The sequence below is a fragment of the Pseudoalteromonas sp. Bsw20308 genome (assembly GCF_000310105.2).
In the GTDB taxonomy this organism is placed as follows: Bacteria; Pseudomonadota; Gammaproteobacteria; order Enterobacterales; family Alteromonadaceae; genus Pseudoalteromonas; species Pseudoalteromonas fuliginea.
In genome coordinates, this window is the sequence record NZ_CP013139.1 from 461,370 (window position 1) to 519,040 (window position 57,671).

General features: G+C 38.3%; 55 protein-coding genes (2 of these 55 cut by a window edge). 38 read left to right on the forward strand and 17 right to left on the reverse strand.

Features of this window, described 5'->3' with window-relative positions; genetic code table 11:
- A protein-coding gene (locus D172_RS19250) for a LysR family transcriptional regulator (RefSeq protein ID WP_007378867.1) crosses the window boundary here: on the reverse strand, positions 1 to 305 show its 5' portion. The gene continues 583 nt to the left of window position 1, outside the view; 305 of the gene's 888 nt are visible here — the first part of the coding sequence; its start codon is at positions 303 to 305; the stop codon falls past the left edge of the window.
- Positions 306 to 421: 116 nt separating this feature from the next.
- On the opposite strand from D172_RS19250, the gene D172_RS19255 reads away from it, so the two are divergent.
- From D172_RS19255 to D172_RS19280, 7 genes are all read left to right on the forward strand, one after another.
- Positions 422 to 1,594, forward strand: a complete 1,173-nt coding sequence (locus tag D172_RS19255) for an MFS transporter (protein WP_007378866.1) — start codon at positions 422 to 424, stop codon at positions 1,592 to 1,594.
- Positions 1,595 to 2,010: 416 nt separating this feature from the next.
- Positions 2,011 to 2,826, forward strand: a complete 816-nt coding sequence (gene dkgB, locus D172_RS19260; protein WP_007378672.1) for a 2,5-didehydrogluconate reductase DkgB — start codon at positions 2,011 to 2,013, stop codon at positions 2,824 to 2,826.
- Positions 2,827 to 2,905: 79 nt separating this feature from the next.
- Entirely contained in the window at positions 2,906 to 3,193 is a 288-nt protein-coding gene (locus D172_RS19265; protein WP_007378673.1) for a putative quinol monooxygenase, read from the forward strand.
- Positions 3,194 to 3,495: 302 nt separating this feature from the next.
- A complete protein-coding gene (locus D172_RS21610) occupies positions 3,496 to 3,651 on the forward strand; it encodes a hypothetical protein (RefSeq protein ID WP_007378674.1) in 156 nt (51 codons plus the stop codon).
- A gap of 26 nt (positions 3,652 to 3,677) precedes the next feature.
- A complete protein-coding gene (locus tag D172_RS21615) occupies positions 3,678 to 3,836 on the forward strand; it encodes a hypothetical protein (RefSeq protein WP_007378675.1) in 159 nt (52 codons plus the stop codon).
- Positions 3,837 to 3,945: 109 nt separating this feature from the next.
- Entirely contained in the window at positions 3,946 to 4,350 is a 405-nt protein-coding gene (locus tag D172_RS19275) for a hypothetical protein (RefSeq protein ID WP_007378676.1), read from the forward strand.
- A 138-nt stretch (positions 4,351 to 4,488) separates the two neighbouring features.
- Positions 4,489 to 5,253, forward strand: coding sequence for a hypothetical protein (locus D172_RS19280; protein WP_007378677.1), 765 nt, complete (start codon positions 4,489 to 4,491; stop codon positions 5,251 to 5,253).
- A gap of 77 nt (positions 5,254 to 5,330) precedes the next feature.
- Here D172_RS19280 and D172_RS19285 read toward each other — a convergent pair whose 3' ends face one another.
- Both D172_RS19285 and D172_RS19290 read right to left on the reverse strand, forming a co-directional pair.
- The gene (locus D172_RS19285; protein ID WP_033023845.1) at positions 5,331 to 6,185 is read right to left on the reverse strand and encodes a delta-class carbonic anhydrase; all 855 of its coding nucleotides are present in this window, start codon (positions 6,183 to 6,185) and stop codon (positions 5,331 to 5,333) included.
- Between the two features lie 135 nt (positions 6,186 to 6,320).
- Complete coding sequence (locus tag D172_RS19290; RefSeq protein ID WP_007378679.1) at positions 6,321 to 6,974, reverse strand: DUF6058 family natural product biosynthesis protein; 654 nt, start codon at positions 6,972 to 6,974, stop codon at positions 6,321 to 6,323.
- Positions 6,975 to 7,145: 171 nt separating this feature from the next.
- Between D172_RS19290 and dapA the strand changes: the two genes are divergently transcribed.
- From dapA to D172_RS19395, 21 genes are all read left to right on the forward strand, one after another.
- Positions 7,146 to 8,063, forward strand: a complete 918-nt coding sequence (gene dapA / locus D172_RS19295) for a 4-hydroxy-tetrahydrodipicolinate synthase (RefSeq protein WP_007378680.1) — start codon at positions 7,146 to 7,148, stop codon at positions 8,061 to 8,063.
- A gap of 116 nt (positions 8,064 to 8,179) precedes the next feature.
- Complete coding sequence (locus D172_RS19300; RefSeq protein ID WP_205986674.1) at positions 8,180 to 8,893, forward strand: beta-ketoacyl synthase chain length factor; 714 nt, start codon at positions 8,180 to 8,182, stop codon at positions 8,891 to 8,893.
- 34 nt (positions 8,894 to 8,927) lie between these two features.
- The gene (locus D172_RS19305) at positions 8,928 to 9,668 is read left to right on the forward strand and encodes a lysophospholipid acyltransferase family protein (protein ID WP_007378682.1); all 741 of its coding nucleotides are present in this window, start codon (positions 8,928 to 8,930) and stop codon (positions 9,666 to 9,668) included.
- Positions 9,665 to 9,922 (forward strand): phosphopantetheine-binding protein, encoded by a 258-nt coding sequence (locus D172_RS19310; RefSeq protein ID WP_007378683.1) that lies wholly within the window; start codon positions 9,665 to 9,667, stop codon positions 9,920 to 9,922. Before D172_RS19305 ends, D172_RS19310 begins: the two co-directional genes overlap by 4 nt.
- Positions 9,923 to 9,943: 21 nt before the next feature.
- Positions 9,944 to 10,189 carry an acyl carrier protein gene (locus D172_RS19315; RefSeq protein ID WP_002958648.1) on the forward strand — a complete coding sequence of 82 codons (246 nt, stop codon included), beginning with the start codon at positions 9,944 to 9,946 and terminating at the stop codon, positions 10,187 to 10,189.
- 4 nt (positions 10,190 to 10,193) lie between these two features.
- Entirely contained in the window at positions 10,194 to 10,760 is a 567-nt protein-coding gene (locus tag D172_RS19320; protein ID WP_007378684.1) for a hypothetical protein, read from the forward strand.
- A complete protein-coding gene (locus D172_RS19325) occupies positions 10,753 to 12,117 on the forward strand; it encodes an AMP-binding protein (RefSeq protein ID WP_007378685.1) in 1,365 nt (454 codons plus the stop codon). The genes D172_RS19320 and D172_RS19325 overlap by 8 nt, the downstream gene beginning before the upstream one ends.
- Positions 12,101 to 12,466 carry a thioester dehydrase family protein gene (locus tag D172_RS19330; RefSeq protein WP_007378686.1) on the forward strand — a complete coding sequence of 122 codons (366 nt, stop codon included), beginning with the start codon at positions 12,101 to 12,103 and terminating at the stop codon, positions 12,464 to 12,466. The genes D172_RS19325 and D172_RS19330 overlap by 17 nt, the downstream gene beginning before the upstream one ends.
- Entirely contained in the window at positions 12,459 to 13,208 is a 750-nt protein-coding gene (locus D172_RS19335) for a glycosyltransferase family 2 protein (RefSeq protein ID WP_007378687.1), read from the forward strand. The genes D172_RS19330 and D172_RS19335 overlap by 8 nt, the downstream gene beginning before the upstream one ends.
- On the forward strand, positions 13,198 to 14,166 hold the full coding sequence (locus D172_RS19340; protein ID WP_007378688.1) for an acyltransferase: 969 nt from the start codon (positions 13,198 to 13,200) through the stop codon (positions 14,164 to 14,166). Before D172_RS19335 ends, D172_RS19340 begins: the two co-directional genes overlap by 11 nt.
- Complete coding sequence (locus tag D172_RS19345; RefSeq protein ID WP_007378689.1) at positions 14,159 to 15,703, forward strand: HAL/PAL/TAL family ammonia-lyase; 1,545 nt, start codon at positions 14,159 to 14,161, stop codon at positions 15,701 to 15,703. Before D172_RS19340 ends, D172_RS19345 begins: the two co-directional genes overlap by 8 nt.
- Complete coding sequence (locus D172_RS19350) at positions 15,696 to 16,124, forward strand: acyl-CoA thioesterase (RefSeq protein WP_007378690.1); 429 nt, start codon at positions 15,696 to 15,698, stop codon at positions 16,122 to 16,124. The genes D172_RS19345 and D172_RS19350 overlap by 8 nt, the downstream gene beginning before the upstream one ends.
- Before the next feature lie 23 nt (positions 16,125 to 16,147).
- Positions 16,148 to 16,657 (forward strand): outer membrane lipoprotein carrier protein LolA, encoded by a 510-nt coding sequence (locus D172_RS19355; RefSeq protein WP_007378691.1) that lies wholly within the window; start codon positions 16,148 to 16,150, stop codon positions 16,655 to 16,657.
- Positions 16,658 to 16,703: 46 nt separating this feature from the next.
- Complete coding sequence (locus D172_RS19360) at positions 16,704 to 18,944, forward strand: hypothetical protein (RefSeq protein ID WP_007378692.1); 2,241 nt, start codon at positions 16,704 to 16,706, stop codon at positions 18,942 to 18,944.
- Between the two features lies 1 nt (position 18,945).
- Positions 18,946 to 20,184, forward strand: a complete 1,239-nt coding sequence (locus D172_RS19365; protein ID WP_007378693.1) for an NAD(P)/FAD-dependent oxidoreductase — start codon at positions 18,946 to 18,948, stop codon at positions 20,182 to 20,184.
- Entirely contained in the window at positions 20,172 to 20,732 is a 561-nt protein-coding gene (locus D172_RS19370) for a DUF3261 domain-containing protein (protein WP_007378694.1), read from the forward strand. The genes D172_RS19365 and D172_RS19370 overlap by 13 nt, the downstream gene beginning before the upstream one ends.
- Positions 20,729 to 21,898: a beta-ketoacyl-ACP synthase gene (locus D172_RS19375; protein WP_007378695.1), complete on the forward strand. Its 1,170-nt coding sequence runs from the start codon at positions 20,729 to 20,731 to the stop codon at positions 21,896 to 21,898. Before D172_RS19370 ends, D172_RS19375 begins: the two co-directional genes overlap by 4 nt.
- The gene (locus tag D172_RS19380; protein WP_083503365.1) at positions 21,891 to 22,346 is read left to right on the forward strand and encodes a hotdog family protein; all 456 of its coding nucleotides are present in this window, start codon (positions 21,891 to 21,893) and stop codon (positions 22,344 to 22,346) included. Before D172_RS19375 ends, D172_RS19380 begins: the two co-directional genes overlap by 8 nt.
- Positions 22,343 to 23,068 carry a 3-oxoacyl-ACP reductase FabG gene (gene fabG / locus D172_RS19385; RefSeq protein WP_007378697.1) on the forward strand — a complete coding sequence of 242 codons (726 nt, stop codon included), beginning with the start codon at positions 22,343 to 22,345 and terminating at the stop codon, positions 23,066 to 23,068. The genes D172_RS19380 and fabG overlap by 4 nt, the downstream gene beginning before the upstream one ends.
- A complete protein-coding gene (locus D172_RS19390; RefSeq protein WP_008137175.1) occupies positions 23,068 to 24,297 on the forward strand; it encodes a beta-ketoacyl-ACP synthase in 1,230 nt (409 codons plus the stop codon). Before fabG ends, D172_RS19390 begins: the two co-directional genes overlap by 1 nt.
- A 90-nt stretch (positions 24,298 to 24,387) precedes the next feature.
- On the forward strand, positions 24,388 to 25,692 hold the full coding sequence (locus tag D172_RS19395; protein WP_007376375.1) for a DEAD/DEAH box helicase: 1,305 nt from the start codon (positions 24,388 to 24,390) through the stop codon (positions 25,690 to 25,692).
- A 116-nt stretch (positions 25,693 to 25,808) separates the two neighbouring features.
- Here the strand turns inward: D172_RS19395 and D172_RS19400 are convergent, their stop codons facing one another.
- A complete protein-coding gene (locus tag D172_RS19400; RefSeq protein ID WP_007376374.1) occupies positions 25,809 to 27,416 on the reverse strand; it encodes an NAD(P)/FAD-dependent oxidoreductase in 1,608 nt (535 codons plus the stop codon).
- A gap of 194 nt (positions 27,417 to 27,610) precedes the next feature.
- Between D172_RS19400 and fdxA the strand changes: the two genes are divergently transcribed.
- The 3 genes from fdxA (at position 27,611) to D172_RS19415 (ending at position 32,877) form a co-directional block, all read left to right on the forward strand.
- A complete protein-coding gene (fdxA, locus tag D172_RS19405; RefSeq protein ID WP_007376373.1) occupies positions 27,611 to 27,934 on the forward strand; it encodes a ferredoxin FdxA in 324 nt (107 codons plus the stop codon).
- 147 nt (positions 27,935 to 28,081) lie between these two features.
- On the forward strand, positions 28,082 to 30,325 hold the full coding sequence (locus D172_RS19410; protein ID WP_007376372.1) for a carbohydrate binding family 9 domain-containing protein: 2,244 nt from the start codon (positions 28,082 to 28,084) through the stop codon (positions 30,323 to 30,325).
- Between the two features lie 626 nt (positions 30,326 to 30,951).
- Positions 30,952 to 32,877, forward strand: coding sequence for a putative bifunctional diguanylate cyclase/phosphodiesterase (locus D172_RS19415; protein ID WP_007376371.1), 1,926 nt, complete (start codon positions 30,952 to 30,954; stop codon positions 32,875 to 32,877).
- Between the two features lie 29 nt (positions 32,878 to 32,906).
- On the opposite strand, the gene D172_RS19420 is transcribed toward D172_RS19415, so the two are convergent.
- The 7 genes from D172_RS19420 to D172_RS19450 form a co-directional block, all read right to left on the reverse strand.
- Positions 32,907 to 33,608, reverse strand: a complete 702-nt coding sequence (locus tag D172_RS19420; RefSeq protein WP_007376370.1) for a TorF family putative porin — start codon at positions 33,606 to 33,608, stop codon at positions 32,907 to 32,909.
- Between the two features lie 9 nt (positions 33,609 to 33,617).
- Positions 33,618 to 34,835: a BCCT family transporter gene (locus tag D172_RS19425; protein ID WP_007376369.1), complete on the reverse strand. Its 1,218-nt coding sequence runs from the start codon at positions 34,833 to 34,835 to the stop codon at positions 33,618 to 33,620.
- Between the two features lie 158 nt (positions 34,836 to 34,993).
- A complete protein-coding gene (betA, locus tag D172_RS19430) occupies positions 34,994 to 36,661 on the reverse strand; it encodes a choline dehydrogenase (RefSeq protein WP_007376368.1) in 1,668 nt (555 codons plus the stop codon).
- An 11-nt stretch (positions 36,662 to 36,672) separates the two neighbouring features.
- Entirely contained in the window at positions 36,673 to 38,136 is a 1,464-nt protein-coding gene (gene betB / locus D172_RS19435) for a betaine-aldehyde dehydrogenase (protein ID WP_007376367.1), read from the reverse strand.
- A gap of 1 nt (position 38,137) precedes the next feature.
- Positions 38,138 to 38,713, reverse strand: a complete 576-nt coding sequence (gene betI, locus D172_RS19440; protein ID WP_007376366.1) for a transcriptional regulator BetI — start codon at positions 38,711 to 38,713, stop codon at positions 38,138 to 38,140.
- Between the two features lie 441 nt (positions 38,714 to 39,154).
- Complete coding sequence (locus tag D172_RS19445) at positions 39,155 to 39,460, reverse strand: hypothetical protein (RefSeq protein WP_007376365.1); 306 nt, start codon at positions 39,458 to 39,460, stop codon at positions 39,155 to 39,157.
- Complete coding sequence (locus tag D172_RS19450; protein ID WP_007376364.1) at positions 39,460 to 39,717, reverse strand: DUF3081 domain-containing protein; 258 nt, start codon at positions 39,715 to 39,717, stop codon at positions 39,460 to 39,462. Before D172_RS19450 ends, D172_RS19445 begins: the two co-directional genes overlap by 1 nt.
- Before the next feature lie 146 nt (positions 39,718 to 39,863).
- Here D172_RS19450 and D172_RS19455 point away from each other — a divergent pair, with 146 nt between their 5' ends.
- Positions 39,864 to 41,144 carry a flavohemoglobin expression-modulating QEGLA motif protein gene (locus tag D172_RS19455; protein ID WP_007376363.1) on the forward strand — a complete coding sequence of 427 codons (1,281 nt, stop codon included), beginning with the start codon at positions 39,864 to 39,866 and terminating at the stop codon, positions 41,142 to 41,144.
- Between the two features lie 699 nt (positions 41,145 to 41,843).
- Here D172_RS19455 and D172_RS19460 read toward each other — a convergent pair.
- Genes D172_RS19460 through D172_RS19480 form a run of 5 tightly spaced genes read right to left on the reverse strand, consistent with a single transcriptional unit; the run spans position 41,844 to position 47,369 of the window.
- On the reverse strand, positions 41,844 to 42,833 hold the full coding sequence (locus tag D172_RS19460) for a hypothetical protein (protein WP_237113703.1): 990 nt from the start codon (positions 42,831 to 42,833) through the stop codon (positions 41,844 to 41,846).
- Complete coding sequence (locus D172_RS19465; RefSeq protein WP_007376361.1) at positions 42,766 to 43,569, reverse strand: DUF1338 domain-containing protein; 804 nt, start codon at positions 43,567 to 43,569, stop codon at positions 42,766 to 42,768. Before D172_RS19465 ends, D172_RS19460 begins: the two co-directional genes overlap by 68 nt.
- 35 nt (positions 43,570 to 43,604) lie before the next feature.
- Positions 43,605 to 45,071, reverse strand: coding sequence for a succinylglutamate-semialdehyde dehydrogenase (gene astD / locus D172_RS19470; protein WP_007376360.1), 1,467 nt, complete (start codon positions 45,069 to 45,071; stop codon positions 43,605 to 43,607).
- Positions 45,072 to 45,078: 7 nt separating this feature from the next.
- On the reverse strand, positions 45,079 to 46,113 hold the full coding sequence (gene astA, locus D172_RS19475) for an arginine N-succinyltransferase (protein WP_007376359.1): 1,035 nt from the start codon (positions 46,111 to 46,113) through the stop codon (positions 45,079 to 45,081).
- Between the two features lie 50 nt (positions 46,114 to 46,163).
- Entirely contained in the window at positions 46,164 to 47,369 is a 1,206-nt protein-coding gene (locus D172_RS19480) for an aspartate aminotransferase family protein (RefSeq protein ID WP_007376358.1), read from the reverse strand.
- 197 nt (positions 47,370 to 47,566) lie between these two features.
- Here D172_RS19480 and D172_RS19485 point away from each other — a divergent pair, with 197 nt between their 5' ends.
- Positions 47,567 to 47,995: an Lrp/AsnC family transcriptional regulator gene (locus D172_RS19485; RefSeq protein WP_007376357.1), complete on the forward strand. Its 429-nt coding sequence runs from the start codon at positions 47,567 to 47,569 to the stop codon at positions 47,993 to 47,995.
- 31 nt (positions 47,996 to 48,026) lie between these two features.
- Here D172_RS19485 and D172_RS19490 read toward each other — a convergent pair whose 3' ends face one another.
- On the reverse strand, positions 48,027 to 48,971 hold the full coding sequence (locus tag D172_RS19490) for a hypothetical protein (RefSeq protein ID WP_007376356.1): 945 nt from the start codon (positions 48,969 to 48,971) through the stop codon (positions 48,027 to 48,029).
- A gap of 391 nt (positions 48,972 to 49,362) precedes the next feature.
- On the opposite strand from D172_RS19490, the gene D172_RS19495 reads away from it, so the two are divergent.
- The 5 genes in view from D172_RS19495 to D172_RS19515 are tightly spaced (at most 9 nt apart) and all read left to right on the forward strand, a layout consistent with a single transcriptional unit that may run on beyond the window.
- Positions 49,363 to 49,665, forward strand: a complete 303-nt coding sequence (locus D172_RS19495) for an isoamylase early set domain-containing protein (protein WP_007376355.1) — start codon at positions 49,363 to 49,365, stop codon at positions 49,663 to 49,665.
- Positions 49,666 to 49,674: 9 nt separating this feature from the next.
- On the forward strand, positions 49,675 to 51,666 hold the full coding sequence (gene malQ, locus D172_RS19500) for a 4-alpha-glucanotransferase (protein ID WP_007376354.1): 1,992 nt from the start codon (positions 49,675 to 49,677) through the stop codon (positions 51,664 to 51,666).
- Positions 51,666 to 53,894, forward strand: a complete 2,229-nt coding sequence (gene glgB, locus D172_RS19505) for a 1,4-alpha-glucan branching protein GlgB (protein WP_007376353.1) — start codon at positions 51,666 to 51,668, stop codon at positions 53,892 to 53,894. The genes malQ and glgB overlap by 1 nt, the downstream gene beginning before the upstream one ends.
- Positions 53,887 to 55,950 carry a glycogen debranching protein GlgX gene (gene glgX, locus D172_RS19510; RefSeq protein ID WP_007376352.1) on the forward strand — a complete coding sequence of 688 codons (2,064 nt, stop codon included), beginning with the start codon at positions 53,887 to 53,889 and terminating at the stop codon, positions 55,948 to 55,950. Before glgB ends, glgX begins: the two co-directional genes overlap by 8 nt.
- On the forward strand, positions 55,943 to 57,671 hold the 5' portion of the coding sequence (locus D172_RS19515; protein WP_007376351.1) for a glycogen/starch/alpha-glucan phosphorylase. Its footprint extends 809 nt past the window's final position; the window shows 1,729 of its 2,538 coding nt (coding positions 1-1,729); it begins with the start codon at positions 55,943 to 55,945; its stop codon lies off the right edge, out of view. Before glgX ends, D172_RS19515 begins: the two co-directional genes overlap by 8 nt.

Genomic DNA, 57,671 nt, shown 5'->3' on the forward strand with positions numbered 1-57,671 from the left:
GCCGCATCTATTCGCAGCTTGCCACTTGGCGCTTGTTTTAAAAGCTTTATGGCTTCTTCACCGGTATAAAGCGTATTTAATCCTTCGCGCGCATATTTTATAAAAGTATGGCCTTCTTCAGTAAGCTCTAATCGGCGTGTTGTTCTGTTTAGCAAAGTGCATTGCAGTGTATTTTCAAGGCGTGATACAGCTCGCGACACTTTAGCCACTTGTTGATCGAGCAAATTAGCCGCCCCCGAAAAGCTTCCGCAATCGACTACCGTTATAAACGTTTCTAAATCTTCAGTTCTTGAATGAACAGCCATAAATATACCAACACCATCTTTGCATTATTAACAAAAGTATTTTGTCACTAATGCTATTTTTTGCAAACGATATTTTAGCCAAACTATATTCTTCATATATTAATGAGGATATAACTATGCCATTGGCTTTGTGGGCGCTTACCTTAAGCGCATTTGCAATAGGAACAACTGAGTTTGTAATAGTGGGGTTAGTACCAACCATTGCAAACGACTTAGGCGTAAGCCTACCTTCAGCGGGTTTGCTTGTAAGTTTATATGCGGTTGGCGTTGCTATTGGTGCACCGGTGCTAACAGCTTTAACGGGTCGTTGGAATCGTAAAGTGGTCTTAATAAGCTTAATGGGCTTGTTTGTATTGGGTAACTTACTTGCTTGGCAAGCGCCAAGTTACGAAACATTAATACTTGCGCGCATTTTAACGGGGCTTGCCCATGGTGTGTTTTTTTCAATCGGATCGATGATTGCCACAAGTCTAGTAAGCAAAGACAAAGAAGCCAGTGCAATTGCCATTATGTTTACCGGGCTTACTGTAGCACTCGTAACTGGTGTGCCACTGGGTACATGGATTGGACAACACTTTGGTTGGCGTGCAACGTTTTTAGTTGTGTCGGTATTAGGTTTAATTGCATTAATCGGCAGCTCTATTTTAGTGCCAAAAAACTTAAAACAATCAATACCAGCCACGTTTAAAGAGCAACTACAAGTAATCGTAAAACCGCGTTTATTACTCGTGTATTTAATGACGATATTGGGCTACGGCGGCACGTTTACAGCGTTTACTTATTTAGCACCTATTTTAGAGCAACAAACAGGCTTTGCGCCTTCGGCTATTGCCTTAATAATGCTTGTTTACGGCGTATCGGTAGCGGTAGGTAATATTTGGGGTGGAAAGATGGCCGACAAACGCGGCCCAATTAGCGCACTGAGCATTATATTCAGCGCTTTGAGTATTATTTTACTGATATTTACTTTTACGATGGAATCAAAAATTGCTGCTGTACTTACTATTTTAGTCTGGGGCGCATTTGCTTTTGGTAATGTGCCAGGCTTGCAACTTTATGTAGTAAAGCAAGCACAAAAGCACACGCCAAATGCGGTAGATGTTGCATCAGGTTTAAACATAGCCGCATTTAATATTGGTATTGCACTTGGCTCAATTATTGGTGGTAGCGTAGTAGAGAGCATGACCCTGCAAGACACAGCATGGATAGGCGCTGTTATCTCTGTTTTAGCCCTCGGTGTTACACGCTACAGCGGTATGCTTGATAAACGTGAAATTCAGCAAGCATAAAGTCTTAGCAGGGTCTGTTGACCTTTTAGGATTAAATTTGTTCAATCTAGGGAGGATTTAATCACGGAGCGAGGTTTGTAACCTAGTGGGCTAAGTAAAAATCGAGGTACAAAGAGTAAATCCACCCTAGGAAGAACCTACAGGCAGCGCGTATTTGGCATTTATGCTGCGTTATCGCCTACTTATGTGGAGCAACCACACTGCATAGGCTCTGCCTTGCCTAAATACCAAATACACTGCTGCAAATGTAATCTCTAAAGATTAACAGACCCTAACCTTGAAACTAAAATTAATGACCTCATACCTGTTATAAGGTCATAGATTTTTAAGTGACAGTCGCAATAAGAAGTAAAAGGTGTATTTCGTAAAGCTTTAAAAGAGCTTGTTTTTAACCGATTATTTTATAAGGATAAACCATGACAAAACGTGTAATAGAAATGCCAGAACTAGGTATGGGAACATTCCGCTTAGAGGGCGACACGGCCTATAACTCAGTAAAAATGGCGCTCGAAGTTGGGTTTCGCCATATTGATACCGCACAAATTTATGGCAACGAAGAGCAAGTAGGTCAAGCCATAAAAGACAGTAATATTCCGCGCAGTGAAATATTTTTAACTACCAAAGTATGGAATAACAAATTAAATAAAAGCGACTTTATTCCAAGCGTTAAAAAGTCACTTGAAAAGCTACAAGTTGATTCGGTCGACTTACTGCTAATTCATTGGCCATCGCCTGCTAACGACGAGCCAATGAGTGAATACCTCACTGAATTACTAAAAGCGAAGCAGCTTGGTTTAACTAAGCACATTGGTGTATCAAACTTCACCATTGCAAACTTAAATGAAGCAATGCAAACACTCGACTCGCGTGAAATATTTACCAATCAGGTTGAGGTTCACCCATATTTAACTAATACTAGATTGCGTGCGTTTTGTGCTCAGCACGATATACACGTAACGGCGTACATGCCATTTGTAGTAGGCAAAGTACTTAAAGATCAAACCATTATCGACATTGCTAAAAAGCACGATGCAAGTCCAGCACAAGTTGTTTTAGCATGGGTTAACGCCAGCGGTATGACGACAATTCCATCATCAACTAAGCGCAAAAATTTAGAAGATAACTTTAACGACCACGTTAAATTAGATGATGAAGACATAGCCCGCATTGATGGCCTAGACTGTGGCGACCGCCAAGCAACACCAGACTTTGCGCCGCAGTGGGATCAGTAAACTTACCTCAAACGCAAAGTTAAACTAAATATTTTAAGGTGTAGATTATCTACACCTTAACTTTTAAAAAGGAATACACATGTTAACGGTTATAGCGGCACTGTCGTGCAAAAATATTGATGCAGATGTGATGCTTACAGCACTTGAAAACTTACAAAAGTCATCGCGCCAAGAAGTAGGGTGCTTACGTTATGAACTATCGGTAAAAAGTGATGATGAACATACCGATTACGTTGTTAGCGAACAGTGGGCGTCTGACGAACACTTTGAAGCGCATAAAAACGAGCCACACTTTAAAGCGTTTGGTATGCAAGTTACTGGGCTTTTAACCAATAGTAGTATCGATGTATATAAATCAATTGGTTAAATTATTTTTATAGTGCTTATTATGGTATGTATTAAAATACTTAGCTAAATTACATGTAATAAAGTAAATACTCAAATAGGTGCTGTTAACTTACATCACCTTTTTATTTTTTCACTCTAACCTGCCTCTAAAATACTCAACTTCCCCAATATATCAATGCAACCTAATAGGACTCTTTTTATGAATTCGTAGTGTGTCGAAATCTAAGATAGTTTTGTAGTGAACGCCAAATTTTATGATAATAGAAAATCTACTTGGCCCACCTGTTTTAGTTGATAATTCATATGGTTTTGCTCTTACTAATGCAAATTGATGATTCTTCTGTTAGCTTAGCAACTGACATGAAGCTAGGTGGAAAGCACATGGCTCCCTCTTTAGTTGTTGAACTAGGCAAAGAAGCAAGTATTAATATTGATGGTAAAGAGCTTTCAGTTTTAGTAAGCAAATCAAGTAGCTAATAAGTTAAAAATTAGGAATATAATTAATGAGAAACTCAAGAAATGAGATAGTAAAATATGGAGTCTCTTTTGGTACAGCTCTAGCAATTGCTATTTCATGGAGTGCTAACGAGTCTGTGTTATGGGCAATTTTGCATGGTTTTTTATCTTGGTTTTATGTTATTTGGCATGTAATTACGCGATAAGTGCTTTCGCGTGTGCACTGATTGATTATGTTGATTGCGGCCAATGTTAATAGTTGAGCAATTACCATTTAAAACGATTAAGTTAAAAATATAAAAGGAATAATTAATAATGAAAGGTGCGGGTGGAAGCTCTGGTGGTATTGGGCATTTTTTTATTGGTTTAATTATGATGTGCGGTGGCTTTTATATGCTGCTAAACGCAATTTCGGTGACTTCTAATTTTGGACTAAGTTCTCGCATTTATAGTGTTAATGCTTTAGGTGGCTTTGGCGTTACAGGCGGCATGGTTATGATCCCGTTTATTTTTGGTGTGGGCCTAATTTTTTATAATTCTAAAAACATTTTAGGCTGGGTGCTATCGCTTGGCTCGTTAACAGCACTAATATTTGGCGTTATATCGAGTGTTCGATTTAGTATGCGAACTATGACGTCGTTTGATTTGATTGTTATTATAATTTTAGCGTTTGGTGGCTTAGGGCTGTTTTTGCGCTCGCTTAAATCTGTTGATACTTAAATAATTACCACGCTTTGTTTTAAATACAATTTTAACTAGAGGCATTTAACATGATGTTCCAATGCCTAAACTAATATATGAATAATGTAATCCTTCCTATTTACTGCTTAACCAGTAATGTATTTTAAAGAGATTTATGTGAACAACTCAATACAGCTAAAACTAATTGCTACTCATTTATTAGCACAAAGAGAAGAGAACCCAGCGCGTTCAAACTTTCCCAAAGAGTTAGTACTAGACTCGACTGACGATGCGATAGAAGTACAAAAGTTGATGATTTATTTGAATGATCAAACTGTATATGGCTGGAAGTGTATGCTGCCTTTAGATGATGGCTCAATTATATTAGCGCCTCTTTTACATGCACCTATAAAACAAGCTGAAAATTGCCCACTGTATACAACAAACAATAAAGCGCTTATTGAACCAGAAATTGCATTTATTTTACAAAGCGATTTACCGAGTAATAATACCTATACAAATGAAGACGTGGATACTGCATTTGCCAGCGCCCACTTGGCACTTGAGCTTATTCAAAAAAGATTTGATGAAGACACTCCATGCACTCACATTGAAAAGCTGGCTGATGGTTTATCTAATCAAGGCGTGTATTTAGGTCCACAAATAGATAAAGCCAAAGCGTATAACGCAAGTACTGTAAATATAAACGTTAAGCAAACTGAGCTGGAGTTAAATTTAGCGGGTGTGCATCCTGCAGAACTTGCGCAGCTTCCACTTTATTGGGCTGTTAATTACTTATCAGCAAAGGGAATTAACTTAAAAGCAGGGCAAGTGTTTATAACTGGTTCTTACTGTGGTGTGGTTGAGCTTAATACTAATGAGCAAACATGTATTACATATGAAGATTTAAATACATTTAATGTGACATTTTTATCCCATTAAGCGTAATACTCATTTTAACGGTCATAATAAAACAACCCACTAATTAGTGGGTTATTTTTTATTAGGCTAAATTTTAATTATTTGATTTTAGAGAGTAATGCAGGGTTTATTACGAGATTTCTTACACCGTGAGCATGATCTTCATTAAAGGTATTACTTTCACACCACTTACCTACACTGTTTATATCTACTTTTGCTACTTTTGGTTTAACTGACCATGTTACTTGGAAAGGAGAGCCTGCCTCATTGTAACCAGGGCCAGTGGTAGAGCCGGTATAAATAACTGCTTCACCAGTATTAGTAAGTGCATTCGCTGCTTGGTAATAGCCATTAACCGATGACACGTTACTTATTTCGTTAAAATCAAGCGCGTTTGCATCGTTTACTAATACGTATACTTGCGCTTCAACACGTAGTTGCGGATTTTTAATCGAATCACTCAAACAACTACCCAGTGTAGGGCCAGGTTTAACCATTGCACTGCTATGTACATTGTGAACTTCAATAGTGTCGCCGACTGAGAGTGCGCCGAGTTCGCTCGGACAAATCTTTATTTTTGTAGGTTTGCTCTCATTTTTAGTTAAAGAGCCTGAATATACATAGCCACTTTGATAGCCATGACCATCGCCATTGCCTGCATATTTACTAAACTCGCCGCCGGCGTGTTCTGCATTTTTATGAAAATGGATATTGCATAAGTTCATTTGTGATGAAGCAGGCGCATCAGAAAATATTACTGTATTCTCGCCTTTATGATTATCAATATTACGCGGAGATTGAGGGCCAAAACCTTTATTAATTGTGTTTTTAGCAAGTGCGGTGCGCTGTGTTTTTACTACGTCATCGCTTACGTTCTCGTGGTTAGCTTTAGCAAGCGTATTAAAAGAAAGAATTGTGAGTGCAGCAGAAATTAAGCTTATTTTTGTTTTCATTGTCATTGAGTCAGTGCCTTTATTAAGGTGCTTTATTGCGAATTTTCGCTCGTTTGATACGTGATAGTTACGTTAATAGATCTCATTTAATCTAAAAATAATCCTAAAATAGTAAATAATCAACTTAATATAATGTTATTTAATAGACAAATCATACTTTAAAACAAGTGCATCAATGTAGCGAGTGCGTAATGTGCTTTGCTTTTCATGATCGGCACCATGACTCAGTGCACGGTTTAAAAGCTTCATAGCGGGATGTAAGTAAGAACGCTCGTCTTTGTCTAAACTCGCTTTACTTCGTAGTTCGGTAATATCGTCTACAACTAAGCGACCAATATCAACAGCGACTATTTCGTCTATTAATCCATTTTGAGTAAGTACGCCGTATTTACTGCATAAAAATTGTTGCCAGACTTGTTGTAAGTGCTCGTCTATTTCGCAGCCAAATAACTCTTCATTAAATTCAAACCCTTGCTGAGCTAATTTAGTCAAAATGGCAATGTATTGTTGTGCAAAGTAATTAAAAGCATGGCTTGATGATTCTATTTTTTGTTTTATTAAACCTTGCCCCCAATTTACACAGCCGCGTGGGTAGTAATCGTCATACTCTTCGCATTCATACAAACCTGAATATGAACTACAACTAAGTTGACTTTTAATACAATAACTTGGTTTGGGGAAAACACTTTGCTCTTGCCAAGTTAAAAGCATGTCTGAATCTATATTTAATGCTTGGCATAGTTCATCGGTGTTATAAAAATGAGTTGCTAAGTAGTCAGATAAACGCATAAAGCCTCTGGTATCGTTAAAATACAAATACTGTTTATGTATACAGTATTTAATTTTGAATTAACAAACTCAATAACACAAGGTATTTTATAATTAAATATGCGCTTACACCTCCAAAAGTACTGGCAAATATGTTACAAATAGCGCAAGTTTTATAAATAATGAATTTTTATGCGCACCCTAGAGCAAATTAAACAAGCAAGCCTTATTACAGCTATTAAAACGCCATATTTAGCAAATGGTGAAATAGACCTAGCAAAGTACGATGAACTCGTTGCAATACAAATTGCAGCGGGCGTTGATGGCATTGTAGTCGGTGGCACAACAGGCGAAGGCCAGTTAATGAACTGGGAAGAGCATTTAATGCTTATAGCGCACAGTGCAAACAAGTATGGCGACAAACTGGTTATTGTTGGTAATACCGGTAGTAACAACACCCGTGAAGCGATTAAAGCAACTAAATATGGCTTTGCCAGCGGTATGGATGCAGCACTGCAAATTAACCCGTACTACGGACGTACGTCAATCGCGGGTGTTAAAGAGCACTTTAAGCGTGTGTTAGATATTGGCCCAGCCTTTATTTACAACGTAGCAGGGCGCACAGGTCAAGACCTAACACCTGATATTATTGAGCCACTTGCAAAGCACGAATATTTTATTGGTGTTAAAGAGTGTGGCGGCAATGAACGCATTGCCCATTATGAGCAACAAGGTATTGCATGTTGGTCGGGTAACGATGACGAAAGTCACGATGCACGCCACACACATAAAGCGCACGGTGTTATTTCGGTTACTTCTAACTTAATACCAGGGTTATTTCGCCAATTAATAGATACTAAAAATAACGAGCTAAATACTTCGTTACAACCATTAATGAACTGGTTGTTCTGTGAACCAAACCCGATTGCTATTAATACCGCGTTGATGATGACAGGTGCAGTAAATCCAGTATTTAGATTACCGTATTTACCGCTTAGCGATGAGCAACAAAAAATCGGTTTGCCATTAATAAATCAACTTAACGAAAGTGATGTAGTAGGCGGTAAGGCTGACTATATAGATATAAAAAATATTGCTCTACTTTCTTAGTAATATGAGCCAGTACTGAATGATTTTAGTTACTGGCTTTTATTTAATGATTATTTACTTTTATTGCTAATATCGGTAAAATTCTCGTCCTTATAATTAATAAAATATGTATATCTGTGAAATTTGTTGTTGAAGAACTCGCTATATGGATAAAGCCTGAACAGCGACAAATAAAAGAGAGTAATTGGTTTGATTCCTCCGTATTAAATCTTAGTTGGGTGCCTGCTATGCAGCGACGCCGCATGACTCCTTTTATTAAAATGGCGCTCTTTAGTGCCCATCAAGTAAGTGCTCAAGGTAGCTATATTAATTTACCGAGTGTTTTCTCTTCTCGCCACGGCGATTTTCACAAAACGTCTAACTTACTTGTTGATGTAGTAAATGAACAGCCTTTGTCGCCAACTGGTTTTGGGCTAAGTGTGCATAATGCGGCTTCAGGACTTTTTGGGATAATACAGGGTAATACAAGTGCTACAAATGCAATTTCGGCAGGCGCTGAAAGCTTTATTTATGCACTAGTAGATGGCGTTGTACGCCTTATTGATAGTGAACAGCAACATATATTAATAGTCCATACCGATGAAACCCTCCCTGACATTTACGTGCAGTTCGCTGATGAACAGCAAATAGCACACTCAATTGGTTTAATAATCAGAGCCCCGCAAGAAGGCGAACCTCATTTTAGTTTAAAAAAAGTATTTAATACGGGCATGGAAAAAAGCGACTTACCAATGAGTATCCAATGCGCTAAAGCTTTGTATGAGCGCAGCAATATATTACTTGTTCATAACGCGCTTGAGCACGATTGGCAGCTTACGTACCATGCTTAAAAATGCACAAAGGCTATGTGGATTGTTTTGGCGAATGATTACTACTGCATTTTGCTTTTCAGTTTTTGGAATTGGTGGTTTAGTATTAGCCTTTATTATTTTTCCCGCTCAGCGTTTATTTGAAAATAACCCAGTTAAACAAAAGCTTAAAGCTCGAAAAACAGTGCATTACTGCTTCAAATTGTTTGTTAGCTTAATGCATTTACTGGGTGCTATTCGGTTTCATGTTAACGATAAAGCACAAATTGAAAGCTTAAAAGGACAATTGATATTAGCAAACCATCCTTCTTTAATTGATGTTGTTGTTTTAATTTCGGTGATAAAAAACGCAGATTGCGTAGTAAAGGCGCATTTATTTAAAAACCCTTTTGTGCGCGGCGTTATTAAAAGCACAGGCTATATAAGTAATGATGATCCGCAAGAGTTATTACGAGAGTGCGAGCAAAGTTTACAAACGGGTAATAACTTAATTGTATTTCCTGAAGGGACACGGACAGAGCCTCACAAAAAATTAAAGTTTAAACGTGGCGCTGCAAATATTGCAATTAGATGTAATGCGCCTATCACTACTTTTTTAATTAAAATGAAACCAAACACTTTAACCAAAGGCACTCCTTGGTATAAAGTCGCGCCATATCAGGCGCATTTTACAATGAGGCTTACGAGCCAGCAGTTTAATTGTGCAAAGTACGACAGCGATATGCCTGCAATGCAATCACGCCAATTGACTAAAGATTTACAACATTATTTTACACAAGAGCTAAAAAATATATGAGCGAATTTAAAGAACAAATAAAACAACTGATTATCTCAAGCCTTGACCTTGAAGACATGACCACTGCTGACATTAAAGACGATGACGCTTTATTTGTAGATGGGCTAGGGCTAGACAGCATAGATGCGTTAGAGCTTGGCCTTGCGATAAAAAAGCAATTTGATGTGAAAATAGATGCAAATTCTGAGCAAACTAAAGCGCACTTTGCCTCAGTTAATTCTTTAGCAAAATTTATTGAACAAGCACGTTCTTAATATATAAAAGTAGGAAGAAAAATGAAAACCGCTGCTGAAATTTATGATGTATTACACGGCATTTTAGAAAACGAATTTGAAATAGACCCAGAAGATATTAGCTTAGAGGCTAACCTATACCAAGATCTTGATTTAGACAGTATTGATGCAGTTGACTTAGTTGTGAAATTAAGAGAAATCACAGGTAAAAAAATTGAGCCTGATGCCTTTAAGCTTGTGCGCACAGTGCAAGATATAGTCACCGAAATAGAAAAGTTAGTTAACTAATACTATGTTAAAAGCAGTTTTAACAACGTTAATTATGATTTGCTTGGCTTGCTACCCTATTATTGTGTACGTAGGCCTTACGCGTTTTAATAGTCAGATTATTACAGTATTACTGCTATTTTTACTCGGGCTTAGACTTTGGTTAAGCAGAGCCTTATTTGATAAAATGCCGTGGTTAAAGCCCGCTACATTTTTAGCAGTCATTACTATTTTGATTTCCAAGGTAATGGATAGCGACTTAGGGCTGCGTTTGTATCCCGTAATCATTAATTTAGTTATGTTAGTTGTGTTTGCGTATTCTTTGTATAAAGGGCCTTCTATTATTGAAACCTTTGCGCGCATTACTGAGCCCTCACTTGATGAAAACGCACTGATTTATACAAAAAAAGTAACGCTAGTGTGGTGTCTGTTTTTTGTATTAAACGGTGGTATTGCCCTGTACACCAGTATTTTTAGTAGCCTAGAAACCTGGGCTTTTTATAATGGTTTTATTGCTTACTTAGCTATGGGCACATTGTTTGCTATAGAGTGGTTAGTCAGACAAAAAGTAAAAAGGAACGCCGGTGTTTAATGCTTTTCAAAGTAATGCAATAAGAACATGTTTTAATCATACTGATAATGATATTTCTGAGCGTGAGTTTGTTAGTGATATAAATGAGGTTTTAGCAAAACTATCAACGTTAAACGCTACATCATCGGTTGTTTTATACACCACAGACGCCTACAAATTTTCCGTGTACTTATTTGCTTTGGCATTACACGGAAATACAGTGATTTTGCCGCCTAATGGGCAACCTGAAACGTTAAACTCCTTGCTTAAACAGACGCCGTTTTTTATTGGTGAGTCTGAATTAATAGCTGATTTAGCGGCTGATTTTTTAGATGTAAGCACTTTAGCCAATCAACCTCACTTTGTATTCATTGAAACAATTAATTGGCCTGAAGAAGGTACAATCGTTTTTTATACGTCGGGCTCGTCGGGTAAAGCAAAGCCAATTGTAAAAACGTGGCAGGTAATAAATAAAGAAGTAAATACATTAATTAACAGCTACGCACTGATTGATAATCCTATTTTTATAGCAAGTGTTTCGCATCAGCATATATACGGTTTACTGTTTAGGTTACTGTGGCCATTGCGTGCAGGGAAAGTTGTTAATACAGAACTACTGCATTACCCCGAGCATGTAGCTAAAAAGCTTAGGTTATTTAAAAAAGTAGTGTTTGTTTCAAGCCCAGCGCAGTTAAAACGGTTATGTATCGATAATGTATTAGTGAATGATAAGTCTCATTTACAATGGATATTTTCATCAGGTGGACCGCTACTAAATGAAGATGCCATTTCGTTGTTTACGCAATTAAATAAACCAGTCACACAAGTTTTTGGTAGTACCGAAACAGGTGGTATTGCATATCGACAAGTTACATCACATGAAAAAGTTAGCCTTTGGCAGCCTTTCTCGGGTATTAAAGTACGGGCTTTGGATGATCAGCGTTTAATTTTAACCTCTCCACTTGTTCGCGACAAAAATTACCCTTTAGATGATCGAGGCGAAGTACTTAAAAATGGTCAATTTAGATTATTAGGTCGATTCGACCGAATTATAAAATTAGAAGAAAAACGATTAAGTTTAGATGAGCTAGAACTACATTTGTGTACTAGTGAGTGGGTAAGTGAAGCTAAAGTAATCGCCTTGCCTGGTGAGCGATTAATTGTAGGGGCTATTGTTGTGCTTACGCATAAAGGGCAGATGCTCTTTAATGGTGACGGTAAGCTAGCTACAAATAATTTATTAAAAGCGCATGCATTAGCGCGCTTTGAGCGAATTTGTATCCCTAAAAAGTGGCGTTTTGTAGAGCAATTACCATACAACTCACAGGCAAAGTTAAATTTAAAAGCATTGGAGAGTCTTTTTGCAAAAGTTGACTAAAACACAGCCTAATTTGCTGTCTTGTGAAAAAGCAGAGCAAAAGTATAAATTAAGCTTACTAGTTCCTCATGATTTAGATTATTTCAAAGGACACTTTACGGATGGCCCAATACTCGCAGGTGTTGTGCAATTAGACTGGGCTGTGGCCGCAATTTGTAAATATTATAAGGTTCAGCAACCTGTTAAAAATGTTGAAGTGTTAAAGTTTCAGGTAGTGATTACCCCAGGTATAACAATCGAATTATTGCTTGAGCAAAAAGCAGAGAATAAATACACTTTTTCGTATAATTCAAATAAAGGACAGCATGCATCTGGCCGTGTTGTTTTTGATAGCCTAATAAATGAATAACTTTTGTATTGTTATCCCAAATTATAATCATATTACGGTTATTGATGATGTACTGAGCCAATTATCGTCATTTAATCTTCCTATTATTATGGTTGATGACGCAAGCAACGCCGAAGCTAAAAATGTATTCAGTAACCTTGATGCAAAATACGCGCAGTTGAGAGTAGTTACCCACGACGACAATCAAGGTAAAGGCGGCGCGGTACAAACAGGCTTAAAGCAGGCACATAAGCTAGGTTTTTCACATGCGATACAGGTTGATGCAGATGGACAGCATGATTTAGCTGACATTAAAAAACTAATAGCACTTTCAAATGCTCAGCCTAAAGCGCTTATAAGCTGTTGCCCAATATATGATGACTCAGTGCCTAAACACCGTTATTTAGCACGTTACTTAACGCATGTGTGGGTATGGATTGAAACGTTAAGTTTTACAATTGTAGATTCGATGTGTGGCTTTAGAGTGTATCCACTTGAGCAAAGTACAAAGCTAATTGATGAGGTATCGCTTGGAAAACGCATGGATTTTGACCCCGAAATTTTAGTGCGTTTATATTGGCGCAATGTGCCTTTTGTATTTTTACCTAGCCAAGTAATTTACCCTGAAAATGGGCTTTCTCATTTTCAACCATTGCACGATAATGCGCGTATTTCGTGGTTACACACTCGCTTGTTTTTTGGCATGTTGATTCGCTCTCCTGTGTTAATTTGGCATAAATTAAAGAGGCGTTATGGCCGCTAAACATTGGTCTAAAATGCAGGAACGCGGTAATTTTTTAGGTATTCAAATACTGTTATTTGCCCATAAATTACTGGGTAGAAAAGGACTGTGGATTGTTTTGTTTCCTGTGGTTTTTTATCTTTTCTTAACAGGAAAAGTAGCACGTACAGCATCTAAAGCGTTTTTAGCGCAGGTTAATGTTTATCAAGGCTGCAAACAACCTGTTACGTTTAAAATGCAATTAACACACTTTTGCAGTTTTGCAGATAGCGCATTAGATAAAATTGATGCTTGGCTTGGGCGAATAACCCAACGTGATATTAAGTACACTAATGAGCATTTATTTGCTGAGTTAGATGAGCAAAACCAAGGGGCTATTTTTATAGGTTCTCACTTGGGTAATTTAGAAGTATGCAGGGCACTTAGCCAACACCGCAGCAGTAAAAAAATAAATGTATTGGTATTTACTCATCACGCTGTTGAATTTAATAAAATGCTTAAAAAGATTAACCCAGATGTGTCGGTTAATTTAATACAAGTGACAGATATGGGCCCTGACTTAGCTATTTTATTAAAAGAAAAAGTAGAGCTGGGGGAAGTAATCGTTATTGTTGGTGACAGAACAAGCACAACAACGGCTTCTCGGTCGGTACAGGTACCATTTTTAGGAAAAAACGCCCCATTTTCACAGGGGCCTTTTATATTAGCCGCGCTGCTTGATTGCCCTGTTTACTTTTTGTTTTGTTTAAAAGATAAAAAAAGCAAAAAGTATCAAGTGATATTTGAGCATTACAGCCAATCATTAAAAATGCCTCGACGAGAGCGACAGCAGGCGCTAACACTTATTATTACTGACTATGCAGAGCGTTTGAGTTCTTACGCAGCTTTATATCCTTATCAGTGGTTTAATTTTTACGATTTTTGGAAAAGTGATCAGCAGGTAGTGCGCGATCAATCAATGGAGAGCAAGTGTGACTGAACAAAATATACAGCTTTTTGGCAATCAGCGATTATCAATTGAAGATATTGTTCGAGTTGCCTTTAATGAAACACAAGTGCAATTAAATAGCTGTGAAACTTTTAGCGTTAAAATTAATAGCGCTTTGTGTTTTTTAGACACACTTTTAAAAGAAGATGGCGTAATTTACGGCGTTACAACTGGTTACGGTGATTCTGTAACGGTGGCAGTACCCCTTGATTTAGTTGATGAATTACCTCTGCATTTAACTCGCTTTCACGGCTGTGGACTGGGGGATGTATTTAATAAAGTGCAAGGGCGTGCAATTTTAGCGACGCGTTTAACATCACTTTCACAAGGCTATTCTGGTATTAGCTGGGAAATGCTGCACCTACTTAAAGATTATTTAAATAACGATATAGTGCCTGTGATCCCACAAGAAGGATCAGTAGGTGCCAGCGGTGATTTAACACCGTTATCTTACGTTGCAGGTGCGATGGTAGGCGAGCGTGATGTGTTTTACAAAGACCAAGTACGTAACAGTGCTGAAGTTATGAAAGAAGTTGGCTTAGAGCCACTAACACTAAGGCCAAAAGAAGGTCTTGCCGTTATGAATGGCACAGCGGTAATGACTGCATTAGCGTGTTTAGCATTTGATAGGGCTAATTACTTGGCTAAATTGGCGAGCCGTATTACTGCATTAGCAAGCTTGGCACTTAAAGGAAATAGCCATCATTTTGATGAGATATTATTTTCAGTTAAGCCGCACCCAGGGCAGCAACAAATTGCGCGTTGGATAAGAAAAGATTTAAACCATCACGATCACCCTCGTAATGCAGACAGACTTCAAGATAGGTATTCAATCCGTTGTGCACCCCATGTTATTGGTGTGCTGCAAGACAGTCTGCCGTTTTTTAGGCACATGATAGAAAACGAGCTTAACTCAGCAAACGATAACCCAATAATTGACGGCCAAGGTGAGCATGTATTGCACGGCGGGCATTTTTACGGTGGCCACATTGCAATGGCAATGGATAGCATGAAAACAGCCGTTGCAAACCTTGCTGATTTAGCAGACAGACAAATTGCTTCTTTGGTTGATACTAAGTACAACAACGGCCTACCTTCAAACTTGTCTGATAGTGCACCAGAGCGCCGTTATATTAATCATGGTTTTAAAGCGGTTCAAATTGGCTGTAGTGCTTACACTGCTGAAGCATTGAAATTAACCATGCCGGCCAGCGTTTTTTCTCGCTCTACAGAGTGCCATAATCAAGATAAAGTGAGTATGGGGACTATTGCGTCACGCGATTGTTTACGTATTTTACAGCTAACAGAACAAGTGTTAGCAAGTACGTTATTAGCCAGTATTCAAGGTGTTAGATTACGTATTAAGCAAGGCGAACTTGAGTTTTCGACTTTAACGCAAGATATGCAAAACATGTATACCGATATAACTGATTACTTTGAAAACCTCACAGAGGATAGACCAATGGAAGCCGTGCTAAGGCAAACAATAGGGTATATTCAAACTAAACGTTGGGCGTTGTATGAATAGTAAAGGTGCATTATTAACGCATGTGGTAGAAATTGAAATTCCATTTCATGACTGCGACCCAATGAATGTTGTATGGCATGGTAATTACCCACGTTATTTAGAAGTAGCGCGCTGTGAGTTACTGCGTTTATTTGATTACGATTACCCACAAATGCATGAGTCGGGCTACGCGTGGCCTATTGTTGATATGCAAATAAAGTATATTGCCTCAGCGGTATTTACTCAAAAAATTAAAGTAGCGGCTTATTTAAAAGAATTCGAGAATCGACTACGGATTGACTACGTAATTACTGACTCGCTAACTAATAAGCGCCTTACTAAAGCCTCAACCACGCAAGTTGCGGTTGAGATCAGCTCCAAAGAAATGCAATTTGAATCACCCGCTATTTTATTTAATAAGTTAAAAGCAGTTTTGAATTAAATTTTTATTTTATAGGCGATTAAATGAATTTTTTAAAATGTTTTACATTGAGCATTGCCATTAGCTTTTTGCTGTTTTGCTCTGTAGTAAATGCAGCAGCTATTAAAGGTGAGTTTAAGCAATATAAGCAATTTAATGGATTTGCTAAGCCTTTTATTTCGTCGGGTGTTTTTTCGTTAATTGACGAAAAACTAATTTGGCAAGTGAAAATGCCTGTTGAGAGTATGCTCATAATAGAAAACGGCAAAGTGCTTGCACAAAATGCCAATGGTGAGTTAATACCACAACCCGGTAGCGAGCAATTTGTAGGATTACTGAGTGACTTACTTAGCGTAAATATGAGTGCGCTGGAAACACGTTTTGACATTGTTAAAATGCAAGACGGTTGCACACAGTTAACACCAAAAGAAGCGATGCTACAGCAATTATTTAGTGATTTTATTTTATGTAATACTGCTAAGCAAGTGAGCAGTATTACACTAAATGAGCACTCAGGAAATAACACAAAAATTGAGTTTACTTATCCCAAATAAAATTATGTTTTTAAATAATGCAGTGGTTAATTAAGGGAATAGTGCAGTGACAAAACGAATTACCGTTATTGTAGGGTGGTTTAGCAGTTTAATTTTACTTTTTGCTGCAGCTTTTTGGCTGTCTAAACCAACGTTTAGCGCCGATATGTTTAGCTTGTTGCCAAAGTCGCACTCCCAAATTGCACATGCGGAAGATGTTTTTTTTCAACAAAATGCTAACCGTGTTATGTTCTCGTTTGCAGGAAATAATAAAAATAAAGCATTTGATGATTTCCAAAAATGGCTTGACGATAATGCAATTAAAAGCACACTTAACTTTCCGTCCGTTAACGATTTAGCGCAAACATTCTCACCTTTCAAACATGCGTTATTAAGTGATACTTACAAACAAACATTAAGCAACAAAACAACGTTTGAACATTATTACCTTGCGCAATTAAATCAGTTAGGCAACCCATTTGTAAGTGCTACCTTAAGCAAAGATACAAGTTTGAGCTTAGCGGCATTTATAGAAGATAACTTAAAACAAAGCCAATTGTTTACGCTTGAACAAGGCCGTTTAACTCGACGTTTAAAAGGCGTTGAATACCGTATCATTTTGGCAAACTTAGCGCCTGAAAATTTAGGGGTTAATAAATCAATTGATTTAGCTGACGCGATAATTAAACAGATCAATATACTTAATAAAACCTACCCTGATTTAAGCATTACTTACTCCGGTGTGCTATTTCATACGGCTGAAAATGCTAAACAAGCTAAATACGAGATGAGCTTGTTTGGTGGCATTAGCTTATTAGCCCTTATTGTTATGGTATTTTGGGTATTTAGGCGTTTAAACAGTATTTTATTAGCAAGCTTTACCGTACTGAGCGCACTTACTGGTGGCGCTATCGCTATGGTGTTGCTATTTAAGACTATTCATTTATTAACGCTTGTTTTTGCAGTTACCTTGATTGGTATTGCCATTGATTATGCATTTCATGGCATGACTGATTTAGCCAAAAAAGAGCATGAAAAAGGCTACAGCAAAGGGACACAATCTGCGCTTTTACTGTCTCTTATTACTACTACTCTGGGTTATTGCTGCTTACTCGGTGCGCCACTGACGTTATTGTCTCAAGTTGGGGTGTTTGTTATTGCCGGTTTGGTGAGTGCATGGCTATTTACCGTGTTAGTTTTGCCATTGTGGCAATCTACGCTCACGTTATCGCCTTCGAGTTTATTAATGAGTAAAAAACTCATCAATGTTTTTGAATATTGTAACCACCTAAAAACACCAATACTTATTACATTACTGGCCTTTATCAGTGCGTTATTTTTAATTAAACCAATTAGCTTTAATGATGATGTAAAGCTATTAAATGCAAGCTCAGATCACTTAATGCTAAACGAAAAAAAGCATTTGTTATTACTTGGACAATGGGACAGCCAAATTGTTTTTATGTTTGCAAATAGCGACGAAGCGCTTTTACAAAAACAAGAACAATTTTTAACACGCTTAACCCAACTAGACCCAAATTTTAAACATAATAGCATTAGCCATTGGTTGCCTAGTTTACAAAGACAGGGCGATAACCAGGCTGTGTTTGAACAGGCTAAAAACAAAGGGACTTTGGATATTGCAGAGCGCGTTACAGGGCAAGCACTTGCAAGTACAAAATCACCGTTAATCACTTATGAAACACTCGCCACGAGTACATTTAAACCGTTACTACTTTCTCAAATGGTTGTTGAACTAAATCAGTCGATAACATGGATGTCTATTTCGGGTATTTCATCTGATCAATTAATTAATGAAGTTGAAAAAAGCAAAGGTGTTTATATTTATAACAAACCTCAACAAATTAGTGCTTTATTAAGTGACTACCGCGAATATTTGCTATTAAGCTTGGTGCTCGTGGGTCTGATCAGCTGGCTGCTATTTAGCTGGCGGTTTACGATTAAGATAGCGCTTCTGCAAGTAACCATTTTATCTGTTGTGGTGTTGAGCATGCTCTGGATATGTAACGTAATTCAAGGTAGCTTGTCGTTATTTAATTTGCTCGGTGCATTACTTGTTATTGCTTTAGCAATTGATTACCTCGTTTTTTATCAAATAAATAAGTTAGAGCCCAAAAATGTACTGGCGATTAGTTTATCTGCAGCGTCATCAATATGGGTATTTGGCATGCTGAGTGCCTCTGAAACCCCTGCTATTTTTAGCTTTGGGCTGAGTGTAATGGTCGGGATCTTAGCTATTTATTTTTTATCACCGCTAAGTGTTTTAAAGCCTCAAAAGGAACAATAAATTGAATAACCTTGAGCAGTACGATGTTGTTGTTATTGGCGCGGGTCCAGCAGGCGCTCTGGCTAGTAGCCTGTTAGTTCAAAAAGGTTGGCGGGTACTTGTACTTGAGCAACAGGTGTTTCCGCGTTTTTCAATTGGTGAAAGCTTATTACCGCAATGCATGGCCTACTTAGAAGAGGCAGCTTTAATTGATTCAGTACATGACAATGCAGCGTCTTTAGGTTTTCAATTTAAAGATGGTGCTGCTTTTCATCGGGCGGGGCAAAATACAACTATAAACTTCACCGAAAAATTTACTCAAGGCCCAGGCACTACGTACCAAGTAAAAAGAGCCGACTTTGACAAGTTATTAGCAGACAAAGCACAAGACCAAGGCGTAGAAATTCGATATCAACACACTGTAGTCGATTATAATGACGAATTAAATGGTGCGTCGTTACTTGTGCACAACGAGCAGCAGCAAGCTTACCGCGTTAATGCTCGGTTTGTATTGGACGCAAGTGGCTTTGGGCGTGTATTACCAAAATTGTTAGATTTAGAGCTTCCCTCTCACTTTCCTGTACGCAGCGCTTACTTTAGCCACTTTAAAGACAATATTAGTGATAAAAACTTCGATCGCAATAAAATTTTGATTACCGTACATCCTCAATATTCTGATGTGTGGTATTGGCTTATTCCCTTTAGTGATGGTACTGCGAGTATTGGGGTTGTGGCGCAGTCGGAGCGTTTTAATAACGACGAATCTAGCGATGTGCTAAATCAATTTATAGAGCAAGACCCTTATTTAAAAACACTGTTGGCACAACGTCAGTTATTAACTCCTGCAAGGAATATTAAAGGTTACTCGGCAAATGTGAGTAAGTTATATGGTAAGCACTTTGCTTTATTGGGTAATGCGGGGGAGTTTTTAGACCCTGTATTTTCATCAGGTGTAACAATTGCACTTAAATCAGCAAATTTAATTGCCCCACTTGTTGATCGCTATTTAAAAGATGAGAACGTTGATTTTGACACCCACTACGCACAGCCATTACAAGCTGGAGTCGATTGTTTTAGAACATTTGTAACAGGGTGGTACGATACGCGTTTTCAGGATGTAATATTTTACTCTGAACAAAATACCCAAGTACGAGAAATGATCAGTGCTATTTTAGCGGGCTATGCATGGGATACTAATAATCCATTTGTTGCGCAAAGTGAACGTCGTTTAAATGTGTTGGCTCAGTTATGTCAAAATTAATTAAGTATGCGGTGTGTATTGTATTTATATTTGCTGTATTGAGTGCATGTACGAGTTTAACAGCATCTAAAAATAGAGTGTATCTATCGCCTAATATCCAATTAAATATTAATAGCGTCCCAACACAAATGTTTGGCCAGTCTTGGCAGCATGTTTTGTATATTACGAATCAGCAAAACACACACACTGTATTTGCTCAATTAGCTATAAATGGCAAAGGTGCAATTAAGTTATTGTTAATGACAGTGCAAGGCTTTCCAATTATGGAGCTAGAAAAACCTTTAAATGGTCCAGTAAAAACAAGAAAGATGTTGGCGGTAGAAGGGATAGACCCTCATTATATTTTGGCGGATATTGCATTAGTACATTGGCCAGTAGCATTTTTACAAAAGCAGTTAGAGGGTGCTTTAATAGAGCAGGTTGACTCTAATCGGGAGGTATTTAACGATGAGGGTACATTTATCACTATTGACTATAGTGATGAGTCGACAACGTTGAACAATATTTTACATCAGTATCAAATAACATTTAAAAAGGTAGAACAGTGACATATTGGCTGAATGATTTAGGCATTGTGAGTGCGATGGGCATAGGCCAAGATGCAACCACAACAAGCTTAAATAAATATAACCCTGCAACTCCTTTATTAACTTTAAATAAAAGTTTAAGTGCTGAGCAAGCCCCGCTGTATGTAGGGCAAGTTCAATCTATTGCTTTATCAAATAATAAACGTATCAATACATTTATTGCTCTAGCTTTAGAACAGATTAAGCCAACCTTAGATAAACTTTCGCATATTGATAGGTCGCGTATCGCAATTGTAATGGGTACTAGTACCTCAGATATTCATGACGGCGAAAGAGCGCGTAAAAGCTATGAAAGTACAAAACTCTGGCCTGATGACTTTAGTTACAGTGATCAAGAGTTAGCTACACCCGCTCATTACATTGCACATAAAATAGGTGCATTAGGGCCTTGTTACAGTATTTCTACAGCGTGTACCTCAAGTGCAAAAGCGCTAATTAGTGCGCGTGCGTTGTTAAATGCTGATTTAGCTGATGTAGTAATTTGTGGTGGTGCAGATAGTTTGTGTCAATTAACAATTAATGGCTTTGATTCGCTAGCCTCTTTAAGCTCAGGTTTATGTCAGCCTTTTTCTAGCAATAGAGACGGCATTAATATTGGTGAGGGGGCAGCTTTATTTGTAATGACTAAAAATACACCAATAACAAATAACGGCATTATGCTAGTAGGCAGTGGGGAAAGTTCTGATGCTCATCATATGTCTTCACCTGATCCTAATGGAATGGGTGCTCAAGCATCAATGGAAAAAGCATTAAAAAGTGCAAAGTTATCCTCTGGTGATATTGACTATATTAATACCCATGGTACGGCCACTTTCAAAAATGACGAAATGGAAGCACTTGCAATTAATCGCGTGTTTGGCAACAATACCCCGCTTAGTTCAAGTAAGCATTTAACAGGACATACCTTAGGTGCTGCAGGCGCCATTGAAGCCGGTATATGTTGGTTATTATTAAAAGATAGCGGCCAACATATACTGCCATTTAACGCAATTAAAGAAGACGGTGATTTGGCTGATATAAAAATAATAAAACAAGCGTTTAAGCCCGCTCTTAAATACTGCTTATCTAATTCATTTGCATTTGGCGGTAATAATGCCAGCTTAATATTGGGAGTTAATGTTGACTAATTACCCTATTGAGCAAGTGGTCCCGCACGACGCGCCTATGATTTTAATCGACAGCCTTTTAGCGTATAGCGAAGATGAAGCACAATGCATTATTACTATCACTGAGCAAAGCCCTTTTTTTAGTCCTGCGATTAATGGTGTACCTAGCTATATTGGCATTGAGTATATGGCGCAGTCTATTGCTGCTTACGCTGGCGCGTTGGCGAATGATGAAAATAAACCTGTAAAAATTGGTTTTTTAATTGGTACGCGAAAATATCAAACTTATCTACCGTGTTTTAAAAACGGCAGTAAGCTGACTATTGAAGTGAAAAAGCTATATCAAGAAGAGTCAGGTTTGAGTGTATTTGAATGCCAAATACATGATTGTGAAACTGTACTTTGCCAAGCAAAAATTAATGTATTTCAGCCTGAAAATCCGCTGGAATTTATAAGAGAAAATCAATGATAAAAAGAATTTTAGTTACAGGTTCAAGCCGTGGTATTGGTAAAGCTATTGCGTTAAAACTTGCTGAGCAAGGGTTTGATATTGCAGTGCATTGCAGATCGGGTGTTGAGCAGGCTCAAGCAACATGCGATGAAATTAATAACTTAGGTAGAACGACCAGCTTACTGCAATTTGATGTATGCGATAGAGAGCTGGCAAAGGCACAAATAGAGCAAGATATAGCTCAGCATGGCGCTTATTATGGCGTGGTATGTAATGCAGGTATTACTAACGATATGGCATTTCCGGCCATGCAAGGGGAAGATTGGGATTGTGTTATACGCACAGGCCTTGATGGGTTTTATAATGTAGTACACCCAACTGTAATGCCTATGGTACAAAGCCGCAAAGGTGGGCGTATAATTACAATGTCGTCGGTATCAGGTATTGCAGGTAACCGAGGGCAGGTAAATTATAGTGCAGCAAAAGCCGGTATTATTGGGGCCACTAAAGCACTTGCATTAGAATTGGCAAAACGCAAAATTACAGTTAATTGTGTAGCACCTGGTTTGATAGAAACGGCGATGACTGACGAATTACCTATTGATGAAATGATGAAAATGATCCCCCTCAAGCGCATGGGGAGCGTTAAAGAAGTTGCAGGAACAGTCGCTTTTTTAATGTCTGATGACGCAGCATATATTACACGCCAAGTAATTTCTGTTAATGGTGGCATGGTTTGATGAAACGCGTTGTCGTAACCGGTATGTCAGTGGTCACTGCATTGGGTGATGATTGGTCTGAATTTAAACAAGCCTTAATTAAAGGTGAAAATGCAGTTGTTACTATGCCAGAGTGGGATATGGCCGACGAACTCAATACTCGTCTAGCAGCACCAGTTAACCACTTTGAGCGACCAAGTCACTATAAGCGCAAACAAGTACGTTCAATGGGGCGAGTGTCACTTATGTCAACTCGCGCTACTGAGTGTGCACTTGAACAAGCAAAGCTACTTGAACACGAAAGCCTAACAGATGGCTCTACGGGCATCGCATATGGCTCATCAACGGGTTCTACTGCGCCTTTACTCGCCTTTGCAAATATGATGGAAACGGGTTCGATGTCGGGTGTAACAGCAACCAGTTACATTAAAATGATGGCGCATACCGCCCCTGTAAATGTTGGTGTATTCTTTGGTTTAAAAGGGCGCGTTATAACAACAAGCTCAGCGTGTACATCGGGCTCTCAAGGTATAGGCTATGCCTATGAGGCAATTAAGTTTGGCCGACAAAAAATAATGGTTGCTGGTGGTGCAGAGGAGTTGTGTATCACAGAGGCTGCAGTATTTGATACCCTTTACGCGACATCTACAAAAAATGAAACACCAAAAAAAACACCTCGTCCTTTTGATGCAAATCGTGATGGCTTAGTGATAGGCGAAGGCGCGGGTACACTTATTTTAGAAGAATACGAGCATGCCAAAGCACGCGGGGCGACAATATTAGCAGAGGTGGTTGGCTTTGGTTGCAATTCTGACGGTGAACATGTTACTCAACCTACATCAAAAACAATGCAACTAGCGATTGAAATGGCACTGCAAGATGCCAATCTAAAACCAGAAGAAATTGGTTACGTAAATGCGCATGGTACATCGACAGACAGAGGCGATATTGCCGAATCTCATGCAACGTTTAACGCACTTGGCAATAAACCTATTAGCTCGTTAAAAAGTTATTTGGGACATACTTTAGGTGCTTGTGGTGCAATAGAAGCTTGGGCAAGCATTAATATGATGGCTGATAACTGGTTTGCACCAACAATTAATTTAGACAACGTTGATGACGAATGTGCTCTGCTTGATTACATAACACACCAAGGTCGTGAGATTAATACCGATTACGTAATGAGTAATAATTTTGCGTTTGGTGGTATTAACACCTCTTTAATATTTAAGCGCTATAAAGCAGATTAAACGCGTTAAAATAGAAGTAATGACTAACTGTTGACTCGTTTTTGCTGTATAATTTGCGACCCTTGATAATGTGGCCGTAGGTTATACAGCATGAATTTTAAATCTTTTAGTTTCGCTCCTGAAATCATCCAGGCGTTGGACGAACTTAACTATCACACTCTTACGCCCATTCAGCGCGCAGCAATCCCTGCTGTTCGTAAAGGTAAAGACGTTTTAGCCAGTGCACAAACTGGTACCGGCAAAACTGCCGCGTTTGCTTTACCTATTATCCAAAAATTGGTTGAGTCTGAACTCAGCACAACGAATGCACCTCATGCATTAGTACTTGCGCCAACGCGTGAACTTGCAGAACAAATTGCAAATAACTTCAGAGATTTTGCAAAGCATACTTCGCTTAAAGTCGTTAGTTTATTTGGTGGTGTGAGTACCGCCGGCCAAGCAAACGCTTTAAAAGAAGGTGTGGATATTGTTGTTGCTACACCAGGTCGTTTATTTGATCATATTCGTTTAGGTAACTTAAGCCTTGCAAGCGTTAAGCACCTTGTTCTTGATGAAGCTGACCGTATGCTTGATATGGGCTTTATTGAAGATATGCAAAACGTTATTAAAAGCTGTGCAGAAGAGCGCCAGATTTTACTTTTCTCAGCTACATTCCCTGCAGCGATTAAACAGTTTGCATCTAAGGTATTAAAACAAGCTGAAATAGTACGTGTTGATCAAACTAACAGTACAGCAAGCACTGTTGAGCATGTTGTTTACCCTGTTGAAGAACGTCGTAAGCAAGAGCTACTTTCTGAATTGATTGGTAAGAAAAACTGGCAACAAGTGCTTGTATTTGTAAACATGAAAGAAACGGCTGACGAGCTTGTAAAAGAGCTTAACCTTGATGGTATTCCGGCGGGCGTTTGCCACGGTGACAAATCTCAAGGTAACCGTCGTCGTGCACTTCGTGAATTTAAAGAAGGTAAAGTGCGCGTATTAGTGGCTACAGAAGTGGCTGCTCGCGGTATAGATATTGATGGTTTACCTCGTGTAATTAATATTGATTTACCATGGCTTGCAGAAGATTACGTTCACCGTATTGGCCGTACAGGTCGTGCTGGTAGACAAGGTCAAGCAATCTCATTTGTTAGCCGCGAAGAAGAAAACACCTTGTTTGAAATTGAAACGCTAATTGGCCAAAAAATCAAACGTGTATATTTAGAAGGTTACGAAGTAAGTAATCGTGAAGTACTAATTGATAAAATTGCTAAAAAGCCAGCGCATTTACGCCGTACACGTTCTAACAAGTTATCAGGACAAGCAACCGGTGAAGCGAGAGCAGTTAATCGCTCACGTATTTCAAGCGTTCGTAAAAGCTTAAAAGGCGAAAAACTGTCACTTAAAAAGTCATAGTTAACGCCCTTAAGTTTAAAAAGCCTGAGTTTACTCAGGCTTTTTTGTGTCTAAATTTTAGTGCTAATACTTATAGTGTTCTAAATCGGAAATTTTTAACAACGTTAGCGTCAGGTTTAAGCGTTTTCTAGCATAGACAGTGCGACCGCTTCAGCTGCTTTAATTCCATCAATACCCGCTGATAAAATACCGCCAGCGTAACCTGCACCTTCACCTGCAGGGTAAAGCCCTTTAGTGTTGATACTTTGGAATGTTTTATCGCGCTTAATACTAATAGGCGACGAAGTACGTGTTTCAACACCGGTTAATAAGCCGTCGTTAGTTGAAAAACCACGAATTTGTTTATTAAACGCAGGTATCGCTTCGCGAAGAGCATCAATTGCAAATTGTGGTAACACTTTACTCAAATCAGTTAACTTAATACCAGGTGTGTAAGAGGGTTGTACTTCACCTAAGTCTGCAGATGATTTACCTTTTAAGAAATCTCCAATTAACTGTGCTGGTGCATCGTAGTTGCTACCACCAAGCTCATACGCTTGCTCTTCAAGTTTGCGTTGTAAGTCTATTCCAGCAAGTGGATTACCAGGGAAGTCTTGCTCTGGTGATATACCTACCACAATAGCGCTGTTAGCGTTGCGCTCACTTCGTGAATATTGGCTCATACCATTGGTAACAACGCGACCTTCTTCAGAGGTTGCAGCGACTACTGTGCCACCTGGGCACATACAAAAGCTGTAAACTGTACGGCCATTGTCACAGTGATGAACAAGTTTATAATCGGCAGAGCCCAAAATTGGGTTTCCCGCATTTGTGCCAAAACGACATTCATCGATCATTGATTGTTTATGTTCGATTCTAAAACCGACTGAAAATGGCTTTGCTTCAACATAAATGCCTTTTTTGTGGATCATATCAAACGTGTCGCGTGCGCTGTGGCCAACGGCTAATACAACATGTCGAGTGTTTAGTTGTTCGCCATTTGAAAGCGTTAAACCTGTTACTTGCCCGTCGTCTAAATGAATATCGTCAACACGTGTGCTAAAGCGAATTTCGCCGCCAAGCTCTATTATACGAGCGCGCATTTTTTCAATCATGGTGACAAGTTTAAACGTACCAATGTGTGGCTTACTTACGTATAAAATTTCATCGGGTGCGCCTGCTTCTACAAATTCAGTAATGACTTTACGACCGTAATGTTTTGGATCCTTTACTTGGCTGTATAATTTACCGTCTGAGAATGTACCTGCGCCACCTTCACCAAATTGTACATTTGATTCTGTATTAAGTGTGCGTTTACGCCAAAAGCCAAATGTGTCTTTTGTACGTTCACGTACTTCTTTACCGCGCTCTAAAATAATGGGTTTAAAGCCCATTTGGGCAAGTAATAAACCTGCAAATAAACCACAAGGGCCAAAACCAATCACGACAGGACGCTCTGTTATATTTTCGCTGGCTTGTGCTACAAATTTATAACTTGTGTCTGGCGCTACTTTTACATGTTGGTCTTTTTCGAATTCGGTGAGTAGATCGGCTTCGTTATCAACTTCTATATCGAGTGTATAAATAAGTAAAATAGCAGATTTTTTACGTGCATCATAACCACGTTTAAACACATTAAAACTGTGCAATTGTTCAGGTTGGATTTTAAGTTTATTTACAATTGCTTGACCAATTGCATCTTCGTCATGATCAAGTGGCAGCTTTATTTCTGTTAAACGTATCATTTATATCTCTTTTAGGTGTCATAGCGGGGTATTATTACCGCTCACAATAAGGGGATGCAGGGCACAAAGAGTGTGCAAACATAAGGCGCGTATTTTACGTTAAAATAGCCTGATATGGCACTTATTTATTGTATTTTTGGGATGGATGGGTATGATCCACAGCTGTTGTTTAAAATAGTAGGTGTTAAAGTATTATGGCGTTTGTCGTTACCGAAAATTGTATAAAGTGTAAGTACACCGATTGCGTATCAGTGTGCCCAGCAGATGCATTTTTTGAGGGCCCTAATTTTTTAGCTATTAGCCCAATTGATTGTATTGATTGTGGCTTATGTGTACCTGAGTGTTCAGCTGATGCTATATATCAAGAAGATGAATTACCAGAATCTCAAAAAGAGTTTACAGAGTTAAATGCCGAGCTTGCACTTGTATGGCCACGTATTACACAAGTAAAACCTGCACCAGAAGATGCTGACGTATGGAATGGTATAGACAACAAACTTAAGTTACTCGAAACTTAATTATCATTTTAAAATTAGTCCTTTATTATTAATTCGTTAATATTTAGCATAATAATCTTTGCAAGGTATTAACAAATGTACTCGCTTAAATTACAATTCATCCTATAAATTACTCACACCGAGTAAAGCAAGTTTAAATGGATGTTTATGCAACTCTTTATAACCATAATAAAAAAAATTATTTTTATACTTTCAAGTTTTTCTTTATTACTATCCAGCCTAGATGTAGCCGCTGAAAAACAGCAAGTATCCTTATCCCGCATTGATTCAAATATCACCGTTGATGGTGTTATGGATGAAGCGCATTGGAAAGATGCGACACGTGTTTCCTTACTCTACCAAGACGAGCCTAATGAAAAAGGCACTCCTCCTGTAAAAACTGATGCCTTTATCTATGAAGATGGCACAAACTTATATGTTGCCTATGTTGCACAAGACCCAGACCCTACGCAAATTCGTGCATCACTTCGTGATCGTGATACGCTCTGGGAAGACGACGTAGTTATTCTTGTTATTGATACATTTAATGATGAACGCAGTGGCTATGAATTCCATGTGAACCCGCTGGGCGCGCAAGGCGATATACGAATGACCGATACCGATGGGTGGAGCTCTGATACTTCATGGAATGCTATTTGGGATAGCGCAGGACAAATTAACGAGAAAGGTTATGTTGTTGAAATGCGTATTCCTTTTAAAGCACTGCGTTTTCCTGAAAATAAAAATGAGCTAACGTGGGGTTTTTCTGTAATGAGAAACTATCAACGAGATGTATTATATCAGCTATCAAACATGGGCTTTGACAGAAATGTGAAATGCAGCCTTTGTCAGTTTGATAAGTTAGTTGGCTTTAGTGACATTGAATCAAGTAAAAATATTCAATTAACACCCACGTTGACGGCACTTCGTAACGATAACAAACCTGAATTACCGGGTGATTGGAATAATGGCGATATAGACACTGAAGTGGGCTTAGATTTACGCTGGGGTTTAACAAAAGACGCTGTTTTAAACGCAACAATTAACCCTGATTTCTCGCAAGTAGAAACAGACTCTTTAGAACTTGATGTAAATACAACCTTCTCTATTTATTACGCTGAAAAGCGTCCTTTCTTTTTAGATGGGGCTTCTTACTTTAAAAGCAGCTTATTTGAACTTTTATACACGCGTACAATTGCAGAGCCTAATTTAGGCGCAAAATTAACGGGTAAAACAGGCAATCATAGTTATGCTTTAATGCTGGCTGACGACGACAACAGTAATATTTTACTGCCAACGAATCAGGGCTCTGGCTTTGCAAGCTTAAACGAAAAAACGAATGCGGTGGCTGGGCGTTATCAATATGATATTGGTCAGCAAGGTACTATTGGACTTTCAAGCACACATAGAGAAAGTGATAGCTACCATAATACAGTATTGTCAGTTGATGGTAGTTATTGGTTTAATCAATCGGATACTCTTTTGTATCAAGTATCGACGGCTGATATTCGCAACTCGGCGTTTTTAATTGAAAACTATAACTTATCTGAAACTCAGTCAGATGAAGCTTATGCCTTAGAACTTACCCGCGATAAACGTGATTACAAATTGTTCGCCTCTTATGAAAATATTGGGCAGGATTACCGCACTGATTTAGGTTATCAAGCTAAAGTCGATTATGAAAAAGTAGGCTTAGGTGGCGGACAAACATGGTACAGAGATGAGTCAGATTTACTCACCTCATGGTCATATGAAGCTGACTGGGATAAAACGTGGGCGCAAAACGGCGACTTACTTGAAGAAGAATACGAAGGTTTTTTAAGCTTCAAAGGTCAAAAACAATCCATTTTTGAAATTGGTTTAGTGCACCGTTATGAAAATTATAACGATAATTTTTATAATCAAAATATTGGATATATTTACACTGGGTTCAAACCTACTAAAGATTTAAAGCTTTCGTTATATCTTGAATACGCTAGCCGAATTGATTATGCGAATGAGCAGATTGGCGATGTGTTTGATACCCAAACTCAAGTAATATGGGATATTAACGACCACTGGCAGCTTGATGTGAAACATAATTACAGCCAATTAGACAACCCACAAGGGGATCGTGTATTTACAGCGAACTTGGTTGATTTTAGGCTTCATTATAAATTCAGTATGCGTTCAATACTTAAGTTAATTTTACAATTTGAAGATATAGATCGTAACGAAAAAGCTTACTTTTATCAGGTTAGTCAAACTAATAAGGATTATGGTAGCCAGCTTGTTTACTCATATAAAATTAACGCACAAACATTATTTTATTTAGGGTATTCAGATAGAGGGTACCAAGACGATTCACTTAAAAATATTGAACGAGATCAGCGTACGTTTTTTACAAAAGTTAGCTATGCATGGCAACTTTAAAGTAGCTAAAACGAGGTGATTAATGCTTATTAGTCACCTCGAAAGACTGTTACAATTTTATTTAATTACAATAATCATATGTATAGTTTCGAGTTTAATAGTAAATTCCTTTTACTAGGGCCTATTGACCTTTCAGGATTAAAATTTGTTCAATCTAGGGGCGATTTAATCGCGGCGTGAGGTTTGTAACCTAGCGGGCTAAGTCAAAACCAAGCAACAAAGAGTAAATTGCCCCTAGGCAGAACCCTTCGGGCAGCGCATGTTTGGCATTTATTCCACGTTATCGCCTATTTATGGGAAATAACCACACTACATAGACTCTGCCTTGCCTAAATACCAAACAGACTGCTGCAAATTTAACCTCGAAAGATAAACAGCCCCTAGCAGATTTAAATTTTCAGTAAAGGTAGTGTTTGCTGAACTACTTCCTCAATAAAATTAATTCAATATAGCAAGTACATAGGGTCTTCGCTTTGTGAAGAACAACGCTCATATCTATCGTTTTTACCTTCTATAGCACTGAAAATAAACACATCAAAAGACACCTTATATTGGACAATATCGAATTTAAAGCTTACGTTTAGTAGTATAAAAAGTTGATAATATTAAACAAAGGCATATCTTTAATGCATGTGAGCCCTCTAATAGAAAAAGAATTAAATGATAGTGTGCGGATCCTTTATTTAAATGCCTATTCTGGATTGTTTATATCTTTTATTGCTAGTACGGGCATAGTTTTTGGTTTTAGTGATAAGTCTTTTACTTCAGTTACCGATAAGCTTATTTGGTGGTTTATCATGGTTGTTGTTTTAGGGATCCGTTTGATAGATGTTTACTATTTTAAACGAAGCAGTAAAGCAGCGAGTTATATTGATTTATATAGATTCTCTTTAAGTGTAATCCTCACGGCGTTGATTTGGTGCTGTTATGGCTTGTATTTCCATTCATCTTTCAGCGTCCTAGAGCTTACAAGTATAATCATCATTTTTTCTGCACTTGGTGGTGGCTCTGCAAATATTCTTTCAGCGCATCGAGCAACATGTTTTATATACGCATTTTTGTTATTGATACCATATTCAGTGCTACTGACCCTATCTGAAGAACATTATCAAAATGTATTAGGAGTATTAGGTATAGGCTTTGGGTTTGTTACGCTTATTGCTTTACACAAGGCTGCAAACTTTACGCAAAATGCCATCCATTTAAAAAATCAAAATATTGAATTATTAGAACTGATGGAGCAGCGTGTCGAATTACGAACACAAGAAATTTATCATCTATCAAATAGCGATTCCCTTACTCAATTATTGAATAGAAACGCTTTTTTAAAAGAGTCAAAAAAAAGGCTATCGCGATACCCTAATGAATCATTTGCGTTGTTATTTATTGACTTAGATGGCTTTAAACATATAAACGATACTATGGGGCATGAGGTTGGCGATCAGATTTTAACAAAAACTGCCCAGAGAATTTCAGCAGTGTGTAGCCAAAATGAGTATAAGTGTCGGTGGGGAGGTGACGAGTTTTTATTACTTACTGATTATAACTGTAAGGATAAAACTAATGATTTTGCAAATAAAATCATTAGTGCCATTACACAAGTACACTCGAATAGCCATTATAAAGCGGGAATAGGTGCAACGATAGGTATTGCATTTTATCCTGAACATGGCAGTGATTTGGACGAATTAATACTAAACGCAGATATGGCGATGTATCATCAAAAGCGTATTAATAGAGGAAAAATTAGTTATTTTGATGATAATTTGCGTATGCAACTTGAGCGTATAAGACGCTTAAATGACAGGCTTTCTTTTGCGGTACAAGACGGAAGTTTATCGCTTGTTTTTCAACCTATTATAGATTCGAATACAAATCGCCCCAGTTCAGTTGAAGCACTTTTACGTTGGCAAATGGATGGTGAACCGGTTCCACCGGATGAGTTTATTCCTATTGCAGAGCAATATGGGATGATTAGTGAAATTGGACTCTGGGTTTTAAAAAACGCGTGTATTCAAGGGCTCGAGTTTCAAAGAATCATTCCCGATTTATCAATTAGTGTTAATGTCTCTGTTATGCAGCTTCAAGGGCAAAAATTTGTTGTTGAAGTTGCTGATATTTTAAGAAAATTTAGCTTTCCAGCTGATAAGTTACATATAGAAATCACTGAGTCAGTATTTGCTAAGGATAAAAGTACATTTTTATCAACGGTTAAATCTTTGCAAGAGTTAGGGGCTAGGATATCGATAGATGACTTTGGTACTGGCTATTCATCCTTATCAAGTATGTTAGATATTGGTGTGGATATCGTAAAAATAGATAAAACGTTTATTCAAGATGTCGATAAAAAAGGTCTGAGTATAGTAAATGCAGTGGTACAAATGGCCAGTTCACTTAGCTTTGATGTGGTTGCTGAAGGTGTTGAGACAATTGATCAGAGCGAAAAGTTATACAGTTTAGGCGTTTCGCATTTACAAGGTTATTATTTTTCTAAACCGTTAGATGCGAGTTCTTTATGCGCTTATCTTGAGAGCATAAAAAAGGCTTCATAAGAAGCCTTTTAATTATTGATGTGTTTTACTTACAAATCAAAAGTACGTGATATGGCAAGTACGATACGCTCATCTGCGTAATCGTAGTCAAGGCTCGTATTTTCAGCCGCCACTTCAATACCAAACCCTTCATAACTAGTTTGATATGCTAAACGGTAATGGTTATATGATTTTTTCTCGTTAACGTCCCACGCCCATTTTTGGCCATCAAGTGAGTTTGATATATCAAAACTTGCACGTAGTGCATGATTTGGAGCCAGCTCATAGGTGTGTGCAACCATTGAGATTACATGACCTCCACCTTGGCCAAAGTAATCCCAGCTATACCAAAAGTTAAGCTCAGTTTGGCCGTATTCACTCGCATAGCCAAACTTAGTGTAAGCTTCAGCGTAGTTACCATCGCTGTTATTACCTTGATAAGTGTAATAAGCAATACCGTAGTCAACGCTAAACTGCTCATCAAGCTGCACATACTTGCCTACATAAGCATCAAGTTCAAAATCAGTGTCATCACCAAAATCTACATTTGACGCCCAAACACCGGCGTATACACCGCTATCAAAAGCATAATCTAAGCTGCCTTGAATTGCAGGGTCGTTATCTGTCTGTGTTACACCATTAAATGTGTAGTCAGACGCTGCCGTGATTGTTGTTGACCAATCAGCAGCTGCTGTTGTTGATAAAAGTGCAAATGGTAGTGCTACTACAAGTTGTTTTAGTTTGTTATTCATTGTTTATCCCTAGTGTACTGTGTCTATTTTTGTGTAATCAATCTTGTTTGCTTTTGGTGAGCTGTCTATATTTTTGACTGTTTTAAATTTACTGTATCCAATAAAAGCAGCACACAGAAAGAATAGTCCAATAACTAATGCGCCTACCCACTGAATTTGTAAAAACTCTAGTTTAAATAATAGTGTTAATAGAGACAGAGCGACAACATTCCCAAGTATATATTTCATTTTACCAAAACGTTTAACAGTAAGGTTTAGGTTATCTGTATATAAACGCACTAACGAGTCGAGTGAGTTGATTACAAATACAATACCTACAAATACCATAGCAAAGTTTTTAATACCTTGAGTTGGGATCCCTGCTTCATGATAGTGATAAAGTACGCTAAACCATATCGCAATAGGAATAGAAGGGAATATCAACATCGCACCTAATACTTGGTATGTTTTAAGTCCACCAACAAAGCGTGATGTAAATTGACCAATCATTATGCTCCAGGCAAACCACCAAAATAAGTAAAACTCATGGTAATCATTCAACGGTAAAATAAATTCGTTAATGTTGGCAAAGTAAGTGCCAATTGAGCCCAAGTTATTAGTAAACGCAGACATTTCACTATCACCAATAACAAACGCGCCAACCCACATGAAAGCTATTAACGCTAAGAATAACCACGTAGTCGCAATACTTAAAATACGCACATATTTAATGTCGGTGCTTGAGTACACTGCAAAACAAATCGCGGCAAATACAATTAAATAAAACTCGCTAACTACACTTGTACCGTCACCTAATTCGGGTAAGTACCAAGGTAAATTTGTAAGTAGTAAATAAGCTGTAAATGCACATGTACCAATAATTACAACATTATTGATAAATTTAACCCAAGGAATTTCGAAAAATTTAACTTTAGGTTCTATTACACAGAAATAAAAGCACGTAAGAAAGTAAAATCCCCAGATCAAGAATCCCCAATAGCCAAATTCAATAGCCAGTGGATTTGCAAACGCGTATTCTGGGCTTGCTTTTATGTCTGCATAACCTGCAAACTCAGTTAAAGGAAACATAATAAGGCCAACATCAAGGCCTGATGTAAAAAGTATCGCTATAAACGTAAAGGTTTTTACCGGTGTTACACCTACTACACGTACATTACCCCATTTAAGTAAGATAATAACAACTGCGAGTAAAGTAAAAATGATGCCTGCATTAAGCCAAATAGTCATTGTTACCCTCCAGTAATGAATAAAAATAATTCATAAGCACTCCGTATTTTATTGTTTTATTCTTGCATTAACACAACGTAACCTATTTACATCGTGTGCCACTACAAGACACGCATTGGTTTAGTCCGACGAGACTAAACCAGAGCATGTGGCTAAAATTAGATCTTTGAACTACGTTGTGTTTCTTGCCAGTTTGTTGTTATGGCAACATTCACATCCGATTTCTGTAATGGGTTTTTACCCAAAATTATGTCAGCTGCTTTTTCGGCAACCATAATGGTAGGTGCATTCAAGTTTCCGTTAGGAACTGTTGGGAATATAGATGAGTCAACAACACGCAGTCCTTCAATACCATGTACTTGCGTATTTGAATTAACAACGGCCATATCATCTTCACCCATTTTGCATGAGCAAGAAGGGTGGTAGGCACTTTCTACGGCTTGGCGAACAAAAGCATCTATTTCTTCATCTGTTTGAATATGTTTACCAGGTTGAATTTCTTCATCGCGGTATTCATCAAAGGCACTTTGTTCGATTATATCGCGTGTTAAGCGAACGCACGCTCTAAAGCCTTCAATATCGTCTTGGTGTTCAAGGTAATTAAATAAAATAGTTGGTGGCTGCTCAGGGTTCGCAGAAGCAATAGTAACACTACCGCGACTTTTTGGTTTGTTATGACCAACATGTACCTGAAAACCATGACCTGCAAATGCACTTCTACCATCGTAACGCATAGCCGCTGGTAAAAAGTGATACTGAATATCTGGCCATTCAACACCTGGTTTTGAGCGAATAAACGCACACGATTCAAAATGATTCGTTGCACCTAAACCCGAACGCGTTAATAACCAGCGCGCGCCAATCAACCCTTTTGAAATAATGCCTAGCTTGCCGTTAAGCGTGATAGGTTGCTTACACTTGTATTGAAAGTAAAACTCAAGATGATCTTGTAAGTTTTGACCTACACCTGGTAGATGATGCTGTACTTCAACGCCTGCTTTTTCAAGCGCTTGAGTATCACCAATACCAGAGAGTTGTAAAATATGTGGAGAGCCGATTGGGCCTGCACTTAGTACAACGTCTTTTGCAGCATGTGCGGTTTTAACGTCGCCATTTACTTTGTATTCAATGCCTGTGGCTTTTTTGCCATCTAAAATCACGCGTTGTGCGAGTGCACCGGTAATAATCGTTAAATTACTACGCGATTTAACAGGGTCTAAATACTCACGAGACGCAGAGCTTCGCACGCCGTCTTTTACGGTCATGTGCATTGGGCCAAAACCCTCTTGCTGCGACGCATTATAATCATCTGTAGAAGCGTAACCTGCTTGTACACCTGCTTTGATAAAGGTGCGGTAAAGCGGGTTTTTCATTTCGTTGCCGTTATTAACGCCAAGCGGGCCTTTGCCACCACGGTAAGTATTTTCACCAAGGTAAAAGCTTTCTGCTTTTTGAAAATACGGTAAACACGATTGGTAATCCCAGCCGTTTGCACCGTGTTGCTGCCATTCGTCAAAATCTTTTGCGTGGCCACGTACATATACCATGCCGTTGATAGATGACGAGCCGCCTAATACTTTGCCTCGAGGACAATGCATTTCACGGTTATCTAAATGAGGCTCAGGCTGCGTATGAAACTGCCATGCGTATTTGTCACTATTCATAGGAATAGATAACGCGGTTGGCATTTTTATAAAAATACTTTTATCGCTACCGCCAGTTTCTAGTAGTAACACGCGGTTACTTGAATCTTCAGATAAACGGTTTGCTAAAACACAACCCGCCGAACCCGCGCCAACAATAATATAGTCGTAATGATTACTCATAGTAGGGCGCCTTAAAATGGGCTTTCTATGTCGGCCATACCAACATAAATAGACTTAGTTTGCGTGTATTGATCAAGAGTTTGTATACCATTTTCACGGCCAATGCCCGATTGCTTATAACCGCCAACTGGCATTTCAGCAGGTGAGTTACCGTATGCATTAATCCAACAAATACCAGCTTGTAACTTATGAATAACGCGGTGCGCACGTTTAATATCGCTAGTAAATACGCCTGCGGCCAAGCCTAGGTGAGTTGCGTTAGCGCGTGCAATAACATCGTCTTCGTCGTCAAAAACAAGCACGCTCATTACAGGGCCAAATATTTCTTCTTTAACGATAGTCATATCATCATTACAATCAATAAACACAGTCGGTGCTACAAAATAGCCATTAGGTGCAGATTCAGGTGAAAGCGTTGTACCACCAGTTAATAGCGTTGCACCTTCTTCAATACCTTTATTAACGTAGCTCATTACTAGTTCTTGGTGCTTTTTAGAGATAAGTGCGCCAAAGTTTGTATTTAAATCTTGCGGGTCGCCAGCAATAATGTTTTTCTCAGTGCGCGCTTTAAGCTCATCAATAAACTGCTGATATACATTTTTATGAACGTAAATACGTGTACAGTTAGTACAAATTTCGCCTTGCGTATAAAAGTTACCTAACATAGCAGCGCTAACAGCTTGCTCTATATTGGCATCATCAAATACTAATAGTGGAGATTTACCACCAAGTTCCATCGTGACATCTTTTAACGTACCGGCAGCACTTGCCACTACTTTTTTACCTGTGCCTACTTCACCCGTAAACGACACTTTATCAATATCGCTATGCTGAGTTAGCCACTGGCCTACATCGCCTGCGCCTTGAACAACATTAAACACACCTGCAGGTACGCCAGCTTCAACAAATACTTCTGCAAGTTTAATTGCGCCAAGTGGTGTTTCTTCAGATGGTTTGAATATAAATGCATTACCAGCAGCAAGGGCAGGGCCCGACTTCCAACATGCAATTTGTAGTGGGTAGTTCCATGCACCTATACCCGCACAGATACCTAATGGCTCTTTACGTGTGTAATAAAAGTCATCACCAACCATTTGTTGTTGGCCTACTTGTGCTGGCGCAAGGCCTGCAAAGTATTCAATTACATCAGCGCCGGTTTCAATATCAACACAATTTGCTTCTTGCATTGGTTTACCGGTATCTAGTACTTCTACGAGTGCTAACTCATCGTTGCGCTCGCGTAAAATAGCCACTGCTTTTAATAAAATACGACTACGTTCAACGGGTGTCATTGCTGACCACTGTGCAAAACCTTGTTTTGCACTGGCAATGGCTGCGTTTTGAATAAATTCGTCGGCAATTTCTACTGCGTAAATAACCTCACCCGTTGCTGGGTTTGTTACATCAAATGTTTTGCCGCTCTGGTTTGCAAGAGAATGGCCGTTAATAAAATTTTGATAGACAGGTGTAGTCACGCTAGGCTCCATATTGCTTGATAAGTGAAAGTACATAGCTTTTTGCTAACTTTTCACTGTGTTTAAACTGATTATTGTCTGATTTACTCAGTACTGCTCTTAACCATAGGCCATCGATCATCGCGGCGCTAAGTTCTGCAGCTTGATTTGCTTGCTCAATAGGCATTAATTGCTTAAAAGAAAATGCTAAATTACTTTGCAAGCGTTTACTGTTTACGTTTTGTAGTCTGTGTAATTCTTCATCGTGCATCGATTGCGCCCAAAAACTTAACCACGTTCGGGTTGTATCATTACGCTGTTGTACAAGCGCAAAGTTGGCTTCGATAATAAACATTAAACGCTCAGTGGCAGTGGTTTGATGACTTACTTTACTTATTAAGCCTTGCTTTAAGCTTGTTAGTAAGTATCTAACCGTGGCTTCAATTAACCCCTGCTTTCCACCAAAATAATGGCTAATGATGCCTGACGATAAACCTGCATTTTTACTAATGCTGTTTATCGTTGTGCCTTGCAGTCCCTTAGTAGCAACTGACTCTATAGTTGCGTCAATTAGCTGCTGACGTCTAACAGGTTCCATTCCGACTTTAGGCATAATTATTATTAATTGAACGTTCAATAAAGATAAGCTTAAGGTAATAGCTCTAATAATTCAAGGCTAAGGTAAACACCGAGATATTAAAATGTAGATAGAACATTAATGATCTAGTGATTAATAGAATAAATGCAATGATTTTAAAGTGGGTGTGTATTCAATAAAATCAAATGGTTAAGTTTGTTTTTTTGAGTATTTGAAATGGTGATGATTTCGTTACTATAATAAATTAAGAAAATCATTATAAAATCGTTAGTACCGTAATAGTTAGAGTACTAATAGTGTTATTTTAATGCAAAAGAGTATTAAACCTACAATTAGTTAGTGTTCTAATAAACACATGTGTAAATAGTTGACCTATAAATTAATTAATATTTAAATTAGATTCGGACAACATGATGCTCTGATTTTAAATTTTTATTGCAATTAAGCGTTATTAATAACGCCTTTAAATAGTAGGGGGTAACGTCTTAGTCTATTGCCAATGTAGTCGTTAGCTAAAATTTGCTGGCAAATAAAGTCAATATCTTTGCTTGCCTCAAAGACCCAATCAAAACGCTCTATAGCCAGTAAAAAACCACGCTTTAAATGAGTTTGAGAGCGGTACTGTTCTAGGTTTTTTTGAATAATTGAGATTTTGCTTGGATCAGCTTGAAGCTCTTCTACTACTTGGTTAATAAAAGTAGTATTGAGCTTACTGGTAGGGCGGTGTCTTAATTTTTGTGGGTGCATTAGCGCTCGTTTGCAATGTTATATAATTTTTTCAAAAAGTCGTCTTTATGTTTTTCATGTTGGTAGTCAAGATGATAAGTATTATGAAAACCAAAGCGTAATTCAACGCCGCTACCTTGTAAATATACGGTGTAACCGTCTACGTCAGAATAAGCAGTAACCCCTTGATAATGTTTACCTTCATCAGTCATTTCGCCTTTTTGAATTATGCGTTCATAAACGGCTAAAATCTGTTTATTGTCGAGTTCGTTTTTCATGCTTTACACCTTTTATTTAGTAACTCATACGATACAGATATGAGGGTCGATCAACTTAAAAACAATAGCTAAAAAAGTGTGATATTGCTTTGTAATTTAGCCTTTTTAAATTATGCTCAAAACTCATTTATTGTTGAGCTTACACCATGATAGACAAGGCGTTACTACTAAAAACTCGTGAATTATCGGATCAATTAATTGCATTGCAAACGCCTATTAGGATACTCGATGCTATTAATTGGGATAAACAAACTAAAGAGGAGTTTTTTAGACAAAAATGTCAAAAAAATCCACTTATTGATCGTGCATACTATCAACAGCGCGACCTCGGTTTTGTACCTAGCGAGTTACGCCAAGCGTTTTCTACTTTGCACCGTAACATTATTAACCAATTGGGGCAGTTAAATCCCATTGCTCAATACATGGGAAAAATGTGCACAGAGTATAAAACGGTATTAAGCATGCTTGAGTATCGTGGCACGCCTGAGTTCCATGACTTATCGGTAGAGTTATTTGGTCATCCTAAAGATTTATTTCATGCCGGTGAGCCATCACTTTCTGAGCTAGCTAATATGCTAGATAAACCGCTGCAAAATTTACTCATAGCCGACATACTACCTGACGACCCTAAAAATATTGCTGCTGTTGATGCGGTGCGTATTTTGTCTGAGCAAGTAAATGCCAGCATGGCAGGTATAAACGTAGAGGTTATGCTTAGCGATGGGATTGTCAGTGATGCAGCCGCCGGTGCAAATAATATAAAACTAAATCAAGATGTAAGTTTTTCCCAGCGTGAGCTTGATATTTTAGAAGTTCACGAAGGGTGGATACACGTGGGCACAACTCAAAATGGATTAGCGCAGCCGTATTTAACCTGTTTAAGTAAAGGTACGCCAAGCTCGACTATTACCCAAGAAGGTTTAGCGGTACTTACCGAAATTATTACATTAAAATCGACCCCAAGGCGTTTATCTAAATTAGTGAATCGTATTCAAGCCGTTACAAAGGTAATAGATGGCGCTGAGTTTGTAGATATTTACCGTGACTACGTAGCGCAAGGTTTATCAAAAGATGACAGCTACACACTTGCGCAGCGTGTATTTAGAGGCAGTACGCCAACAGGTCTGCCGTTTACAAAAGATATTGCCTACATTAAAGGCTTTGTACTGGTTTATAACTTAATACGCGTAGCAATACAGCTTGGTCGAATCGATAGGCTACCTTTATTATTGGTAGGTAAAATATCGATAGATGACTTTAGATTAATATCGCAGCTTCATGATTTAGGTGTGATAGAGAGCCCACAATTTGTGCCGCCACACTTTAAAGATTTACGCGGTTTGGCTACCTGGTTGAGCTTCGGTCGTTTTATTGGCGACTTATCGTTTGAAAAGTTAGAAAACGATTATAAACCGTTATTTTTATAATTATAAATTATTGGTCAATTCATTAATAAGGGAAGCTGCTACCTTATTAATAAATTTTAGTACAGTGATAGTTGTTTTAAATTGGGTAACTACATACTTCTATAGTTGAGGAATAGGAGAATTATTAGCGTATTAAAGATTGGATTTGTACTTTATTCATTTTAAAAAACACCTATGCACGCTTAAAGAGGTTGAAATCGGTTGCCATTGCTAATGTGTATCCCCTCATCCTACAGCTGATAATTAAATCACTGTTGTTCAATTTAGGTAACTGAATAGGCCGAGGATTTCATTTATATTGTCGCAAGTAGGGCTTGAAATATAGAATCAAAATACTGGTTTTATTGTTTAGTACTGTCGGTTGGGGAGTTCGTTGCATCAAACATAAAACCGCAAAATGAACCGTAAATACAACCGTCTAGGTAGTACCGTGTTTGGCTTAACGAACTGATTACTCCATTATTAATGGTAATACTTGTCACGCAGGTTGTCACAATGAAACGACAAGGTTCTGCAACAATTTGCACTGTTCCAGATGCTTAGGTAGTTGTTGAGTTTATTAGCGCAAAAAACACGTCAAGCGGAAGTGCATCTACACTGTATGGCACAGGGAAATACCACCTGAATTAAGCGTATTAATAGCATTAACTTATTTAGTTGAGATTACCGATTAATAAAATTAATCGGTAATCTTAATATTCATTTGTGTTGAGCTATATTAAACGTAGTTTTATATATTGCCATCATCCGCTCTGCTACCTCTGGCGAAGTCGAATTATGGTGAGTCTGCTTTAAAAAATCATAGGCTGCAGGTGTTTTCATGTAATTATCAATTAAGGCGATTGCTTTTTTTCCTTCTGAAGTTTTACTACAAGCAAAGTACCCATTTATAAACTCGGGGTATTCACTTATGTCTCGACTTTCTAGCTGAGAAAATTGCGTATCTGTTAAGTTCATTTTCATAGTGTTTTCATAATCGATGATCATATCAACACGTTTATGAATTAATAATTGGCTAAGTTGAGCAAAGCTGTTTGCGCCTGTTATTTTTGCTACTTGGGTTCTATAATCCGAAAATATCGCATCTAATTGTTGATAACTTGTTGAACTAACTATGGCAAAGGTGTGTTTGTTATTAAGTAATTTTGAAATAGAAACTTTTGTAGGTAAATCTTTTAAAGTGTTTTTGAAACCGAATAATTTGCGTTGCTGATGCATATAAGTTGGAATTTGAGAAAAGACAAGCTGTTTGTTTCGAGCTTTTGTTTTTATTAAATTAAAGCTACAAACTGCCTCGTTAGTCGATAAACGTTTAATTAATCGAGCATGATTTGTTCTCGTTAAAACGGTATTAAAATACGTGTTCAAAATTGGCTGAAAAAAATTATAGTATTGTTCGCCGGGTCTTGAATCGGCATCTTCATCTGAAAAATACGAATAAGATAAAATAGTGAGGGAAGGGTTCGCATAAATTAAAGAAGGTGTAACTAATAAACTGATAAGAATACATATTTTAAAAAACTTCATATTTATGCCTTTTTCTTTAAAAATACCAAGTATCTCCAATGTTGTCTTTATAAAAAGCCCTTTCGGGCTTTTTTGTACTAAATTTTGAATTTTATTATCGAGCGTTGGTGCTTTCAAATATTTTGTCAGCAGAGGCTGCAACAAAACCAGTATAAAGCTCACCGTCTGCTTTAGGGTAACGAATAGCAAACTCATAAAAACAGCTAGGGATGCTCATATCACCGTCACTAAAGGTAACTGAGTATTCATCAGCAAGTGTTGACGATTGCTCTAGTAACACCTCTGGAGAGCCTTTAACCTCGCCGCCTGATGTATTAAGCGAAAAACCTGCATCTTTTAGAGCTTGGTTAACATCATGAATGTTATCAAACTTAGCAAGCGTATTAATATTTACGGTAAAGTGATTGGCACGGTAACCCCACGCCGACATCCACGCTGCATATTCGCTTTCAGCTAGCAGTTGTTTGTAAGTATCGGTGCTTACTTGCCAATGCGTGCCTGAATATAAAAAGTTGTCTGCTGTAACTGCACTTTCGTCAATTTGACTTACCATACCTGTCACGATGGCTTGTAACTCTGGCGAGCATTTTTCTACTAATAGCTCAGAGATAAACACTTTTGGCTGAGCCGGATCGCTATGCTCATAGTGTTTTGCGTAAAGTTTTTTAGCTTCAAAGTGGTACTCACCACATTCTTTGTAACCAATTGCTAAAAAGTGAGCGGCGAGCTTTTCAAGACTCACTTTTTCTATATTAAATGTACGCAGCGCAATATGATCGTTAATGATGTCATCTTTTTGCGTTGACCCTAAAAGGTCATGAATTTTATCTGCCGATGGAGTTACGTTTAAATAGTTTTCCCAAAGGTTCTCAAATAATGTATTTACATCAGTATGCATGTTAAGTCCTTAAATCTAAAATTTGGTTTTATTGCTTATTCAATTACTAAGCCCGGCGCTAGGGTTTGCGGTAAGTTCACTTTGTCTGACTCCACAGATGCTACAGGGTATGCGCAATAATCGGCGGCGTAGTATGCACTTGCTCTGTGATTACCACTGGCGCCAATACCGCCAAATGGAGCTGCACTAGAGGCTCCTGTAATGGGGCGGTTCCAGTTAACAATACCGGCACGAATACGCTTTAAAAAGTGAGTGTAATCATCTTCACTGTCGCTAAGTAAACCTGCAGATAAACCAAAGCTTGTGTTGTTGGCTTCAATAATTGCACTGTCAAAGTCGGTGTAACGATACACTTTAATTAGCGGCCCAAAATGCTCTTCATCTGGCATGTCGGTAATGCTTGTTACATCAATAATGCCAGGGCTTACAAAACCTGTGCCTGGTTTTAATTGCTTAAGTTCAACAAGGATTTGTGCACCTTTTAAGACTAATTCACTTTGCGCGGCAACCATACCCAATGCTGCTTTTTCGCTTATCATTGCACCCATAAAAGGCTGCTCTGTAGCAAAACTGTCGTCTACAACTATGTTTTTAGTTGCGCTTATTAGCTTTTCTAAAATAGCATCACCATTGAGCGACTTTTCAATAAATAAGCGACGTGCACACGTACAACGTTGACCTGAGGTAATAAAGCCTGATTGAATAATATCGTGCACAGCAGCGCTTATATCGCTCACATCTTTTACAATAAGAGGATTATTGCCGCCCATTTCAAGCGCTAAAATTTTGCCAGGGTGTCCTGCAAACTGTTTATGTAATAAGTGGCCTGTGTTTGAGCTACCGGTAAAAAACAAGCCATCTATATCTTTATGAGAAGCAAGTGCTTTACCTGTTTCAATTTCACCTTGGACAAGGTTAATAACACCCGCTGGCAAACCTGCTTTTAACCAAAGTGAGAGGGTAAATTCTGCAACGTGCGGAGTCAATTCTGATGGCTTAAATACAACGGTATTACCGGCTAAAATTGCAGGAACAATATGCCCGTTTGGTAAATGCCCCGGAAAGTTATACGGACCAAAAATAGCCACAACGCCATGCGGTTTGTGTCTAATAAACGCTTTAGCACCGGGCATTGGGTTTTCGGTTGTACCTGTACGCTCATGGTACGCTTTTACAGATATAGCTACTTTGCCTGTCATTGCGCCCACTTCGGTACGGGTTTCCCATAATGGCTTACCCGTTTCGCGTGCAATAATAGTAGCAAATTCTTCGCTGTGTTCTTTTAATTGTGCTGCGAAGTTTTCTAAAATGGCGATACGCTCTTTAAGTGGTTTGTCTGCCCATTGTAATTGCGCGGTTCTGGCTGCTTTTATAGCAGAATCTACTTGCTGGGCGTTTGCGCCATTACCTTGCCATACCACATCGCCATTACTTGGATTGATTGACTTAAATGCTGGACCAAGTCCCACATGCCACTGATTATTAATTAGGTGTGTATTCATAAATTATTTACAGGCGGAAAAATCGCGCTGCATCTCCTTGGCTTAAATTAAGCGCATTAGCCACATCTTGGCTAATGACGAGGGTATGTTTTGCATGATTGTAATGTGCGTCTTTGGTAAATGTTGCTCTAAAGCCACTTACGCCTTGATTACATACAGCCAGCGTATCAGAGCTATTTTGTGATATGTGATCAAGCTCGCCAATCGTAACAGGGCAAACTTGAGAGTCGCGAATGCTGCGAATATTACCAAGCTTTGCTTCAACTGTTGGGCCTGCATCAAATAAGTCAACGTAGCCTCTGTGCTCAAAACCTTCCTTTTCTAATAGTTTTAGCGCAGGTTTTGTTTTTTCATGCACATGCCCAATCACTGCTTGGGCTTTTTTACTAAGCAAGTTCACATAAATAGGGTATTTAGGCATTAACTCGCTAATAAACACCTTATCGCCTAAGCCAACTAAGTGATCCGCTTGTGGAAATTCGATACTAAAAAAGTGCTCTTGTAGCCATTGCCAAAAAGGAGAATGACCGTCTTCGTCGCTAACACCGCGCATTTCTGCGATAACAGTATCGGCAAAACGCTCGCTGTGCTGAGCCATAAACAAAAAGCGTGAACGAGATAAAAATCGACCCGTTAGGCCTTTACGGCTATTTTCGCGCAAAAATAATGTGCATATTTCTGAGCAACCAGTGTAGTCGTTACACATGCTTAAAATATCAACGGTGTTATATACATTTAAAGTAGGCGAGTGGTGTACTGTTTTACCCAAATGATAATGATATAAAGGCACCGATAAACCTACCGCAGCTTCTATAGCGGTTGTGCCAATAACGTCACCTGTTTCACTGTCTTCTAAAACAAATAAATAGCTTTCATCAAGTGGCTGGTTAATGTTTTTGGCAAAGCTTTTTTCAGCACGTTCAATCTTTTCTTTAAGCTGTGTATCGTCCACAGGTAAAGAGGTAAACCCATGACCGGATTCAATCGCTATTTGTTTAAGCGCGTCAAAATCATTGGCAGTAATAGGACGTAATACTTGCATTTATTGCTTGCTCCAATAGCACGCTTGTAGGCGTGCTAATTTAAACTATATTAACCGTTTACTACATCGCTAACTGCTTTTTCAAAGCGCGCTAAGCCTTCTTTAATATCCTCAAACGGGATAACTAAAGACGGTGTAAAGCGAATTACATTCATGCCAGCTACAAGGTTCATTAAACCATTATTAGCACTGGCTACTAAAAAGTCGCGTGCACGGCCTTCAAATTTGTCATTTAGTACTGCGCCAATTAATAAGCCTTTACCGCGTACTTCGCTAAATACGTTGTATTTTTTGTTAATTGCGTTTAATCCGTCACGGAACAATTGCTCGCGCTCTTTAACTCCGTTTAGTACGTCTGGTGTATTTACAGTATCAAATGCGGCTTCAGCTACAGCACAAGCTAGCGGATTACCGCCATAAGTAGAACCGTGAGTACCAATTTTTAAATGCTCAGCAATCGGTGTACGTGTGATCATAGCGCCAATTGGAAAACCACCACCCAATGCTTTTGCCGTTGTTAAAATGTCAGGAACAACCCCTAAACCTTCATAAGCGTATAAATCGCCTGTGCGACCAACACCCGTTTGTACTTCATCAAAAATAAGTAACGCATTATGTTTAGTACAAAGTTCGCGTACTTTTTTAGCAAAGTCATCTGTTGGTGAAATAATACCGCCTTCACCTTGTAATGGTTCCATCATAACAGCACATGTTTTATCGCTGATCAGCGCTTCAAATGCCGCTATATCGTTAAAATCACAATGTACTATGTCAGCTGGTTTTGGACCAAAGCCATCTGAATAAGCCGCTTGCCCGCCCACAGTTACTGTAAAGAATGTGCGACCATGGAAACCTTTATTAAAGGCAATAATTTGCGTTTTTTCAGCGCCATATACGTCTAGTGCATAACGACGCGCTAACTTAAGCGCTGCTTCGTTTGCTTCTGCGCCTGAGTTTGCAAAGTAAACTTTATCAGCAAATGTTGCTTCAACCATTTTTTGAGCTAAACGAAGTGCTGGCTCATTGGTCATAACATTTGATAAGTGCCAAATTTTTTCACCTTGTTCTTTTAGTGCTTTTACTAATGCAGGGTGACAGTGACCTAAACAGTTAACGGCAATACCACCGGCAAAATCAATGAACTCATTATTATTTTGATCCCAAACGCGTGAACCTTCACCACGAACTGGAATGATTGCTGATGGATTATAGTTTGGTACCATTACGTCGTTAAATAAGTCTCTAGTTACTTGCATTTTTGTACACCTAAATTAAATGGGCTTAGATAAAAGATTAGTTGCTAAATTAAAGAAGAATATAGCCGTTATTCTTGAGCAAACACGTTATTATTTTTTATAGGACACTATTATCGAAGGTTCGCAGTTAAAATTGCAGTGCTATTTTGTGAAAAATGGTTAGAATAAAAGGCAAAATAACGAAATAAATAACCATTATGATAACTCCACAAGACGAAAAGCTATTATCGATACTAAAAACAAATGCACGCGCGAGTATTTCTGACCTTGCCAGACTATTGAACCTGTCGCGCTCTACAGTGCAAAGTAGAATGTTAAAGTTAGAAGAAAGCGGGGTAATTAAAGGGTATAGCGTAGACTACGGAGATGACTATTTAAACAAAATGGTATCGGCGCATGTATCAATAAAAGTAAAGCAAAAGCTCACCACTAAAACCAACTTAGAACTAAAACAAATTGATGCCATTTCACAGCTTTATGCCATAAGTGGCGAGTTTGATTTAATTGCGGTAGTTCAAGCACAAAATTTGGAGCAACTTAGTCATTTGCTAGACGATATTGGCAACCTTGATGGGGTAGAGCGTACAACATCGTCTGTTATTTTAGAAACCAAATTCAAGCGATGAGCCAGAGTATGTATTATGTCAATGCATCAGATTACTTTGTTGATGCATTGGTTATTTTTGGCGTCACTTTTACTCTTTTCACCTCAGTTTTATTTGCTTCATCAAGCTTAATAAAGTAAGCATTACCGCCAATACCTTTAAACTCTTCATCTGTGAATACAATGGTGTTGTCGTCAAAGAACGTAACAGCCTCTTTTTGAGTAACAATCCCTAGGTCTATTTTTGATACATCACCAGAGAAGAATTTATCACCTTCAAAGTTTTCAAATAACCAAATACTGGTTGAATCAAGTAATACCAATTTTTTACGGTCAGGACTTAAGGCTGCTGATGTTATCCAACATAGTTTTTCTAATGTAGTACATGTTTTGAAAGAATCGATTAACTCAGCTTTAAAGTTAGCGGCGTGATCGCCCACTTTATATACCTTAGTAATACCATCAAACGGTTCAGTGCGGTTTTTAGTAAATAAATATAAATGACGGCCAAGTGCGACAAATGCTTCTAAATCAAAATTTCGATTATTGGGTTTTATTGGACTTCCATCCATTTCTGGGTAGGTAAATTTTATAATTTCTGCTTGAGTTATATCTGTTTTTATATCTATTGGGTTTTCTATTTTATAAATAGTGAGCCATCTGCGATCGTTTTTGTTATTGCCAAAATCACCTAGGAAAAAATGCCCAAACTTGTTTTGAGTCATATCTTCCCAGTCTATGTTTTTGGCATTTTCAACTAAGATTTCTTTGGCGATAGAGCCATCTTTATTGAGCCTATATAGTTTGGGTTCATTGCCTCCATCGTTAATAGCCCATAGGCGTTTTTGCTTATCAAATTCTATACCTGATATTTCTTTTAATTTAGGATCAACTGAGATTTCTTTTTTGCTATAAAGGGTATAGATTGAAGAACCAATAAGTGTGGCTATTATTAAAAAAGTGATTGCTATAGTTATTAGAATGCTTTTTTTCAACATGAAAATTATGATATTTCAAAGTATTAATATGCGGTTTATTATCGTTTATAAAAGCGCATAACAAAAGAATTTTATAAGTTTAAGTAATACTTTTGAATTATTCCATGTTTGGTACTAATAAAAGTTTAGACAATAAATAAAGTGTGGCACGTCTAGTTGGTTTAAATATTGCTCTATAATATTGAGCTTTTCAAAAGTGAATGTTTAGATACTAACTGCACTTTTTAGGTGCAAAAAAAAGAATTGCTGCACTGTAATAATGCGTAAATAAAGTTTTGGTTAACTTACAACGTGTTTAATGATTTTGAATGGAATCCACATCGCCTTTTTGTTTAGTTGTATGGCCTGTGGCAAAGATTAATTACCCTTTATGGTTTAGTTGGAGCCTGCTATGTTGAATAAACGTTTTTTTAAAACAAAAGATGAAGCTGAAGTTACTTTTGAGTTCACTCACCCTGAGGCAGAGCAAGTCTGTTTGCTAGGTGAATTTAATGATTGGCAGCCAGTGCCAATGAAGCTCAATAAAAAACAGGGCGTTTTTAAGTGTAAGCAACGCCTTCCTATTGATCAGCAGTTCCATTTTCGTTATCTAATCAATGGAGATATTTGGGATAACGACCACCAAGCCGACGGTTACATTGGTAATACATTTGGCACAGAAAATAGCATAGTGAATACGCAACGTATAAATTAAGGCCAATAAATGGACGCTCTTTCGCAGTTATTTTACCTGCATGGCATTGGTTATGAATTCACTAAATACACTGGTGAACAGGTTGTTTTTAGCAACGATACACGAAAGCAAGCTTTACAGTGCTGTGGTATTGACACTAACGATGCTAATCAAATAGCGCATCTTAACTATGAATTAGATGCAGCTACTTGGCAGCAATTAGTTCCGCGTGTTAGCTTGCTTGAATGGCCTGAAAATACCTTAAAGATTCGTATAGATGAACGTCAACAGCATTTATGTGTAGGCATAAAAGTAGAGGCGCTTGGTCTTGACTTGGCATTTCAAACTATGCGTGATTTACCTGTCACAGGTGAATATTACTTGCATGGCGTGCGATATATTGAGGTTGCGCTTGAATTACCTTTTATCCCAGCTGGATATTATGATGCAACGATAAAAGTAGGCGAGCAATTTTCAAATACACAGGTTTGGTCTGTTCCTGAACAAGTATATCAAGTAGATGATATAAAGCGTACAGGGCTCTCTATTCAGCTTTATACTTTAAAAAATAAAGCGCTATTAGGTGTTGGCGATTTTAGCGATTTATTATCGTTAACTCATTTATGTAGTGCGCAAAACATGGATTATATTTTACTTAATCCACTTCATTTATTATTTGCCGATATGCCAGAGCGAGCAAGTCCTTATAGCCCTAACAGTCGTGCTTTGCTAAACCCTTTATATATTGCCATTGATTTATGTGACGACGCTAATAACAATGCAGAGCTAAATGCTTTAATGCAAAGTGATGATGTTATTTCTCTCATGCAAAGCAATGATCAATTTATAAATTACGAAAACGTAAGTCGTATTAAATATACGTTATTTAAAGCGCTTTATAGTCAGTTTGAATTAACTGCCAGTAATGAGCGTCGACAAGCGTTTACAGCATTTTGTAACACTCATACAAGTACGCTAAATACCCTTGAATCAGATAATTTAACGTTTGACTATTATTTGCAGTGGCAAGCGTATTTACAGTTAGCACTTTGTCAAAAAAGTTGTATAGAGCTGGGAATGGCTATTGGTTTAATCAACGATTTAGCTGTTGGGTGTGCTGGCGATGGGGCCGAATTTAAAAATCAGCAATCATTATTTAGCCAAGAGGCAAGTGTTGGTGCCCCGCCAGACCCATGGGCTGAAGCAGGTCAAAATTGGGGGCTTCCGGCACTCAATCCTCGCAGTCTTAGCAATAATCACTTCGAGTTTTATCGCTCACTTATTCGCGCAAATATGCAAAATGTAGGTGGTCTCAGAATTGACCATGTAATGGCTATTAGGCGTTTATGGTGGTGTTTTGAAACGAATGGTAAACAAGATGGCTGTTATGTTTATTATCCGTTTGAGCATTTACTCGCAATTTTAAAAATTGAATCGCATATTAATCAAAGTATTGTTATTGGCGAAGATCTGGGTGTAGTCCCCCCTGAGGTAAGAGATGCTTTAGCCTCTAGCGGTATTTTTTCTAACAGCTTATTTTATTTTGAAAAACAGCACGATGATGAATTTTTATTGGTTAACGATTTACCATCACGTTGCTTATTAATGATTGCCAATCACGATGTGCCTCCTTTTATGGGCTGGTGGCAACACGATGATTTAGATATAAAGCAGCAATACAGTTTAATTAACGAGCAGCAATGCAACGACTTAACCCACCAACGTGTTGAAGAGCAAGAGCGATTATTGCGCTTTATTAATGCCAATCAAACAAAAGAACTTAACCTACAAGCTAATGCAATGGACGTTTATAAATCACTTGCCTTATGTTTAGCAAAGTCGCAATCACGATTACTTGCGCTGCAAATAGATGATTTAGATGAGCAGCTTTACAGTGTGAATATTCCAGGAACAGATACCGAGTATCCCAATTGGCGGCGTGTTTTAACACACACTTGCGAAGAGATTTTTAGTAAAAATGCCTCTTTGTTAGCTGCAATAGATTCAATAAGGAAAGGTTAATGAGTAGCTCAGCAGTAGATAATATTGGATCTTCTTTTAATCGTTATGATGATCAAGTACAAGCGTTAAGCGCAGGTCGTTTTAAAGACCCGTTTAGCTTTCTTGGGGCACATAAACTAACAAACACAGACACAGAGTTACGACTTTACTTACCCACTGCGTTGAATGTTGTAATTAACCTTGGCGGTAAAAAAATAAAAGCGCTGCGATATAAGCAAAGTGATTTGTTTATTGCAAAGCTAAAAACATTGCCAAGCGCGCCATATCAATGTGATGTTGAATACACAAATACAGCCGTTACGTTTTACGATGAATACAGTTTTGACACTGCGCTCGATACACAGGCAATGTACTTATTTAACGAAGGTAGTTTAGAGCATGCATACTCACACTTTGGTGCACATTTTAGCACTCAACAAAATGTAGAGGGGGTGCGTTTTTGTGTGTGGGCGCCAAATGCAGCAAGTGTATCAATTATTGGTGAATTTAATTTTTGGCAAGCTAATCGTCACTTTATGCGCTTTCATCCTGCAAGTGGTGTATGGGAATTATTTATACCAGGCCTTAAAGCTGACATGTGCTATAAATTTGCAATTACCGCACAAAGTGGAGACGTGTTTGAAAAAGCAGACCCATATGCGTTTAAAATGCAGCAAGCCCCCGGTACTGCCAGTGTATTGCAATACAAACCAGAACCTATAATTCTTGATGAACAAGCCTTAAAAAATAGACAAAAGCGTAACCATATTGATGCACCAATTAGTATTTATGAAGTGCATTTAGGCTCATGGCAACGCGCTGAAAATAATCGTTATTTAAGTTACGTAGAGCTTGCTGACAAGCTAGTTAGCTATGCACTTGAAATGAATTTCACCCACCTACAGCTTATGCCTATCAGTGAATACCCGTTTGATGGCTCGTGGGGCTATCAACCCGTTGGTTTATTTGCACCTACTAGCCGTTTTGGTGACTATAACAGTTTTAAATATTTTGTAGAGCAATGCCATAAAGCAAATTTAGGTATTTTACTCGACTGGGTACCTGGGCATTTTCCAAGTGATCCGCATGGTTTGCATCGTTTTGATGGCACTCATTTGTACGAACATGCCGATATGCGTCAAGGTTTTCATCCCGATTGGAATACCTATATTTATAATTACGATCGCCCTGAAGTTAAAAGCTTTTTGATTTCTAATGCAATGTATTGGTTACACCAATTTGGGCTTGATGGTTTACGAGTAGATGCAGTGGCTTCAATGTTGTATTTAGATTACAGCCGTAAAGAAGGTGAATGGATCCCTAATTGTTATGGTGGACGCGAGAACCTTGGTGCAATCGAGTGCCTAAAGCAGGTTAATTTACGAAGTTATAAAAACAACCCTGGCATCATGATGATAGCCGAAGAGTCAACTGCATGGCCAGGTGTTACACAAAGTGTTGAGCATAACGGTTTAGGGTTTGGCTATAAATGGAATATGGGTTGGATGAACGATAGTTTGCACTATATGCAACGCGATCCGCTTTACAAACAGCACCACCATCACGAAATAACCTTTTCGATGGTATACGCCTTTAGTGAGAACTTCATACTGCCATTGAGTCACGACGAAGTAGTGCATGGCAAAGGCTCACTTATTGAAAAAATGCCAGGGGATGATTGGCAAAAGTTCGCAAACCTTCGAGCTTATTATGCGTTTATGTGGGCGCATCCAGGTAAAAAATTATTGTTTATGGGTTGTGAAATAGCTCAGCGCACTGAGTGGGGCCACGATCATTCGCTTGATTGGCACTTATTAGAGCATCAAAGTCACAATGGTATAAAACAAACAATTAAAACACTCAATCATGTATATAAAAACCAACCTGCTTTGTACGAACTTGACACAAGTGCAGCAGGCTTTGATTGGATAGATAACAACAATAACGATCAAAGTATTTTAAGTTTTGTACGGTATGCCAAAAATGCACGAAATTTAGTGGTTGTTATAGCTAATTTCACTCCAGAGTCTTATCAAAATTACGTCATTGGTGTGCCAAATAAAGGCCGCTATAAAGTAATTTTAAATACAGATGAAACCGATTATTTTGGCTCAGGGATAGACGTTACACAAAACGAATTAAAGATAGTTACTACCTTCGACAGCCCTAATCATGGGTTCGCTCAAAGCATTTCTATTGCCATTGGTGGTTTAACTACTATTTATTTACAAAAGGTCGAAGATGAGTAATCAATTTGAAGTCACTCACGGCCAAGTTGAACCCTTAGGTTCAAGTGTTACTGACGGCGGTGTAAATTTTGCACTTTATGCACCAAAAGCAACTCAAGCTTATTTATGTTTATTTGACAAAAGTGGCCATTCAGAAATATTAAAGGTGGCAATGAGCATTAACGAAGGCGGCATTTGGAGTATTCATATATTTCCTTTAAATGCAGGTGCTTTGTATGGCTTTAGAGTAGAGGGTGAATATAACCCTAAGCACGGTCAATTGTTTAACGAAAACAAACTATTAATAGACCCTTACGCAAAAGACTTATTTGGTGAGTTTACTTGGAGTGAGCGTCATTATGGGCAAATGCCAATCGGCACTAAAAGCACCGTAAATAATGCGATTGATATACCTAAGTCAAAAGTAGCAGCACCTGTGTTGTACGCGCATAAAAAGCCAAACCATAGATGGTCAAATACGGTTATATACGAATGCCATGTGAAAGGAGCAACGTGCCGTCATCCCGAAATTCCTAAGTACCTACAAGGGAAATTTTTAGGACTAAGTCATCCCAGTTTTATTGAACACTTACAGAGCTTTGGTATTACAGCTGTGGAACTTTTACCTGTTCATTCATTTATTAGTGAACAATTTTTAACGGGTAAAGGGCTGCAAAATTATTGGGGTTACAACACGCTTAACTTTTTTACACCTCATAAAGACTACTTGGTTAAAGACGATATAAATGAGTTTAAGCAAATGGTGCGAGAGCTTCATGCGGCCGACATTGAAGTTATTATCGACGTTGTTTACAACCATACCGCAGAGGCCGGTAATGATGGCCCAATATTGTCACTTAGAGGCTTTGATAACTTAGCTTATTACCGCACTGTAAGCGATCGACCAGATTTATATATAAACGATACTGGATGCGGTAACACGATTAATATTGACCATCCTCGTGTATTACAACTTGTACTCGATAGTCTTCGTTATTGGGTTGAAGTAATGGGAGTTGATGGCTTCAGGTTTGATTTGGCGACTATTTTAGGGCGTTCTCAATCTGGGTTTAGCGCTTCTCATACTTTCTTACAAGCGGTTGCCCAAGATCCTATTTTAAACAAAGTAAAGCTCATTAGTGAACCGTGGGATATAGGCCCTGGTGGCTATCAGTTAGGTGCTTTTCCGGCACCTTGGCGAGAATGGAACGACCAATATCGTGATGTAATAAAGCGTTTTTGGAAAAGTGAAGAAGGCATTATCGCCACCGTTGCCAAACGTTTACATGGCTCATTTGATATTTTCGAGCACAGTGAGCGCGGTCCGCTCAATAGTATAAATTTTATAACGAGTCACGACGGTTTTACGCTTGCTGACTTAGTTAGCTACGAAGAAAAACACAATGAGGCAAATGGTGAGCAAAATCGAGATGGTCACAGTGCTAATCATTCTTTTAATTGTGGTGTAGAGGGGTTTACAAATGATCCCAAAATAACAGCGCTCCGCTTGCAACAGCAAAAAAACTTTTTGCTTACACTTATTTTGTCCAAAGGAGTTCCTATGCTCTCATCTGGGAGTGAAATAGCGCACTCGCAAGGGGGAAATAATAATGCTTATTGCCAAAATAATCGTACTAGTTGGCTTGCATGGAAAGACTCACAATTAAATCATACATTGACTCGTTTTATAGACGATGCACTAAAAATCAGACGTGCCCACAGTGCGTTTAAACACAGTGTGTTTTTAGATGATATTGATGAGCGCTTTACAGTTAGGTGGTTTACCGAAGAAGGTGTAACTATGACTGACGCGCATTGGCATGAAAATACGCGTCAGTTTTTAATGTACAGCTTGCTCGATAAGCAAAATAAACATGCACTTTTAATAATTTTTAATGCGAGTAAAAAAGTAATGTCCTGCCAATTGCCGCAATCTCCAATAAGTGCGCCTTGGCAAATGGTTTTATCAAGTGTAAATAATGCATCTGTAAGTAGTAACAACGATGCGATGGTTGAAATTTCTGCACAAAGTAGCTGGGTTTTCAGTTCAAATTTAGAGGAAGTAGGTCATGGCTAAGCAAGATGAACAAGTGTGTGTAGTAAAGGGTTGGCAAGAAGGCCCTGTTATTGATGAAAGTACGTTAAAAGATGATTTAACACGTCACTTTTATTACACCCTCGGCCGAGATAAGGTCGGCGAATCACAGTTATATTTATATCATGCATTAGCGCTCACTATTCGCGATCGACTTGTTGCTCGTTGCAGAGAAACCAATCAACAAATTAGACAGCAAAAGCGCCGTAAAACGGCTTACCTTTCTCTTGAGTTTTTAATGGGACGAGCACTGGGTAACGCTATTTTAAATCTAGATTTAGATGATCAAGTTGCTTCTGCATTACAAGAATATTGTACAACAGTCGAAACGCTTGAAGATGCCGAACATGATGCAGGGCTAGGTAATGGTGGTTTAGGGCGTTTAGCAGCCTGTTTTTTAGATAGCTGTGCAAGTTTGGCCCTGCCTGTCATTGGGTATGGCCTTCGTTACGAATACGGTATGTTTAATCAGTCTATAAATGACGGAAATCAAATAGAACAACCCGACAACTGGCTTCGTGAAGGGCATCCATGGGAACTGAGTGCCCCAGAGCATGCAAAGCGCGTTAAATTTAGTGGCTATGTGCAAAGCTATACAGATAAATATGGCCGAGAGCATCGTCAATGGATGAGTTCACACGATGTATTAGCTGTGCCATATGATGTACCAATTCCTGGCTATAAAAATAATATTGTTAATACACTTCGTCTGTGGAAGTCAGAAGCGACAGATGAATTTAATCTAACTGAGTTTAATGCCGGTAGTTACTCAGAAGCTGTAGCACAAAAAAATCTAGCTGAACAAATTACTATGGTGCTTTACCCAAACGACAGTAGCGAAAATGGTAAAGAACTTAGGTTACGCCAACAGTATTTTTTATCGTCTGCGAGTATTCAAGACATTGTTGATCAATGGGTTGCACAACACGGTGAGAGTTTTTCTGATTTTTCTGATTTTCATGTGTTTCAATTAAACGACACGCATCCAAGTATTGCTGTTGCAGAGCTGATGCGTATTTTAATGGATGACTACGAACTTGATTGGGAAGATGCTTGGCAAATTACTACTAAAACAATGGCCTATACAAATCATACCTTACTTCCTGAGGCACTTGAAAAGTGGTCAGTATCTTTGTTTGCAAGGTTATTACCGCGTATTTTAGAAATAGTTTACGAGATAAATGCACGTTTTTTAGCCCAAGTTGCACAGCAGTGGCCAGGGGATGTTAACAAACAGCGAGCGCTATCGCTTATTGAAGAAGGTGATGAGCCGCAAATTCGTATGGCTTATTTAGCAATAGTCGGTAGTTACTCCGTAAATGGAGTCGCGGCACTGCATACTGAGTTACTAAAAGCAGGCTTGTTTAAAGAGTTTTATGCACTGTGGCCAGATAAGTTTAATAACAAAACAAATGGCGTAACACCACGTCGTTGGCTTGCTCACTGCAACCCTATTCTAAGCAAATTAATTAGCGAAAAAATTGGTAACGATTGGGTAGGCGATTTTAGTCAAATTAGTCAACTACGTCGATTTTTTGATGACCAAACCTTTCATATTCAGTGGCAATCAGCTAAACGCGAAAACAAACAACGCCTTGTTGATTTAGTCAAAGCGCGTTGCGGTGTTGAGTTCGATGTATCGATGATGTTTGACGTACAAGTTAAGCGAATTCATGAATACAAACGCCAACTACTTAATGTGT

Coding starts and splice junctions, on each gene's coding strand:
- D172_RS19370 (WP_007378694.1), top strand. CDS start 20,172: ATGTCAAAATTAATTAAGTATGCGGTGTGTATTGTATTTATATTTGCT.
- D172_RS19340 (WP_007378688.1), top strand. CDS start 13,198: ATGGCCGCTAAACATTGGTCTAAAATGCAGGAACGCGGTAATTTTTTA.
- D172_RS19425 (WP_007376369.1), bottom strand. CDS start 34,835: ATGACTATTTGGCTTAATGCAGGCATCATTTTTACTTTACTCGCAGTT.
- D172_RS19335 (WP_007378687.1), top strand. CDS start 12,459: ATGAATAACTTTTGTATTGTTATCCCAAATTATAATCATATTACGGTT.
- D172_RS19455 (WP_007376363.1), top strand. CDS start 39,864: ATGATAGACAAGGCGTTACTACTAAAAACTCGTGAATTATCGGATCAA.
- D172_RS21610 (WP_007378674.1), top strand. CDS start 3,496: ATGCAAATTGATGATTCTTCTGTTAGCTTAGCAACTGACATGAAGCTA.
- D172_RS19285 (WP_033023845.1), bottom strand. CDS start 6,185: ATGAAAACAAAAATAAGCTTAATTTCTGCTGCACTCACAATTCTTTCT.
- D172_RS19465 (WP_007376361.1), bottom strand. CDS start 43,569: ATGCATACTGATGTAAATACATTATTTGAGAACCTTTGGGAAAACTAT.
- D172_RS19290 (WP_007378679.1), bottom strand. CDS start 6,974: ATGCGTTTATCTGACTACTTAGCAACTCATTTTTATAACACCGATGAA.
- D172_RS19305 (WP_007378682.1), top strand. CDS start 8,928: ATGATTACTACTGCATTTTGCTTTTCAGTTTTTGGAATTGGTGGTTTA.
- D172_RS19350 (WP_007378690.1), top strand. CDS start 15,696: ATGAATAGTAAAGGTGCATTATTAACGCATGTGGTAGAAATTGAAATT.
- glgB (WP_007376353.1), top strand. CDS start 51,666: ATGAGTAGCTCAGCAGTAGATAATATTGGATCTTCTTTTAATCGTTAT.
- D172_RS19400 (WP_007376374.1), bottom strand. CDS start 27,416: ATGATACGTTTAACAGAAATAAAGCTGCCACTTGATCATGACGAAGAT.
- D172_RS19275 (WP_007378676.1), top strand. CDS start 3,946: ATGAAAGGTGCGGGTGGAAGCTCTGGTGGTATTGGGCATTTTTTTATT.
- fabG (WP_007378697.1), top strand. CDS start 22,343: ATGATAAAAAGAATTTTAGTTACAGGTTCAAGCCGTGGTATTGGTAAA.
- D172_RS19315 (WP_002958648.1), top strand. CDS start 9,944: ATGAAAACCGCTGCTGAAATTTATGATGTATTACACGGCATTTTAGAA.
- D172_RS19485 (WP_007376357.1), top strand. CDS start 47,567: ATGATAACTCCACAAGACGAAAAGCTATTATCGATACTAAAAACAAAT.
- dapA (WP_007378680.1), top strand. CDS start 7,146: ATGCGCACCCTAGAGCAAATTAAACAAGCAAGCCTTATTACAGCTATT.
- D172_RS19310 (WP_007378683.1), top strand. CDS start 9,665: ATGAGCGAATTTAAAGAACAAATAAAACAACTGATTATCTCAAGCCTT.
- D172_RS19490 (WP_007376356.1), bottom strand. CDS start 48,971: ATGTTGAAAAAAAGCATTCTAATAACTATAGCAATCACTTTTTTAATA.
- betI (WP_007376366.1), bottom strand. CDS start 38,713: ATGGAACCTGTTAGACGTCAGCAGCTAATTGACGCAACTATAGAGTCA.
- D172_RS19450 (WP_007376364.1), bottom strand. CDS start 39,717: ATGAAAAACGAACTCGACAATAAACAGATTTTAGCCGTTTATGAACGC.
- betA (WP_007376368.1), bottom strand. CDS start 36,661: ATGAGTAATCATTACGACTATATTATTGTTGGCGCGGGTTCGGCGGGT.
- D172_RS19265 (WP_007378673.1), top strand. CDS start 2,906: ATGTTAACGGTTATAGCGGCACTGTCGTGCAAAAATATTGATGCAGAT.
- D172_RS19480 (WP_007376358.1), bottom strand. CDS start 47,369: ATGCAAGTAACTAGAGACTTATTTAACGACGTAATGGTACCAAACTAT.
- D172_RS19320 (WP_007378684.1), top strand. CDS start 10,194: ATGTTAAAAGCAGTTTTAACAACGTTAATTATGATTTGCTTGGCTTGC.
- astD (WP_007376360.1), bottom strand. CDS start 45,071: ATGAATACACACCTAATTAATAATCAGTGGCATGTGGGACTTGGTCCA.
- D172_RS19410 (WP_007376372.1), top strand. CDS start 28,082: ATGCAACTCTTTATAACCATAATAAAAAAAATTATTTTTATACTTTCA.
- fdxA (WP_007376373.1), top strand. CDS start 27,611: ATGGCGTTTGTCGTTACCGAAAATTGTATAAAGTGTAAGTACACCGAT.
- astA (WP_007376359.1), bottom strand. CDS start 46,113: ATGCAAGTATTACGTCCTATTACTGCCAATGATTTTGACGCGCTTAAA.
- D172_RS19495 (WP_007376355.1), top strand. CDS start 49,363: ATGTTGAATAAACGTTTTTTTAAAACAAAAGATGAAGCTGAAGTTACT.
- D172_RS19415 (WP_007376371.1), top strand. CDS start 30,952: ATGCATGTGAGCCCTCTAATAGAAAAAGAATTAAATGATAGTGTGCGG.
- D172_RS21615 (WP_007378675.1), top strand. CDS start 3,678: ATGAGAAACTCAAGAAATGAGATAGTAAAATATGGAGTCTCTTTTGGT.
- dkgB (WP_007378672.1), top strand. CDS start 2,011: ATGACAAAACGTGTAATAGAAATGCCAGAACTAGGTATGGGAACATTC.
- D172_RS19420 (WP_007376370.1), bottom strand. CDS start 33,608: ATGAATAACAAACTAAAACAACTTGTAGTAGCACTACCATTTGCACTT.
- D172_RS19355 (WP_007378691.1), top strand. CDS start 16,148: ATGAATTTTTTAAAATGTTTTACATTGAGCATTGCCATTAGCTTTTTG.
- malQ (WP_007376354.1), top strand. CDS start 49,675: ATGGACGCTCTTTCGCAGTTATTTTACCTGCATGGCATTGGTTATGAA.
- D172_RS19255 (WP_007378866.1), top strand. CDS start 422: ATGCCATTGGCTTTGTGGGCGCTTACCTTAAGCGCATTTGCAATAGGA.
- glgX (WP_007376352.1), top strand. CDS start 53,887: ATGAGTAATCAATTTGAAGTCACTCACGGCCAAGTTGAACCCTTAGGT.
- D172_RS19395 (WP_007376375.1), top strand. CDS start 24,388: ATGAATTTTAAATCTTTTAGTTTCGCTCCTGAAATCATCCAGGCGTTG.
- D172_RS19390 (WP_008137175.1), top strand. CDS start 23,068: ATGAAACGCGTTGTCGTAACCGGTATGTCAGTGGTCACTGCATTGGGT.
- D172_RS19445 (WP_007376365.1), bottom strand. CDS start 39,460: ATGCACCCACAAAAATTAAGACACCGCCCTACCAGTAAGCTCAATACT.